Here is a 57,671-nt window from a genome sequence, read left to right as displayed (position 1 = left end):
CAATGGTCCGCCCGTTCCAGCAGGTGCTGACCTTGTCGTACTGGCAGGGGATGAGCAGGGAGCCGGTGGCGTCCGCCAGCCCCCACTTCCCGTCCAGCTGGACCTGGATGGTGTTGCCCACGGTGGCGGTCACGTTCTGATAGGTGGAACGCTCCAGCTTGAACAGATAGCGGTTGGCCTCATAGAGGTCCACCAGCCCCTGGTCCCCCGTCTTGGCAATGCCGTCCCGCAGCACCTCCAGAGCGGTGCTCTCCTTGGAGATGTCCAGATAGTACTCCGCCGCCTCCCGGAACACGTCGGGCTTGGGATCCTTCCGGGCCATCTGCTGTTCCAGCAAACTGGTATACTTGCTCCGGTAGCCGCTTTGATCAAACAGGTGGATATAGACCTGCTTGAGCAGCTCCTCGGCCTGCTCGGTGTGCTTTCCGCTGTATCCCACCGCCTCTTCCAGCACGGGGACGCAGCGGATGTAGACCTCGTCTTCCAGGTAGGCCTGCGCCTGCGCAATCAGCTCCGCCTGGCGCTGTGTATCTGATTTGGCCGTAATGGCCATCAGCCAGGACAGCAGGAGCAGCGCCGCGCAGCCCGCCGCCAACAATATCCTCTTTCCACGCTTCAAACCCAGTAACCTCCTATCGGAACACCATTGTCAATACCATACCCACATACAAAAAAGGCACCAAAGGGATGGTATCTCTTCGCCCGATCCGTTTCAGCCCCAGCAGGACCAACCCTGTCACGGCCGAGAGGACGCATCCATACAGCATGGCGGGCAGGACGTTTGCGGCTCCCAGATACAGCCCGGCCACCGCCATGAATTTTACGTCCCCTCCCCCCAGCCCCTTTCGGCTGATCAGGTATACCACCAGAAACACTCCTCCGGCCAGAAGGAAGCCCACTCCTCCGCTGATGAGGGCCACCAGAGCCGTATCCGTTTGGAAAAACAGCTGGGGCACCAGCACCAGCACCCAGGCGCCCAGCATGCCCGTCACCAGCTGGTTGGGCACCCGCTTTTGCCGCAGATCCCAGAGCGCCGCCCCGTAGCCGAAGGCCAGCAGCAGTATCCACAGCAGAAGGGAGATCCCCTCCATGCTGCCCAGGCGCAGCGCCAGCACCACACCGGCCAGGGGAAGCAGGGGCAGCCAGCAGATCACTTCTTTTTTCACCGCTGATACCCCTCTCCATTGCCTCCCAGCCAGGCCTTGGTCTTTACCACCTGGGAGATTTTCAGAGACGGCTCAAAGGGCAGCGGGAGCGCGCCGAAGGTATAATTGACCTCATAGCGCACCGCCAGCTTCACGTTTCCGTCGGCGTCCAAAAGGATGCTGTCATTGCCCGCCCCGTCAAAGTCGTAGAAGGTCAGGCCGTCCAGCCCCTCCTCCACGCCAAAGGCCTTTAAAAACTCGTCGCCGGTCATGGCCCCGTTGGACAGGTACCGGCCCACCATGGCCTTCACTCCGGCGGCAAAGACGCTGTTCTCTACCTCCTGCAGCCCGTAGTTGAGCACCAGGCGGAGGGTCTGCTTGGGATCTGAGGCGGTGTCCTCCATCCATCCCTTGGCCTGACCCAGGGCCGCCTCGCCGCTGGCCCCCACCTGGTCGGGAGACAGGTTCTCCATCCCCGTCAGGACCCCCTCCAGGTTGGTGCGGAACTCATCGATCTCCCCCTGGACCTGGCCGGCCTGACTGGCCATATTGGTCATGTGGCCCGCCGCCCCCGTCACATCCAGCACATAGCTGTACATGGACAGGGCCTGGGCCGCCTGGGTCATGGCGTAATGCACCCGTACCTGGACCACGGTGATGTTGATGAGGCTGAGGATCGCCACCATGAACAGTACGAACAGGGTGAAGGACCCCAGGGTCTCCACCACAATGTATCCGCCTTCGTCCTTTCTTCCCATCTCCATCAGAACCCCCTGTAATCCGTCACCGAAAGGGCCAGAGTGCCCGGCGGGACGGTGCCGTTGACGCCGCGCTGGAACAGCGGCATGGACAAAAACAGCATGCGCAGGTCCACCGTGGTGGTCAGACTGAAATCGGTGATGGCCTGCCCCATGTCAAACCGCTCCGCCTTGCTCATGGCATCCTCCCGGGCCGTCCGGTCGGACAGATTCCCGATGTTCTCCTTCTTGTTGGTCACATTCAGGGAGATCAGCTCCGATGCCCGCTGGGCCAGGGTATCCCCGTCCTTGAGCAGCAGGAACAGCCGCACGTAATCCTTATAGGAGAGGGCGGGCTCCGGATCGCTGTCCTGGTCACCCTTCTTGGACGTGATCTCCCCCGCCGTGCCGGCCGCCGCATCGATGACTCCGCTTACGCTGAACCGCCACGTGCTGTTGGTCTTATACAGGGCGATCTCCGCCCCGGACCGCAGGGCCTTCACGTCCAGGGCCGCCTCCGCCATGGCGATGGCCACCCGGGCCAGCTCCGCGATGACAAAGGCGAAGGGACCCAGGCCGCTCAGAGCCGCCTTGACCCCGTTGACCGCCGTGTTCACCTCCGAGATGCTGAAGGAGGCCACATAGTCGAAGACGAACCGCACCAGAAACAGCATGCTGGTGACCGCCTTGAGGTTGTTTTTGGCGGAGTGCAGGTCGCCGTTATAGAGGTACTCCAGCTCCGACTGGAAATAGTAGTTGACGTCGGTGCTCAGGGGGATCCCGGCCATATTGGTCTCGCTGCCGTCCTCTTCCGTGGAGTAGCAGGAGAACATCTCGCTGCAGTAGGTCAGCAGCAGGATCTTGTCGGCGGCCTTCCCGGCCATATCCCCCAAGCTGCTGAGCAGGTTTCCGTTCAGCGCGTTTTTGGTCTCATCCTTGGCCGCGTCCTCGTCCCCCCAGTCGGTTCCCGAGCCGAAATTGGAGCTGTCGTTGGCCGGGGACTCCTCCTTGTATTTCCAGGCCCCCTCGGGCTCATAGGTCCAGCCGTCAAACAGCCCCTGGGCCTTGGAAAACAGGGAGGTCACCGCCTGTTTGGCCGTGTCCTTTTTGTCGCTGTCCCCCTCATTCTTATACATGCTCTCCAGGACCTGATAAAATTCCCGGTTCTTGGTGGTGAAGCTGCTGTCCTGGAAGAGGAGGAACTTCCCCGGCAGGGAATAGGAACAGTTGCTCATCTCCTGCAACTGCTTCAGGGTGTCCGGCAGCTTTTCGGCGCGCTGCTCATTTTCCAGTTCAAACGCGATTGAAAACTCCGAAATGTGGTCCAGGTCCTTTAAATTGTTCAGAGAGATGCTGGGGGAGCCGTCGCTCTGGTCCTTCAAGCACACCGTATCCAGCAGGTCGATCACCGACTGGATCTGGGGCCCGTTCTTGGCTGACACGGCGCTGGCCATGGGCTCCAGCTTGTATTTCAGCAGGTCCCGATAGCGGTCCAGTGTGGATTTTCCGTCCGCATCCTTCTGCTCCATGCCCTTTTTCAGGTCAGAGGAACACTCCCCGCTGTTCAGCTGCCCCTCCAGATCCGACAGCAGCTCCTCCAGTTCGCTCTTCTTTTCGTCCGCCGACTGGCACAGCTTCTCCAGCTCCGCCAGCAGCTTCATGTCGTTTTCCAGGGTCTTTTTCCAGTCCCCGATGGCCTTGCTCAGGCCGTCGCTCTTATAGCTGCTGGCCCAATAGCCCTCCTGAAACTCGCCGCTGCCATCAAAATCCCCGGGAATCCACCCCTGCTGGACCGTTCCCCCTTTGAGCAGCGAGGCAATGTTGTCCTTGATATCCTGGAACTTGGTCTCCAGGTCGGTGAGGTACTCCTCCATCCGGCCTTCCCGCTTCCCTTCTGTCCACATCCAACGGGTGTTGTACAGACTCTTGAGCTCCTCATGGACATTTTTCAGGTATGTATTCACCGACTGCATGGCTGAATTTTCATGCTGCTCGATCTGATTCACTTCCTGGATCTTGGCGTATATCCTTTTATAAATCTTTTCGATGTCCTCCACCTTGTCATCCAGATCCATCTTGGTCTTGATGACCTTGGCGTCGGCCTTGACCTTTTCGAAGGAGTCCAGGATACCCAGGATCTCCTCCACAATGATCACCGGGGCCCGGAACTTGGCGTACTCCTCGATCTGGCGGCGCAGGACCTCCTGGTTTTTCAGGTTCTTGTCCGCGGCGGGGACAATTTCCCCCGCATTCAGATTGGAACCGTAGAACAGCTGGAAGGTACCCATGCCCTCCTCCTGCCAGTCCTCCCCAAACACGCTCACCTGGATATAGTCGTCGATCATACCGGCCAGAGTGGGGTCATCCTTCATCACGCCGAACAGGCCGTACAGGTCCTGGAGCATGGCGTCGTAGCTGGCCAGCACCGAGTTGGCCGCCAGCTGGTTGGCGTCCTGCACCACGCTGCGCGCCGCGAAAAGCCGGGCAATGTCAACTCCCGTGCCGCAGATCAGGGTGGCCGGAATGAGCAGCAGGGTGACGAATACCGTCACCGCTCCCCGGCAGTCCCGTAAGAATTTCCTCATACTCTCGCCCCTATATCCCTAAAAACTCGGTGAATTTGTCGCACACCTTGCCCACGCTCTCAAATACCTTGGAAATTTCATATTTTTCGTCCAGATATTCCACAAAATCCACCGCTAAATCCACATTTCGAATAAATTCGTCTCCGTTTTCCACCACCGCCGTGGAGGTGACGGTGATGGGGATCTCTTTGGGAAAGCGGACGAAGGACAGGTCCACCGGGACCGGGATGGTGCGGGTGGCCGTCACCACCACCTCTTTATAGATCACGTAATTCACTACCCCCAGCTCCACCTTCAAATTCCCCGGGGGCTGAAAAATCCCCTGCTTCTCCACCGTGGTGACGATATCCTCGGCCTGGGAAGCCTCATCCGTCTTTGCCGTGTTGAGCACGGCCCGGAAGAGGGAGGCATACACATTCTCCAGATCTCCCCGCTCCTCCAGCCAGTAGTATTCCATATCGCCCTGGTCAAAGCGCAGCCAGGTGTCGCTGCGGCCGGTGGCAATGGCCGTGGCCGCATACTGGGTGGCACGCTGGAGCACCGCCCGGGTGGGCATATAGACAGCCAGCAGTACTAAGCCGGCAAACACCATGATAATAATGGGGAAAAGGATGGCCGCCTCGACCACGGCATCCCCTCTCGTATCCTTCCAGAGGCTGATTCGTTTGTTCAAGGCGGCCACTCTCCCTTTTTCTCTGTCTTTGAGGTTACGCAATGCCTCCGGCTTTTCCGGTGATCTGATCGAACAGTTCCTGCAGCCAGTCGCCCAGGAAGTTCCAGATCATCACCACGGCCAGCACCGCTACCAGAATGAGCAGCACGGCCACCACCACGCCGGACAGCCCCCGCTCATCCTTCTTCAGATCCTGGACAAAGCCGGTGACCGCCAGATAGGCCAACAGAGGAAGCCGATTGATTTGATTCCACATAAAACGCTCCATCTCCTTTCCTCCTCCCGCCTCACACCGGCGGAAGGATAATGCTCGTAATCTATGTACAAACGCCGCTTCCATTTCCATGGTCCCAGCGCAGGTACCCCTTTATCCCAGCCGGAACAGCCAGCTGACCCGTTTCAGCGGCTCCAAAATGGCCATCAGCCCCTCGGATGTCACTATGATCACGCCCAGTATCACCAGCAGCAGCAGAGACAGGAGGACCGGGCGCAGCATTCCTCCCGCCTCATCGTTCCAAAACGTCCTGACGCCCTTTTCCACGGTATCCGCCTTCCTTTCCCCGGTCGCCCCTTCCGCCGTCACAGGCTGGCAAAGTTCATGGCCACCGGCACCATAAGCATCACCAGAATGGTGACAAACAGCAGCATGGTGGGGATCATCAGCTTGGAATTGGCCTTTTCCGAATCCCGTTTGGCCGTGTGCCGCCGCTCCTGCCAGGCCTCGTGGGCCATCTCCTTGAGAAGCGCTCCGATTTCCGCGTTGCCCTTGGACTGGTTCTGGATGATGGCAGAGGCCAGCTTGGTGGTCTCCTTGGTGTTGCAGCGGTTGATAAAATTGGTATAGGCCGCCTCCGGGTCCACCAGGTTGTCCAGCTCCTCGGCGGTCCGGCGCATCTCCTGGTACAGCTCCAGCTCCTGACTTTCCGCCGTCTCCCGCCAGGCCCGGCTCATGATCATCCCGGACGTGACCAGCAGGGCCAGCTTGGACACCACGTTGGGGAACTGGCGGCTGATGGCCTCTCTGCGCTTGGTCACCTGGTCGCTGATCTCATCGTACAGCGCATACACCAGCACCAGCACCGCCGCCGTCCCCACGCTCATCACCGCCAGGCCCGCGCTGGCGTTTCCGCTGCCCAGAAGGAGGGTCCCCAGCATCAGGGACAGGGCCACCCCTAAAATGGGGTAGGAGAGCAGCTTGGCCAGCAGCTGCTTGCTCTTATTGATGGCAAACTTTTTGCCGTAAATCTCTGTGTACTGGGACACGATCTTCTTATAGACTCCGCTGCGGCCAATGCCTTCCACCCGCCGCTGGAGCACGTAGCCGGGAATGACAAACAGGCTGACGCTGCGCAGGTCGCCCCTTTGCAGCCGCTGATTGTCCCGCTCCAGACGCCGCAGCTCCTTTTCGCCCGTGTCGCCCAAAAACAGCCCCATTACCCGGGCCGCCGCTCCGTGGTACTCGGCCAGCTTCTCCCGGCGCTGGCGGGCCTTGCGGCGGACGTTGTCCGCCTGGGTTCGGTTGTCCAGCACCTGATTGTAGGCCGCCGTGATCCAGTCCTCCTGGCAGGCCATACCCAGCAAAAGGAACCAGGCCACTGTCAGCGCTGTGGCCAGCGCCATTACAACAATGAGCAAAGCCCTTCCCTCCCTATATCTTTACGTTGCTGAATTTACGGGCCATCACAAAGCTGATGATAAACACCACCAGCCCTCCCGTGGCCACCATACGGCCCACCGCCGTGGTGTAGATGGCGTCCATAAAGCCCGCTCCGGCGTAGCCGATGACCCCCAGGATGACCAGGGGCATGAAGAGCATGATGTTGACCTCTGATTTGGCGGCGGTCATCAGCGTGTCGATCTCCATTTCGATCTCCATTTTGTCGGCAATGATCTGCTGGGTCTCCCGAATGATTTCGTCGGCCCGGCTGGACTTGCCCTCAATGGTGGCGTAGATGGAGGCGAAGCTGGCCACGTCCTCCAGGCCGCTGCGCCGGGCGAAATCGGAGAAGGCCTGGGAGAGGGGGACGGCGTTATGGAACTTTCCGATGATTCCGTCCAGCTCCACCAGGATGTCGCTGCGCTCGGGGTAGATGAGGGCCAGGTCCTCCCGGGCGCTCTCCAGCGCCTTCAGCACCGGATTGCCCGCCCGCATGGCCACCGACATGGCCTGAAGCAGGTCGAAAAACTGCTCCCGCAGCTTGAACTTCCGTTTGCGCAGAGCGCCCTGCTCCGCGGCGAAAATGTTGACGGTTCCCGCGGCCACACCGCCCACCAGCGCCGCCGGGAGCAGCTTATAGAAGATGTACAGGACCGCGAAGCCTCCCAAAAAGCCGGCGAAAAAGGCCAGCACACTGTCCAGCATGCCCTTTCCGCTGCGGGTATAGTCGGGCAGTGCGGACCCGCCCGCCGTCTGTTTGGACTGCTTGGGCGGCTTGGGCGGCTTCGGCTGCCTGGATGGCTTCGTCCCCTTGGCCTGGGGGGCCTCCTGCGGAGCCTGGGGGGCAGGCGCGAACAAATTGTTTCCCATGGTTACTCTCCCACCTTAAATCACTCGGTCGATACCGGCGTTGCGCAGCTTTTGGACGTTGCGCATGGGGTTTTCCGTGCGCAGCAGCGCACCCACCACCTTGGACTTGGTACTCTCCGGGCCCTCCCGGAACTGGTAGAGGGGATTGACCACAAATTGCCGCTGGGCGGTATCGTAGCCCAGAATCTCCACGATCTCCATGGTCTTCCGGCTCTTGTCCCGGAGCCGGGAGAGGTGGATGACAATGTCCACCGCCGAGGCGATCTGCTGGCGGATGGCCTCCAGCGGCAGCCCCTCCGCTCCCTGGAGCACCATCGTCTCCAGACGGCGGAGCATATCCGCGGTGGAGTTGGCGTGGCCGGTGGACAAAGAGCCGTCGTGGCCGGTATTCATTGCCTGGAGCATATCCAGCGCCTCCGCGCCGCGCACCTCGCCCACCACGATCCGGTCCGGGCGCATACGCAGGGCCGACTTGATCAGATCCCGGATGGTGATGGCGCCGCTGCCGTCGGGGCCGGCGTTGCGGGTCTCCAGGCGGACCAGGTTGTCGATGTTCTTGATCTGAAGCTCAGCGGAGTCCTCAATGGTGATGATCCGTTCATCCCGGGGGATAAAGTTGGACAGGGCATTGAGAAAGGTGGTCTTGCCGCTGCCCGTTCCGCCGCTGACAAAGATGTTGTAGCGGGAGGAGACCAGCAGGCGCAGCACATCGGCCACCTCAGGGGTGATGGAGCCGTATTGGATGAGCTTCTCCACCGTCATGGCCTCTTTGGGGAAGCGGCGGATGGTGACGATGGGTCCGTTGAGGGCCACCGGGGGCATGACCACGTTGACACGGGAGCCGTCCTCCAGGTGGGTGTCCACAATGGGCTCGCTCTCATTGACCGCCCGCCCCGCCTGGGAGACGAACTTGGTGATGATGGTCTCCAGCTCCTGGCGGCTTTCAAACTGGCTGTCCAGCTTGGTCAGCCGTCCCGCCCGCTCCACAAAGATGTCCCGGTAGCCGTTGATCATCACCTCTGTGATATTGGGATCGGCAATGATCTGCCCCAACACACCCAGTCCCCGGATGGATTCGTATACCGCGGTGGTCACCAGCCGCTTTTCCATAAAATTCAGGCCGGACAGCTCCCGGTAGGCCTCCGGACTGCTGGTCCGGGCCCACTCCAGCTTCTTTTCCAGGGTGGCGGCGATCAGAGCCTGGAGCTGATGGTCATCCATGCTGGTCAAATCCGGATGGCTGTGGACCTCTGTTTTTAACTGTGCGATGAGCTGATTTCGGGTGCTCTCAGTCATGGGACGGGCTCCTCTCTCTGTCCGGTTTACGCCTGGAAGGAACTGCTGGCCGACAGGGTTTTATACACCGTTACGGGATCGTCGGACTTCACATAGGGCAGAGAAACCGTCCGCTCTCCCCGGACCTCCTCCGGGCGGCATCCCTTATTGGCCACCAGTACCAGCTTGGGCAGCAGCTGGCCGTACACATTGTTCTGGTCCCGGAACTGCTTCCACTTGCTCCAGCCGATCCGGGAGCCGTCCAGTACCACATAGATCTGGCCGGCACAGTCCAGCAGCTCCCGCACCCGCTGGTCACACACCGCCGGCAGATCCAGTACCACCTCATCCGCCCCCTGGCCGCAGGCCTCCGCCAGCCGCTTCAGGTCCTGGGGGGTGAGGAGATTCATGTCGTCGTAATTGTCGGGGCAGCAGAAATAAGACAGGCCGGAGGCGCCGTCCTGCTGGCGGATGCTCTGCATCAGCAGGCCCAGATCGCTGTCCAGCTTTTCAAACGCGGTGCTGATGCTCTTGCCTCCCATGGGGAAGCAGGCCGGGACGCTGGAAAAATGCTCCAGATTCAGGTAGACCACCCGCCGGCCCTCCGCGGCCAGCCGGGCCCCGTAGGCCAGGGCCACGGTTGTCTTGCCGGTTCCGCCCGCCGGGCCCCAGACCGCCGTGATTCTGGCCCGGTTTTCCCCTTCCCTTCGTCCGCCGCCCGACACCTGGGCATATTCCTCCAGGATGGTCCCCACCAGGGCGGAGATGCGCTGGTACTGCCGCACGCGGTGCAGCTGCTCCAACGCCCCCTCCACCGGTGTGGCTCCGTCCCAGAGCAGCAAAGGCAGGCGAATCCCTTCCAGCCTGGCCTGCTGGGCCATGGAGGGCGACAGCAGGGCCACCTCAAAGCTCGTCCGGCCGCTCAGCTCTCCCAGCCGCTCCTCGCTGGAACATACGCTCACCTCAAACAGATCGCTGTACCGCTCCAGCAGCACCTGAGACAGATGCTCCACATAGTCTTCGTCCCGTATTCCGATCAACAGCTGGATTTTCATACCCTTTCCTCATCCTCTGCTCTTTACTATGGCCACGGAGATGTTGTCCGGCTCTCCCCGGTCCACCACATACTCCACCAGGTGCTCCATTGCCTTCCGGAACTCGCCCCGGTCCGCCCGCTCCAGCTGGCGGCTCAGATAGTCCGGCTCCATCCGCTTATACAGTCCGTCTGAACACAGCAGGAAGATCCGCTTTTCGCTCTCCCCCTCGCTGTAAAACAAAGACGGCCGGCTGCTGCGGCCGATGCACTCGGACAGCTTCCCCTCCTGGGTGATGTCATCCCGGGTTAGCTGCCGCAGTCCTTCCTCGCCCCAGCTGTAGATCCGGCTGTCTCCCGCATGGACAATATAGTACCGCCCTCCCGTCAGCAATAAGGCGGAAAGGGTGGTTGCAGTACGTATTCCCAGGTTCCGCGCCTGGTCTATGATTTGTTCATTGATGCGCAGCACCGCTTGACGAAGATTCAGGCCCGCCCGGCTTATGTCCTCCAGTCCGTTCAGCCACGCCCCCAGCTGCTGCACTGCCTGCGACGCCGCCAGCGCTCCGCTCTCCAGGCTGCCCACCCCGTCGCACACCACCGCCAGACAGATCCACTCCCCGGCAATGGTCCGCTCCTTCACCAGCAGACTGTCCATATTGGTGGGGCGCCGGTTCCGCAGGCTGATGCCGTCATAGTACCGGCCCCGCATTACTCCAATTCCTCCACAGGCCGGGAAGACGCCCCCGCCTTTTTCCGCAGCCTGCCTCTCAACCGGCTGAGGGTGACGGGAGTCATCCCCAGGTAAGAGGCGATATACCGGCCGCTGATCATCTGGGCCAGCTCCGGATAACGTTTCAAAAACCACTCGTAGCGCTGCATAGCTGTATATTGATACATCAGCATCTTGACTTCCCAGTGGCGTTCCAGGGCCTGGATCAAGTACTGGTTGTACAGCCGGCACAGCTGGGGATTCTCCTCAATCAGCTGGATCGCCGCGGGCACCGGGATCTTCAGCACCTCGCAGGGGGTCACCGCCTCAATGCTGATCTGGGCGACCTGGTCCAGCCGGTTGCAGGGCATGGCCGCCTCTCCGGGGCGATAGGCAAAGCAGTCTGTGATGTCCTTTCCGTTCAAATCGATCAAAAAGCCGCGCAGAACCCCCGAAAGCAAAAAGGTCAGGCTGGTCAGCCTCTGTCCGCTCTCAAACAGCAGCTCTCCTTTATTAAAATGCTCTATCTTGGCTATCTGGAGGACCTGCCCTACGGTCCCCTCATCCGTAAGGTGCAAATAGTCCCTCAGGAACTCTTGAATCTCCATCCTGTCACCCTCTTGGCATGGCAGATATCGAACCATTTTCTTTTGATTTTTTTATTATTAGTTGCAACTAGCTTCCAGCATTATCCTAGGTCAATTTTTTTCGTTTCTCAGGCCTTTTTCCTCTTTTTTCCTGAACGTCCGCCCCATTTCAAAGGCCCTGGCCCCCCTTTCTCCCCCACTCCGGCTTATAACAATGCTCCCGCTTCCTTTGCAGAGGACCGGGAGCGGCTGCTTTGCTCTGGTTATTCACAAACACTTATGGAATTATGCATCGTAACGTATTGGAAATTTCCCCTGAAATCCGGTAAGATGAAAGCCAGATGGGGCGGGGCCCCATTGATCTATCCGCCGAAAACGAGGAGGAACGCTATATGGCGAAAATACTGGTCACCGAAGCCATCCACCAGGCCGGACTGCAGGCGCTGACCCAGGCCGGACATCACCTTGTCCTGGCCGACCGGAATATGGACGTCATCCGCCGGGAGCTCCCCGACTGTGACGCCATCATCGTCCGCATCATCGAACTTCCGGGGCAGCTGCTGGAACAGGCCAAGGCCCTGAAAATCATCAGCAAGCACGGCGTCGGTGTGGACAACATCGACCTGGACTACTGCAAACGCCGGGGCATCGCCGTCACCATCACCCCCAACGCCAACGCCCAGTCCGTGGCGGAGCACGCCTTTACTCTGATGGCCGCTCTGGCCAAACACCTGATTCCCGTCAGCCGCAAATACCGCACCGCGGGGTTCTCCGCCAAAAATTATGCCCCCGGCGTGGAACTGACCGGAAAAACGTTGGGCGTCATCGGCGCGGGGAACATCGGGTCACGGCTGATCCACATGTGCCGGTATGGGTTCCATATGCGGGTGCTGGCCTATGATCCCTATCTCTCCCAGGCGCCCGAGGGCGCGGAGCTGGTCCCCCTGGACCAGCTGCTGGCACAGGCCGACTTTGTCTCCCTCCACTGTCTTTTGAACGACACCACCCGAGGGATGATCAACGCCCAGCGGCTGTCCCAAATGAAGCCCACCGCCTTCCTCATCAACTGCGCCCGGGGTCCGGTGGTAGACGAAGCCGCCCTCCTTCACGCCCTGCAATCCAAAACCATTGCCGGCGCCGGGCTGGATGTGACCGATCCCGAGCCCCTCGCCCCAGACAGCCCCCTGTTCCAAATGGGCAACGTGATCGTGACCCCTCACTACGCCCCCACCACGCTGGAGGCGGCCATCCGGGTGTCCCGCATCGCCGCGGAAAACGTCCACTCCTATTTGTCCGGCCAGCAGCCGGAGGGCCGTCTGGTATAACCTCCCCTCCCTCCGCTCCGATCCCCGCACGCCGGAGCACCCTCTCTCCTGACGGGAACAGCAGCGCCGCCCCCTCCCCCGCAAGCAGGGTGAGGGGGCGGCGTTTGTCACCGGCTCCCGGACGCAGGGGGGCCCCAAAGGAGCCCCGCAAGCGCCCGCAGATTTCGTTTTCCGTCGGCTGTCCGGGGGATCACCACCGGGTCAGTTCCAGATAGAGGTCCTTATACTGCCGGGCCGACTTTTCCCAGGAAACATCCTTTGCCATATCCCTCTGGACCACCTCGTCCCAGTGGTAACGGTTGTTGAAATAGAGGGTTTTGGCCCGGTTGATGGCGCCCAGCAGCAGCTCGGCGTCATAGCGGTCAAAGGTGAAGCCGTTTCCGTCGCCGGTAAACTCGTTGTAGGGCTCCACCGTATCCTTCAGGCCGCCCGTCTCCCGGACGATGGGCAGGGTGCCGTAGTGCATGGCGTTGAGCTGGGTCAGGCCGCAGGGCTCAAACCGGGAGGGCACCAGCAGGGAGTCCGACCCGGCGTAGATCCGGTGGGCCCTGGCCTCATCGTATTGGATGCAGGCGCTGAAGGACCCCCGGTAGGCGTCCTCGTAATAGCGGAAGGCGTTTTCATACTCCTTGTCCCCCGTGCCTAAAACCACGATCTGGGTGTTGCCGTCCATCACCTGGGGAATGACGGCGTTGACCAGATCCAACCCCTTCTGGTTGGTGAGGCGGGAGATCAGGCCGATCACAAACTTGCCCGCGTCCTCTTCCAGGCCCAGCTCCTTTTGCAGGGCCAGCTTGTTTTCCATCTTGTGCTCCAGCACGCTGCCAAGGCCGTAGTTCACCGCCAGCGCGGGGTCGGTCTCCGGGTTCCACATGCCGTAGTCGATGCCGTTGACAATCCCCCGCAGCTTGCCGCTGTGGTAGCGCAGGTGGTCCTCCAGGTTTTCCCCGTATTCCGCGGTCTGGATCTCCGAGGCATAGGTGCCGCTGACGGTGGTAATCCGGTCGGCATAAGCCAGTCCGCCCTTGAGCATGTTGGCGTCCACCCAGTTCTGCTGCAGGGCTCCCATGCGGAACACCTCGTCGGGCAGGCCGGACCAGTACCGGATGGTGGGGATATTGTAGATCCCCTGGAAACGCAGGTTGTGGATGGTGAGCACCGAACGGGCCCGCCCCACGGGAGTATCCCGGAACAGCGTGCGCAGATAGACCGGCACAAGGCCCGCCTGCCAGTCGTGGCAGTGGATGATATCGGGGATCCAGTCCATATAGTTCAGCGCGGCCAGAGCGGCTTTGCTGAGGAAGCAATATTTGGGGATGTCGTCCACCAGGTTGGTATAGGGCTTGCCGGCGGTGAAGAACTCCTGGTTGTCAATAAAGTCGTACACCACGCCGTCCCAGATGTACTCCATGATCCCCACATAGTAATTGCGTCCCGTATTGCCCAGGTCCATATAGAACTCGCCCCGGTACACCATCTTGTCCTGGTACTCCTGGGGAATGCAGGCATAGCGGGGCAAAATCACCCGTACATCACAGTTGAGCCGGGCCAGCTCCCGGGGCAGGGCATACATCACGTCCCCCAACCCTCCGGTTTTGACAAAGGGGTGGCACTCCGACCCGATAAACGCCACGCTCCTGCGGGGCTGGTCGCTGTACCCCGTTTCAACGGCGGCTTCCTGGACCTGGGCGGGCTCCTCCGCCGCAGCCTCCTTCTTCACCTCCTCAGCGGGCTTCTCCGCCGCAGCCTCCTCCTTCTGCGCAGCCTGGGCGGGGGCGGCCTTCTTTGCGGCGGGCTTGGCCTTTTTGGCCGCGGGGGCAGCCGGTTTCTCCTCCGGCACAGTCTTCTCCGCCGCTGGGGCCTCCTTCGTCTCCGCGGGGACGGGCTGTTCCGGGGCCGTTTGCCCGGCCTTCTTGACGGCCGGTTCCGTCTTCTTCACCCCGGAGGCCTTCTTTTTGGCCGCAGCCGGTTTCTTGTCCGCCGCAGCCGTCTTCCGTCCGGCGGGCGCTTTCTTTCCCTCGGGCTGTATTTGCTCCGCGGCAGGCGCGGTCGGAGCCGCCGCCGTGGGCTTCTCCGCCGCTTTCGTTTCCACTGCGGGAGCCTTCGTTTCCGCTGCGGGAGCCTCCGCCGCCTCAGCAGTCTCTTTCTTCTTGGAATCTGCTTTTCCCAGCGCCATGGTCGATCTTCCTTTCCTGTATCAAGATTGATGCTCCAAGTCCCCTGGCCGCCCGCTTCGGCCGCGGCCCGGTGACCATGTGTCTTCTTTTCCGGTTGGTGAGCAAAAGGGCTAAAACAAAAGTATAATAGCCGCTATGCGGTTATGATACCATAACGGCGCAGCCGGAATGGTATCATGTGTCCTCTTTTTCGGTTGCCCCGTGAGGGGCGAGAAAAAGGACTGAAAGAAAGTATAATAGCCGCTATGCGGCTATTATACCACATTCACTCTTGATTTGCTCCATGTTCTGGAAGAATTTGGATCAAATTTCCTGTTTTTTTGACGGAGCTGTAGACCTGGGCTTTTCTTATTCCAACGGGACCGCGGCGGGAGCAAGGGGAAGGCCAACTTATGCCGCAAAACTACGATGTCATTCACTTTGAAGCGCTGGGCGAGGAGTCTCTCCACCTGAAGGAGGAAACAATTGCCGCGCAGGAAAAAGGGCTCCTACCCGCGGACCTGCGTTATCTGATCGTCCCGGACTCTTTGCAGGAATTTACAGAAAAGCATCCGGAGGAGCAGCTCCCCCCCTTATCACCATTAAAACCCACTCCATTCTCCCCGAAGACTATCTGAAGCACGGAGAGAAAAAAAGCATCATCACCCGCAGTGCCGGCTACGACCATTTGGAGACTCTGGCGGACAGGGCAAACATCACCTCGCTGCGCAACTACTGTGTCAACGCCGTGGCCCAGACCGCCGTAAAATTTTTGTATGCCACCACGGGGCTGCTCAATCACTACACGGTGAACACCGCCACCTTTGAGCGGAACAAAACCGACTCCTTTATGGAGCTGGCCCCCAACCGGGTGGTGACGGTATTCGGCGTCGGTAAAATCGGAAAGCGCATTTTTGACCTGGTGGCCGCCAACGGCCTGACGGTGCAGGCGGTGGATGCCCGCGCCCAGGAGCTCTCCCACCTCTACGGGGGACAGATGCGGTTTGTCACCAAGGAGGAGGCGATCCGGACCAGCGACATTTTTATCAACGCCATGAACCTCACCCGCACCCCCACCAGCCCCTATTACAACGAAAACTACTTCTCCTATGAATATCTCCGCCAAGCCAAGCCGAGCTTGATTTTTATCAATGTGACCCGGGGCGAGATCGCACCCGAATCCGCCCTGCTCCGCCTGTACGACGAAGGCGTGCTGGGCGGTCTGGGGCTGGACGTCTTCTCCAGCGAAAACAACTTCTCCCTGGCCGTCCAGAAGGGACAGGTCCAGCCGGTGGACGCCCGGGTGGCCGCGGCCCTGGTCCTGCTGCAAAAGGCGGAAAGCCGCATGGGCAATATTTACGTGCAGCCTCACCAGGGCTTTAATTCCGATCTGGCCGTGGCCTCCAAGGCCGCGGACACCATCTGCCACATGGTGGAGTGGTACCGGCGCGGAAAGACCGGCTTTGGGGAGCAGCTGCCCTACTACAGGCAGGTAATCTAATCTTTCCAAGGAGCGAGTTCTTAAAATTTTCGATGAAGGAGCTTGGTTTTGCTTATGGAACTTACAATGTCAGCCGCAATTTGGCAGGTCATGGTTGATATATCCGTCATAGGCACCTTATTGCTGATCGGTGAATTTTTGCGTGCGAAGGTAAAGCTTTTGCAGACCATTTTGGTCCCGCCAGCTGTCATAGCGGGCTTTCTTGCCCTGATGTTTGGTCCCCAAAGCCCGGTGGAACAGTTAAAGGTCCTCCCTCTTTCGTCCTCCTTCGGTACCTATGCCAGCGTATTGATCGTGGTGATTTTCGCCGCTACCCCCATTGGAGACAAGCCCCAAAAGGAGGCCATGTCCGGCTCCCGCCTGAGCGGAATGTTTTTCAACGTCACCGGCATCGCCGTTCTGCAGTACGCGGTGGGTATGTTGGTCACCCTTGTGCTGCTGGTCAAGCTCTACCCCAGCCTGAATGAGAACTTCGGTCTGATGATGGCAACCGGCTTCTATGGCGGCCACGGCACCGCCGCCGCGGTGGGCAGCGCTCTGAACAACCTGGGCGTGCCCAACATGACGGATCTGGGCAACGCCTGTGCCACCATCGGCATCGTTGGCGGCATAATCAGCGGCATGATCATCATCAACTGGGGCACCCGCAAGGGCTACACCCACTATGTGGACAATCCCTCGGAGCTGCCCACCGAGATGCGCACCGGTCTTGTGGCTCCCGCCAACCAGAAGTCCTGCGCCAAAGGCACGGTGGCTTCCATCTGCCTGGACCCCCTGGGCTTCCACGTGGGCATCGTCATGTTTGCCTGCTGGGTGGGCTATATGGCCTCCGCTTGGTTCGCCAGCTGGACTCTGAATACATTTTCCATCAAAATCTCCATTCCTGAGTTCTGCCTCTCCCTGATCGCCGGTATCCTCTTAAACGGCCTGCTGAACAAAACCGGTACCCACAAATATGTGGACCGGGGCACCGTACAGCGAATCCAGGGCACCGCCACGGACTTTCTGATGATTTCCGGCATCGGCTCTTTGAACCTCAGCGTGGTCTTTGAATACGCCATTCCCCTCATCGTCGTGTGCGCCGTGGGCTTCCTCATCAACTGGATTTGGTTCATGGCGATCGGCGCCAAGTCCTCCGAGGAGGACTGGTTCGAGCGCAATATGATGGTCTGGGGCCACGCCACCGGCGTAGCCGCCACCGGCGTGCTGCTCCAGCGGGTGGTGGACCCGGAGCTGAAAAGCCGCGGAATTGAGGACTCCGGCATCGCCGACGTGTTTAACCGGCCCATCCTTATCGCCCTTCAGGTCTTCCCGCCCATTGTCATTGTGAATATGGGCACCTACGGCAGCTGGATCGTCACCGGCGTTTGTTTCGCGTGTGTGGCGGTCATGTGGATCTTTGCCTACATCACAAAGGGTTGGGTTCCCCGCCGTCCCATCAAGACCTATTGACCCCATCCCTTCGGTGCGCTGCGCGTCCACATTCTCCCGTTTCACGCAGCCAGGATTTTCCCCCTCTTCCCCACAACCTACCCCTTTCTTTCTTCTTTTTTACCTCGCAGCTCAAAACATGCCGGTGCCCGCAGTCTGCACGCAGACTGCGGGCACCGGCATTCATAAAGAAGCGCCCTGGCAGGACCCTTGCTCCAGATGGGAGCGCCGTTCAGACCGGCCTCCGGCTCACAGGCGGGTCAATAGATGAAGTAATCATGAAACATCAGCGCGATGGACATGTGGATCCGGGCGTAATAATCCTCCAGCTTAATGCCGCTGATGGCGGTGATTTTCTCCAGACGTTTGATCATGGTGTGGCGGTGAATAAACAAAATTTTGGAGGTTTTTGCGATGTTGCAGCTTGTGGACAGGTAGATTCTCAGCGTATCGGCGTAGCTGGTCCGATTCAATTTGTCGTAATGCAGCACCTGCTGCAGGGCTTGGTTTTCCAATATGATCGAGGAGCTGTTCTGTTTTAAATAGCTCAGCATATAGATAAACCGAATGGACTCGTAAGTACATACTCCCCGCTTGGCCTTCACTTCTCGGAGGGCAGTCAGGCCGTTTTCCGCACGCAGCAGCGCCGAATTGAGTTGCTCCGGGGCGGATAAATATTCGTTCCCCAAAAAATAATTTGTGCCGTAGCTCTCGAAAAAGGCCACAAATTTCAGGTGCAGGCGGTATATGACGGAGGGGGAATGTTCGGGAGGATGGGCCACCAGAAACACATGCTTATTTCCCGACAGCTTGCGCCACCTGCAAAAGTAACAGTTGGCCTGCAAAAAGGACAAAATTTGGGCAAAGCATTCATTCCACTTCTCCTCCGCCGCGCTGGTGTAATTTCCCGGCTCCAGGAGCAGGATCCGCACGATCTGATTGCCGGACTGGGGGAAAAACATGTGGCCGTCGCTGCGCAGCACCTCCTCCAGGAAGACATGGGCCTGCTTCAGCGCCGCGGTTTTCCAGGTTTGATCCCCCTGGGGGGAGAGAAGAGGGGCGAGGGTCTGGACGATGTCGGAAAAGGGTATGCGGATGGGCAGCGTCAATAGGGGGAATCCCAGCCGGTCGGCCTCGTCGATGAGCTTTTGGGGAATATGCTCCACATACCGGCCGGTCTGCACCACAAGCCCCCTGGTGTCACATTGACAGAGCATGGTGATCAAGGAGGAGAGGGTACCCTCATCCCGCAGGCCGTACCCGGAGGTGAAGAGCAGCTCTCCGGGGCGGAAGTCCTCCGCCCCATCAAAGACGTCCTTGTAATTGATGGCGGTAACCACATTCCCGATCCCGTTTTGACCCGCAATCAAATTTAAGTCAGGAAAAACGCACTGGCTGATAAGCTCTTGAATGGTGCAGGCCATCGCTACCCCTTCCTTTACTCAAGTTCCGTGTATCAATCAGATCCAATATTGATTCGGCGGCATCCCGTGCCCCCACAGCTTCCCTTTTATGCAGAAAAGGCGCTATGATTTTATTCATAGCGCCTTTGCTTTTTTTATAAATTTACATGGAAATGGGTCTCTTGTCAAGGAAAAACACATCCGCTTTTTGCCCGCTACGCCGCACGGACGTATAAATGATTTAACATGTCCACCATTTCTTCCAAAACAGTATACAGTATATAGTTTGTCCGTTGCCCGGGCAGTCCGTTCTGTATATAATTTCTATAATAGCAACAAAATTCGTCCTGTTTCACACTTTTTCCACAACAACTCCCTGTACTTTGCCAGAACGGAGAATCCAGCATGCGAATCATCGCCCATCCCATAGCTGATGAACGCCGGGATACGCTCCTTCCGCACCACTCCGAAGCGGAAAGAGAAGCGGGGCATTTTCTGTACCATCGGCCGGTGCACCGACTGCATGATGATCGTGGACGGCGTTCCCAATACACGCACCTGTGTGGCCATTGTACGGGATGGGATGCAGGTAAAGACCCAGGAGGGACTGGGGTCCTTTGAGGAGAAGAAGGGGGAAGACAAGTGAAGATCAAGGAAGTGGACGTAGCAGTCGTCGGCGCCGGTTCGGCGGGTCTGAGCGCGGCCTATCAGGCGGCCTCGGGACATGAGCTGAGAAGGGGGAGAAGACACCATGAGTGAGAAGGGCGAACTGATTATCTGCCGGTGCCAGGAGGTGACCCAGGGAGAGATCCTGGAGGCCATCGCGGATGGAGCCACCAGCGTGGACGGGGTAAAGCGGCGCACCCGGGCCTGCATGGGCCTGTGCCAGGGGAAGACCTGCGGCAGACTGGTGCAGAACATCGTGGCCCGTGAGACGGGCCAGGCCCCCGCTGATGTACTCCCCCAGAAGAGCCGTATGCCGGCGCGGCCGGTAAAACTCGGGGCGTTTGGAGGGTCTGAGGATGTATGATGTAATTGTAGTAGGCGGCGGTATCATCGGCTGCTCCGTAGCCTGGCAGCTGGGAAAGCGGGGCAAAAACGTCCTGCTGCTGGAGCGTAACGACTCCGCCAGCGGCTCCGCCGGCGCCACCGACGGCTTTGTGGGCTGCCACACCAAGAAGCCGGGACCGCAGCTGGATCTGGCCATCCAATCCATCGCCATGTTTGACGAAATCATGGAGGATCTGGGTCCGGACATCGACTTCGAAGCCAACGCCGGCGGCCTGCAGCCGGTGGAGGACAAGGAGCAGTGGGATGTCCTCTCCCAGATGGTGGAAAAGCAGCGGGAGAGCGGCGTGGACGTCCGGATGATCTCCGCCCAGGAGGCCTGCCGTCTGGTCCCCGGGTTGAGCCCAGATATCTACGGGGCACTGTATTCCCCCACCGCCAACAAGGTCAACCCCCTGCGCCTGACCTTTGCCTACCGCCGCCTGGCCCGGGAGTCCGGCGTCACAATCCTTGACGGGGTCACCGTTACCGGCTTCACCCTGGAGGGCGGCCGGATCAAGGCGGTCCAATCCGACCACGGGGAGTTTCCCTGCGGCACGGTCGTCAACTGCTGCGGCTCCTGGGCGGGAAAGGTGGCCAAGCTGGCCGGTCTGGACCTGCCCATCAAGCCCAGAAAGGGCCAGCTGGCGGTCACCGAGCCCATCGGATTCTATATGCGCCCCACCTTGCAGTGCGCCCGGTACAACGTCATCAAATTCCACCCCGAGCGCATCAAGGACCCCACGGTCCTGCGCCTGGGTTCGTCCATGAACATCGTGCAGACGGCGGAGGGCGGTCTGGTATTCGGCGGCACCCGGGAGTTTGTGGACTTTGAAGGGGAGAACACATTTGAAGCCATTGAAACCATGGCCAAACGGGTCCTGCGCTTCTTCCCCCAGCTAAAGGACGTGAGCGTGATCCGTTGCTTCTCCGGGTTCCGCCCCTACACGCCCGATGGTCTTCCCCTGTTGGGAGAAGTTTCCTCCCTGCCCGGCTTCTATATGGCGGCCGGCCACGAGGGGGACGGAATCGCCATGTCCCCCATCACCGGCAAGCTGATTGCCGAGCTGATCGTAGACGGCGCTCCCTCCTACGACATCAGCAGCTTCAGCCCCAACCGGTTTCTCGTATAACCATGCCGGAGGGCATACATAGGTCGGACGCCCGGGACAGCCCGGTTCAAAGGAACAAACAGACAAAGGAGGCAAGATTATGAAAGTAATTGTGAACGGCGCCGGTGGCCATATGGGCGCAATCCTGCGCAAGCTGGTGGAGGACGGAAACCAGGGTTCCACGTTGGCGGCCGCGGTTGAGAGCGTGGGCTATGCGGAGGGAACGCTCTCGTCGCTGGAGATGTTCCATGGCGAGGCAGACTGCATTATCGACTTTTCCCATCCCGCCGGCACAAAGGTGTTGGTGGATTTTGCCGTAAAGCGAAAGCTCCCTCTGGTCATTGCCACCACCGGGCAGGAGCAGGCGGAGCTGGACATGATTCAGCAGGCCGCCAAGGAAATTCCGGTCTTCTTTTCTCATAATATGGCATTGGCGGCCATGCTGGTCAGTCAGCTGTGCAAGACCGCGGCCAAGGCTTTTCCCGACGCGGACATCGAGATCATCGACATCCACCACAACCGCAAGGTGGATGTGCCCAGCGGCACCGCACTGATCATCGCCAACGCCATCAAAGAGGTGCGCAGCGACGCCACCTTCAACATCGGCCGTCCAAATAACGGCAAGCGGACCAAGGAAGAAATCGGAATCCACGCTCTGCGGATGGGCAATGTGGTGGGGACCCACGAAATTATTTTCAACACCGGCACCCAGGTGCTCACCATCAAGCACGAGGCGCTGGACCGGGCCATGTTTGCGGAGGGAGCCATCACCGCCGCGGCCTTCCTGATTCAGCAGAAGCCGGGCTTGTACAATATGAATGACCTTGTAAAGACCATCTGATCCCTTCCGGACGCCACATACGCGCGGCCACCATGATCTGTGCGGGGATCTTCTCCCCGGAGGCCTGGCTCCTGGCGTTTATCGACGGTCTGAACCGCATATCCTGGATCACCTTCTTAGCCCTGTCCGGCGGTATTTTCGCGGAGATATCCAATGAACTGGGAACTGTGGATACAACCATCGGTATGCTAAACGCAAAGTTCGGCAAAAGTCCCCGGGCGTTGATCATTTCCATCATTCTGGTGCTGACTCTGGCTGGCTCTCTGCTGGGCGACGCGTGCGCGGCAGCCACCGTAATCGGCGCTCTGACCATCGGGATCCTCTGCTCCATGGGGATCTCTCCGGAAAAGATCTCCGCCATCATCGTGATGGGAGCCTCCATCGGCTCCATCATGCCCCCCATGACCCAGGCCATTGCGCTGGCCTCCACCCTTTGTGACACCGATCCCGACCCCGTCGTGTCGTTAGGCTACCTCACCGTCTCCATCACTCTGGTGGTCTGCTGCATCTATGTCAGCGTCTGCCTGGTACACAAGCACAACCGCCCCGGTGTGGACCCCTCTTATGTCATTGAAATGCACCACATGACCGCCCGGGAAATCTTGCGGAAGGGCTGGAAATCCCTGCTTCCCGTCGGCTTCCTGATCATCGTAGTGCTGATGCGCACCATCCCGGCCATCAATTTTGACCTGGGCCCCACCATCCTCAAGTCCTTCAGCATTACCGTGGGAGAGGAGACCTCCGATCTGTACTCCGTTCTGAGCAGCATCACCGTCTTAGGCGGACTCACCAACGGCATCGTCATGTCCATTATTCTGGCCATCGCGGTGTCCTTCGGGTTCCCCTCCGTGCGGAAAAATCACAAGGCCATCGTCTCCCAGGCTCTGCGGAATACCGCGCCCTGTGTCACGGTACAGATCTGCGCCGCCTTTATGCTGGGCTGTTTTTATGCCGCCGGCTCCATCGACGCGGTCAGTCAGTTCGCCATGTCCCTCAATGAGGGCCTGCTGAAAATCGGCGGCGGCATCGCCATGTGTCTGGTCGGCATGCTGACCGGCTCTCAGACCACCACGCAGAACGCGATCTTCTCCTTCTTCGGTCCCGCTCTGATCTCCACCGGCCTGAATCCCACCTATGCCGCTCTGGCAGGCGCCAATCTGGCTATGGCCGGTCAGGGCATGCCTCCGGCCGACCTGACCACCTTTGTGGTTGCCGGTCTGGTGGGCGCGCAGCTGAACCGCAAGTGTGACCCGGTGAAATCCATGATGTATTCTCTGCCCATGTGTATCTGCTTTATCATCATAGCCGGAGTACTGATGAGCTTTTAACCGAACGGAGCTCCAGACGTTCTTCCCCCCATCCTCTTGTTCAGCGGCGAGTGACTGCCCAGTCACTCGCCGCTGCCCGGAAAACGGGAACCACATCAGCGGGTGGAGGAACTGCCCCCTGGCCTTTGACCTCAATCTTGATGGTAGGAGGAATGAAGCTATGACCGCACCGCTGGGTATTTTGATGCTCAACACAAAATTTCCCCGTATTCCGGGCGACATCGGAAATCCGGAGAGTTTTTCCTTCCCCGTCCGTAAAAAAGCCGTGGAGAACGCCAACCCGGACAGCGTGGTTTTCCACAACAGCCCCGCTCTTCTGGAGCCCTTTCTGGCCGCGGCGGAGGAACTGGAGCGGGAGGGCGTCCGGGCAATTACCACCAGCTGCGGCTTTCTGGCCATGTATCAAAAAGAACTGGCCGCTCGGGTCCACATCCCGGTGTTCACCTCATCGCTCCTGCAGGTCAACATGGTTTCCTCCCTGCTGCCGGCCAATCAATGTGTGGGGATTATGACCATCAGCGCCAACAAACTGGGCGAGCGGCATTTTCAGGGCGTCGGGATCGCGGAGACGAAAAAGGTGATCTGGGGCCTGGAGGGGACCCATTTCTACGATGTCTTTACCGACCGGGTGTCCCGGTTTGACCGGCAGCAGGCCACCCGGGACATGATCTCCCAGGCCCAGGCTATGGTGCGGGAACACCCGGAGGTGGGGGCCATTATCTTTGAGTGCACCAACATGCCCCCTTATGCCGGAGCGGTGTCCCAGGCGCTCGGACTTCCGGTGTACGATATCCTGACCCTTGCCAACTATGTCATGTCCGGGGTCTTCCGTTCGGCGTATGTGGACGGCCACCCGGGGACAAGCCCGGGGACCGGGTCCGTCTCTCCCCGCGAGGCGACCACCGTGCGGAGCTGCATTTGAGGGGAGCTATGGCCCTCCGGACCGCTCTGCTCCCAGGCCAAGACCGTAATATTTGTCAAATAGGGCAGTCCCTCTGGGACTGCCCTATTTGACCGTTCCGGCCTCTGCGGCCCGACGGCTCAAGCTAACGCCTCCCACGGCCCCATTCTGCACCGCTGGACATCCTTGGCTGCCCGAATCGGCCCTTCCGCCGCGGCAGCTCTTTCGCCCCCGCCCGGACACCACCTTCCTCGGCCGGCATGCAAAGAGACCTCTCCTATATTTCATAGGAAGATAGTGACTTTGCCGGCCGCGCTATGGTAAAGTAGGTAAAATAGCTCTCTTTGTCCAGAAGGGGGGTGCTGCGTGTGGAAACACGACCAGAATGGGCACACATAATGGCCGACGGTATCCCCGGGGAACTGCTGCTGGTGTTTGCCCTGCTGATCTGGGTGGTGTTCGGACTGATCTTGGCCTCCAACCCCAAAAACCGGCTGAACCAGTGGTGTTTCGGCAGCGGGATGATGTTCAGCGTGGGCGCGCTGAAGGAATACCTCTTTTATACCCTGGGCCCGGAGCTGATCCGCCGGGGGGTCTGGAGCGAGGAGGGGGTCCGGCTTTTGTACTCCCTGCTCAGCGCCGCCTTCTACTACCTGTCCATGCCGGCGGTGGTCATATTCTGCCTGTACTTCCACCACCTGGACCGGACCCGCCCCGTCCTCTTCCGCCGCCTGTTTCTGCTGGTGTACCTGCCGCCCGTCCTGCTGGCCCTGATCTTTCCCTGCACTCAGACGCTGGCCCTCCAGAGCGACCGGGTGTTCTGCCTGACGGTGGGCCTTTATAACTGGTGCTACGGCCTTATCGGGACCGGTATCCTGGCGCACATCCTCACGGCGGAGCGGATGAGCGCCAATTACCGCCAGCGCCGCCTGGCCGCCTTCAGCCTGCTGGTCCCACTGTGGTTCTGGCTGATCTCCGCCTTTCCCTACCACGCCCTGGGCATCCCCAATCTCAGCAAAATGTGGCAGTTCAACCTCATCGTGGTCCTCTTTCTCCTCTTCTATTTCCTGTACCACGCCTTCCGGGAGGGGATCTGGGGCATCCGCTTCCGCCGGGAGACCTACGACTGGAACAGCGGGAACCAGGCGCTGCAAAAAAACGCCCGGTATGTGGGCCACGCCCTGAAAAACGACCTGGCCAAAATCGAGTGGTGCACCGATGTCCTGGCCGGGGCGGGAGTCTGCGGCCGGGAGGTGGAGATCCTCCGCCGCTCGGCGGCCCATTTGAAGCAGTTTATCAGCCGGACCCAGCTCTACTCCCAGGACATCTCCCTGGCTTTGGAGGAGTGCGATGTGGAGGGGCTGTTTCAGGAGCTTCGGGAGGGATTCAACCAGCCCCGGGCGGGGGCGGGCCCGGTGCAGATCTCCTTCTGCGACCGGGAGCCCCTGACCTGCGACACGGCCCACCTGGAGGAGGCGCTGCGCAACCTCATCACCAACGCCGTGGAGGCCGCGGGCGAGGAGGGGCAGGTGGTCTTGTCCTACCGCTGCGACCCCCGCAGGCGCTGTGGGGTGATCACGGTGGCGGACAACGGCTGCGGGATGGACGAAGAGACGGTCAAGCAGCTGTTTGAGCCGTACTATACCACCAAAGCGGGGGGCGAGAACCTGGGTCTGGGCCTCTATTACTGCTGGAATGTGATGAGCGCCCACGGCGGCAGCATCCGGGTGACGTCCCAGCCGGGAGAGGGGAGCGTTTTTTCCCTCCTCTTCCCCGTCAAACGCAAACGGAAGGGGGCACAGTCGGGCCATGGCACCGATTCGGATCCTGGTCGTGGAGGACGACCGTGATTTTCAGTATCTCATCCAGCAGACCCTGGCGGCCAGCCCGGATTTTGTGCTGACGTCCTGCTGCGGGAACGAGGAGTCGGCCTGTCTTGCGGCGGCGCGGGACGATCCCGACGTGGTGCTGATGGACCTGGCCTTCCCCTCCGATCCCATGGGGGGCGTGTGGGCGGCCCGGCGCATCCGGCTGGAGACCCGGGCCAAGGTGATCCTGCTCACCTCCTACGAGGACCCGGCCACCGTGATCCGGGCCAGCGTGGAGTCCTTCGCCTCCGCCTATGTGCTGAAAAGTCAGTTCCCCCTGCTGGTCCCCACCATTCGGGAGACGGCCCGGGGGGCCACGCCCCAGTCCCACCTGATCTGCTCCGCCCTCCTGCGCAGCCTGACCGCGGCGGAGCTGGCGGTGTTCCAGCACATGCTGGGCGTGCCGGTGACCCTCCACTCCTCGGAAAAAACCATCGCCAACCAAAAAACCAGCGTGCTGCGCAAGCTGGGGCTTCAAAACAAGCAGCAGCTTTGCCACGTGTTTGCCGCCTATTTTCCCCATCAGGACCTGTAAGCCGTACATCGATCATGCCCAGGGCCCCCGCCGTTTGCGGCGGGGGCCCCGCTGCGTCTCCCGCTCCCAAATTTCTTGGGAACACAAAAACAGACCCCAATGCTATAATTTTATTGTTTATCATGTCAAATTCTGGTGAAAATCCGGCGGCGGGCGTCGGGGAGGAAACCATAGCCCGGCCGACAACGCCGGCAGGGAGAATAGAGGCGCTGGAAACAGGTTCTGGCTCCTCTATTGTTTTAACGGCGGACAGCTTCCCCGGGCCGGACGCGGGCAGGGGAAACCAGCCGGACCAGGCGCCGGTTTCCCGTGGTATAACCGTACCATACAGATCGGAAGGGAGAAACAGACTATGAAACATATCATGAGATCGGCCAGCAGTGTTGTGTGTTCCCTGCTGCTCATCCTCGGACTGGTCCTGCCAGCGGCCGCGGCTGACGGACAGAAATATTATGACTGCACCCTCTACCTGTTCGGCGTGGATGCGGCCGCGGAAAATATCGTGACGAGGGGGGTGGCCATCCAGGTACAGGCGGGAGACGGAAGCGGCGGCACCTGGGCCGTGGCCAGCTATGCGGTGACCAACGGGTCCACCTATTATGTGGCCACGGATGCGGCCGACACAAGCGTCAACACCACCGCCGAGCTGATCGCCTCCGACGCCGACAGCGGGATCGCCGTCTTTCGGCTGAAGGAGCGGATCGGGACCTGCACGGCTCCCGCCCTGCGGACCCTGGACGGGGTGAGCACCCAGAAGAGTGTGGCGGTGGCCGGTCTGGGGGAAAAGGAGGGCTCGACCTACTTCTTCTCCCGGGCCGCGTACATCCAGGACCTCACCGCCCGCAACGGCTACACCTGCATCTCCCTGAAGGACTCCCCCACCTCGTCCCTGAGCGATTACGCCATCTACCCCGTGGCCGCGGTCATGACCAGCATGGATGAGGTGATCGGCTTTTACATCGACAACTATATGGCCCTTCCCGCGGGCTATATCATGCCCTCGGCAAACGGGATCGGCACCCTGGACAAGGGGGATGCGGGCTCCGGCAGCGCTGGTTCGGGCAGCACCGGCTCCGGCAGCACCGGCTCCGGCAGCACCGGCTCCGGCAGCACCGGCTCCGGCAGCACCGGCTCCGGCGATATCGGCTCCGGCCAGCAGACCCCTCCGGCGGGGGGGGCCACGGACCCCGGCCAGGATGAGAGCGGGAATTACTCCTTCAGCACTGTGGAGACGCCCAAGGAGGTGCTGGAGCTGATCAGCCAGGCGGAGGCGGAGCGCACCCGGGCCAATATCCTGCGCGTGGTGCTTATCGTCCTGTCCGTGGCCGCGGCGGGCGGCATCATCGCCTTTGCCCTGTTGAAGAGCCGCAGAGGCCGGGGCAGCGCGCCCGCCCCCGGACCGCAGCCGCAGCCCTCTCAGCCCCAGCCGGTACAGCCCATGGGCAAGACCGAATATGTGGGCGCCCAGGAGTACGGAAAGACGGAACCGGCCCTTCCCACCTTCCGGGTAGTGCCCCTGGCGGGGACGCCCGGTCAGGGACGGGAGATCCCGCCCCAGGGCCTCACCTTCGGACGGGACCCCGCCTGCGACCTCTCCTTCCCACCGGACACCGGCGGCGTCAGCGGCCGCCACTGCTCCCTCACCTGGAGCGGCGGGGCCCTGCGGCTGACCGATCTGGACTCCTCCTTCGGCACCCTGCTGGAGGACGGGCAGAAATTGTCCGGGACCGGCGCTGAGATCCGGCCCGGGATGTGCTTCTATCTGGGCTCCCGGAAGATCGGTTTCCGGGTGGAAGAGCAATGACGCGGCACCGCCGTGGGACGAGAAAGGAGAATGGAATGATGAAAAAGAGCGTTTCTATTTCTTTGATCCTGGCGCTGCTGTGCGCCCTGCTGGCCCTCCCCGCCCAGGCGGCGGAGAAGAGCGCCGTATCCCAGGCCCGAAACGGCGTGGTTCGGATTTTGTCCGTCCAGCCGGACGGGACGGCAAACATCGGCTCCGGCTTCGCCGTGGGCGAGGCGGGAAAGGCCTCCTCCGTGTTCGTGACCAACCAGCACGTGACCGCCGGAGCCCTGGCGGTCTACATCCTGCTGGACGACGAGTGGAACGCGTCCCCGGAGCCGGAGACCAGCTACCAGATGGACGCGGAGCACTCGGTGCGCTGCGACGTGATCTACGAGACCGGCGGATATCCGGACTACGCCATCCTGCGGGCGGAGCGGGTGGTGACGGAGCGCATCGCCCTCCCCCTGATGCCGGCCGCCCTGGCTGAGCCGGGCGAGGCCATCTACGCCCTGGGCTTCCCCGGGGCCAGCGACCAGGTGACCAATGACTACAACGCCTCCATCGACGCCGTCACGGTGACCACGGGGACCATCTCCCGCATGGCCCATATGGATCAGACCGACACCGATGTGATCCAGATCGACGCCACCATCAACCACGGCAACTCCGGCGGCCCCCTCATCACGGAGGAGGGATATGTGATCGGCCTGAACACCTACGGTATGGAGGAGAACATCTTCCTGGCGGTGCAGGTGGACTACGTCATCAACCGGCTGGACGACCTGGTGGACATCGGTACCCTCCACGATTTCACCTACACCCGGATCACCGACCGGCAGGGCAGCGTCAGTCTGCTGCCCACCCTGCTGATCTGTCTGGCGGTGGTGGCCGCGGCCGGTGGGGCAGCGGCTTTGATCCTCCGCCGGGGCAAAAAGGCCGCCGTGCCGGCTTCCCCCACAGCCGGAACCAACGCCTTCCGCCGGCCGGAGGGCACGACGGGCCAGTCCGGCGCCGCCAACACCCCCTCCTACCCCAATCCGGGCCCGGCCTACCCGAAAACGTCTCCCGCCGACCCCTTCCCCAAGACCGCTCCCGCCGACTCCATCGGCAAGACCATGCCCGCCCAGGCCCTGCCCCAGCTGCGGCTGGTGGGGACAGAGGGCATGTTTGCCGGACGGCGCTTCGCTCTGGAGGGCGCTCTGCGCCTGGGGCGGCTGCCTGATCAGAACGACCTGGTCTTTCCGGCGGACACTACCGGCGTCAGCGGGCGGCACTGCGTGGTGCGGCTGACCACCGGGGGCGCCACCCTCACCGACCTGGGCTCCTCCTTCGGCACCTTCCTGGGGGACGGCACCCGCCTGCAGCCCAATCAGGCGGTGGAGCTGAAGGTGGGGGACAGCTTCACCCTGGGCTCCCAGAAGCAGCGCTTCACCCTGGAGTCCAAGCCGTGAACACCCCCTGGAACGCACTGCCCACCGGAACGGTACTGAAGGGACGCTACCAGGTGGAGGAATTTCTGGGCCAGCAGCCCGCCGCCATGGTCTATCGGGGCATCGACCTGGTCCTGGGCCGCACGGTGGCCCTGCGGGAGTTCGTGCCCCGGTGGATGATCTGCATCCGGGAGGGGACCGACCTGTCTCTGATAATCCCCGTCGCCTTTTCCGCCTGCCGGGACGCCTTCCTGGAGGAGGCCCGCCGGGCCGCCCGGGAGGAGAGCCACCCGGCTCTGGCCCGGGTGCTGGATGTGTTTCAGGAAAACCGGACCGCCTATGGGGTGGAGGACTGGGTCCCGGCACAGACTCTGGACGCGCTGGTCCGGGAGCGGGGGCCCATGGACCCGGAGGCGGTATGGGCCCTGGTGGAGGAGGGCGCCCGCGCCCTCCATGTGCTCCACGCTTCCGGGGAGAGTCACGGGGACCTGCGCCCGGAGACCATGGGCTATACCCAGGAGGGGACCCTGCGCATCTGGAGCCGCACGGGGAACTCCGTGCCCTGGCCGGTCTGGCGGGAAGAGCTGGACCTGCCCACCCCCTTCCTCACGCCCGATGTGTGGTGTCTGGGAGGGGTGCCTCCCATGCGTCAGGATGTCTACGGTCTGTGCGCCTGCGCCTGGTACTGCCTCACCGGACAGCCCCCCGCCGCCGCGGGCGGGACGGGCGTCTTCCACCCCAAGGGCCGGCGGCAGCAGCAGCTGGCCCACGCCCTGGAGCGGGGGCTGGCGCTCCAGGGTGTGGGCACCGCGGCCGAGCTGCTGGACGTCCTCCACGCCCCGCCGCCCCGGACCCCTGTGTGGGCACGGCTGGCCAAGGGACCGGTGTGGAGGTGGCTGACCCGGGGCCGGGGACCCAAGGCCATCGCGCCCATCCACTGCATCGCGGCCGTCCTGGTCCTGTCCCTGGCCCTGACCGGCTCGGTGCTGTGGCAGCGGGCCACGGCTCCCGAGCCGGAGCCCGCCTGGCAGCCCCCGGACCTGCTGGAGGGGCTGACCCAGGAACAGCGGGCGCTGATGGTCCAGGGGAGCTTCACCTCCGGGGAGCTGTCCTATCAATTCCCCGTCTACGGCATCCGGGAGGTCACGGTCACAGGCTATGTGGGCACGGGGACGGAGGTCACGGTACCCCAGGAGGCGGAGGGATTCCCGGTGCGCGGGATCGAGCCCCGGGCCTTTTTAGGCCACGGGCTGAAGGTCATCCGCCTGCCCGACTCCCTCCCCTACGACCCCACGTATTTCCCGGCGGACTGCCAGGTGTACGGCGGGCGGAGCACGGAGATCCAGCAGGCCGGCGGCGAGACGGCGCTGGAGCGCCAGCTGAGAGAGGCTCTGGCCGGGGAAGAGGGCTAGGGAAATCAGCCGGACCGGGGTCCAAGGCCCGTGTGCTATCCTGTTTTCAGAGAAAAGACCGACGCGAAATGTGTGCTGCAAGAGGTGAAGGAGATGGCGACCTATTGCCCATATTGTATGAGCATGGCCCATGGCGAGGGGGCGTGCCCGGCCTGCGGGAGAGACCCGGCGGAGTATTCCCCCTCGGTGCACCACCTCCCCCCCGGTACGCTGCTCCAGGGGCGCTACCGGATCGGACGGGTGCTGGGGGAAGGAGGATTCGGGATCACCTATTTGGGCCTGGACGAAAATCTCCGGCGTCTGGTGGCGGTGAAGGAGTACTTTCCCACCTCCTTTGTGCTCCGGGAAAATTCCGTCTCCCTGGGGGTGACCTGCTACACCAGCCAGGGGAAGGAATTTTATGAGCGGGGGCGGGAGCAGTTCCTCCAGGAGGCCAGGACCATGGCCCGGCTGGACCGGGTGCCCCAGATCGTCCATGTGCTGGATTTCTTTCCCGCCAACAACACCGCCTATCTGGTCATGGAATTTCTGGAGGGGGCCACCCTCAAGGAGCTGGTGGCCCGCCGGGGCCCCATCCCGGCCCGGGAGCTGCTGGAGCTCATGGAGCCGGTGGTGCGGGGAATGGACACCATGCACCGGGCGGGGGTCCTCCACCGGGACATCAGTCCGGACAATCTCATGGTCCTGAAGGGGGAGGGCGTGAAGCTGATGGACTTCGGCTGCGCCCGGGAGCTGGAGGGCGGGCACACCTTGACGGTGGTGCTCAAGCACGGCTTTGCCCCGCTGGAACAGTATACCGGGCGGGGGCAGGGCCCCTGGAGCGACGTGTACAGCCTGTGCGCCACCCTCTACTACTGCCTGACCGGCGCCGTACCGCCCCGCTCCGTCGAGCGGGGCGGCGAGGGGGACGAGCTGCTCCCCCCCACCCAGCTGGGCGCCGGGCTGACGCCCAGCCAGGAGCAGGCGCTGCTCAAGGGCCTGGCGGTACGGGTCAAGGACCGCTGGCAGAGCGCGGCGGAGTTCTATGCCGCCCTGTACGGTCCGGCGGAGGACTCCCGCTCCTCCGCCCTCCCGGCCGCCGGGGCGCAGGGCGGGGCGGCTTCCCCCCGGCAAAGGAAAGCGCCCGGGGACCCGGAGATCGCCCAGGCTCCCATGGGTCCCACCGTCCCCGCACAGGAGGAGGCCCGGGAGGCCCCTTCCGGTGGAACAGCCGCCAGCCGGGCCCTTGACGCCTCCCCCTCCGCGCCCCACGGCGGAGAGGAACACCGGCAGCCGGAGGAGAAGGAAGGGGCAAACCCAGCGAAACGGCCCCGGCTTTCTTCCCGAAGGGTGCAGGCCCTCCTGGGGGGCGCGGCCTGTCTGGCCTTGGTGCTGGCCGCGGCGGCCGCCCTTGGAACCAGAGGGGGGAGCCTCCCCGCCCAGGACGGCGGCGGACAGCACTACTCCCCATCCCAGCCGGAGGACGGGACGCAGGCGCCCCACCAGGAGGAGCCCGTCCAGACGGCGACGCCGGAGCTTCCCCAGCCGGAGGACGGCTCCCCGGACCCGGAGGACGGAGCCATCGCCGGGTCCCAGAGCGGGGCCGGGCAGGAGTCCCCGGCGGAGGATGCCCCGTCCGGGCAGTCTCCGTCCTCCCCGGAACAGCCGGCGGAGAAAGAAGAGACCGCCGGCGGCTCCCAGGCCAGTCAGCCTCCCGCGCAGTCGCAGCCGTCCCAGCAGCCGGTCCAGACGGCAGAAGAGCTCTGCCAGGCCGGCAAGGCGGCCAATGAACAGAAGGATTATGCCACGGCAGTTTCCCTGTTCCGGCAGGCGGATGACATGGGAGATACCTATGCCGTATATCAGTTGGCCGCCGTGGGTTATTACGGCTACTGGGAAGACCTGGGGGATAAAGATACGGCCTTGTCCCTGCTCCGGGAGTCCAACCAAAGGGGAGCAGCCGGCACGGAGATCGCGCCCTATATACGCCGGATCGGCCGCAGCTTTGAGCGGGAGGAACAGTATGCCACAGCCGCGCCCATTCTGGAGGAGGCGGCCGAGATGGGAGACCTGGAAGCCATGCTGGTCCTGGGGACGATGTATCTGTACGGAAAGGGCGTGGCAACGGACAACGATACCGCTGCCCACTGGATCTTAACATCCGCCCAAGGCGGAGATGTGGCGGCCTACTACTATGCCGGGGTGCTTTACCAGTATGGATGGGGCGTGGAGAAGGACTGGGACATGGCCCGCAGCTGGTACCAGAAAGCCCTGGACTCTGACTATTCCACCGGGAAAGCCCAGGCTCAAAGGGCCCTGGACGAAATGAATGGGGCGCAAGCCCCTTAGCGGCAAACACCGGGAGCCGATCCTGCCCATAGGGAGCAGGAGCCCACGACCCCGCAGGCCCCGGCAAGTAATTTGGAGAGGTGAGCGAGATGGAGCGGTTCTGTCCCTACTGTATGAATGTCCTGTCGGAGGAAGCCAGCTGTCCCCACTGCGGAAAGGACCCCGGGACCTACCAGCCCGCGAGCCATCATTTCCCGCCCGGGAGCCTGCTCCACCGGCGTTACCGCCTGGGACGGGTGCTGGGCGAGGGTGGCTTCGGCATCACCTACCTGGGCTGGGACACGGAGCTGGAGCGCCGGGTGGCGGTCAAGGAGTATTTTCCCACCGCCTTTGTCAAGCGGGAGACCTCCCTGACCCTGGATGTGACCTGCTACACCCAGGCCGGCCTCTCCTACTACGAAAAGGGCAGAGAGCAGTTTCTGAAGGAAGCCCGGACCATGGCCCGGCTGGAGAAGATCCCCGAGATCGTGCGGGTGCTGGACTTCTTCCAGGCCCACAACACCGCCTACATCGTCATGGAGTTTTTGGAGGGGGAGACGCTCAAGGACATGACCGCCCGGCAGGGGCGGATGTCCGCCGGGGAGCTGCTGGGGCTGCTGCGCCCTGTGATGGGGGCCATGGCGGCCATGCACCGGGCGGGGGTCATCCACCGGGACATCAGCCCGGACAATCTGATGTGCCTGCCCGGCGGCAAGGTGAAGCTGATGGACTTCGGCTGCGCCAAGGAGATCAACGGCGGAGTTACCATGACGGTGACTCTGAAGCACGGCTTCGCTCCCTTTGAGCAATATGCCGGCCGGGGCCAGGGCCCCTGGAGCGATCTGTACAGCCTGTGCGCCACCATCTACTACTGCCTGACGGGCAGGGTGCCCCCCGACGCCATGGAACGGGACGGAGGACAGGACCCCCTGGTGCCGCCCAGCCGGCTGGGGTCGGACCTGGCCCCGGGCCAGGAGCGGGCCCTGCTCAGGGGGCTGGCCTGCCGGGCGGAGGACCGCTGGCAGAGCATGGAGGAGCTGTACGGGGCCATGTACGGCGTCAACCTGGACGGGACGTCATGGAAGGAACCCCGGAAGAAGAAGGAAACACAGAAGGAGGAGCAGCCGGAGAGCGGGGGAAAGACCGAGTACGTGGAGCACACCGGGGCGGAGGAACCGGGAGAACCCGAGCCCATCCCCTCCGACGGCCGGACCCCCGGGGACGGCACGCCCCCGGCCCCGGGGAAAAAGCGGCTCTCCAAAGGGGCCATGGGGGCCATCGCTGCCTGCTGTGCCCTGGTGATCATCGCGGCGGCGGCCCTGGGCGGCGGCCTGCTCCCCGCCCAGGGAGAGGACCCCGGCCGGGGGGAGGGCAGCGTGACCCTGCCCGCGGAGCAGACCGGCGCCGTCTCCGGCGGCGCGGCCCAGGGAAGCGGCAGCGCCGGGGAACAGGAATCGGCCGCCGGAGCGCTGCTGCCCGGGCTTCTGGAGGGGACCGCCTCCGGCAGCCAGGCGATGGAGGCCCAGGGGACGGAACAGCCCCCCGCCTCCTCCCAGGGAGGAGAGACCGGCGGGGACGGTCAGGCCGCCGAGGGAGCGAAGACGGAAGGCGGACAGGCCGGCGGCGGGACCCAGTCCGCCCCTCAGCAGACAAAACCCACCCAGCAGACACAGCCCTCTCAGCAGACCACGCCTTCGCAGCAGACCACGCCTGCTCCGTCCACCCAACAGACGCAGCCCGCCCAGCAGACCACGCCTCCGGCCCAGACGGAGCCGGAGGAGCCCCCCGCCCCCACGAAAGCGGAGCTGGAGAGCCAGGCGGAGACGGCGGTGGCGGAGAGCCGGTACACCGACGCGGTGAGCATCTATCGGCAGATGAACTCCCTGGGCTACATCTCCAAGAGCAAGCTGGTCATGTGCCTGGAGGATGTGGCCGATGCGGCGGAGTATGAGTGGTACGAGACGGACTACGGCAACGACAGCTCCCCCCTGATCAAGTTCGCCTATGACCTCAACATGGAGCTGGTGGATATGGGGAGCACCGCGGCCATCGCCACCGTGGCGCGCTATTACGACTACGGCCACTATGTGGAGCAAAACAGCACCAAGGCCTGCGAGTGGTGGACCAAGCTGGCCAATACCGGCGACGGCCCGGCCTGCTATTTCGTGGCGCAGTATTACGCCGCCGGAAACGGCGTGCCCCAGGACACCCAAAAGGCCATCGAGTGGCTCAACAAGTGCTTTGAGTACGGAGCCAGCTATGTGTCCGACAGCGCCCAGGAGCTTCTGAACGAGCTTCAGGGCGGCGGATGAGAACACAGAAGGGAGGGGAGCATATGGAGCGCATTTGTCCCTATTGCATGCAGGAATGGACGGAGGAGGGCCTCTGCCCCGGCTGCGGCAGGAACCCGGCGGACTACCGCCCGGGCAGCCACCACGTCCCCCCGGGGAGCCGGCTCAATGACCGCTATGTGGTGGGCCGGGTGCTGGGCGAGGGAGGCTTCGGCATCACCTACCTGGGGCTGGACACCAATCTGGAACGGCTGGTGGCCATCAAGGAGTATTTCCCCACCTGTCTGGTCTCCCGGGAGAACTCCCTCTCCCTCAGCGTCACCTGCTACACCCAGAACAACCAGCCGGCCTACGAGAAGGGCCGGGCCCAGTTTTTGAAGGAAGCCCGGACCATGGCCAAGCTGGAGGAGATCCCGGAGATCGTCCAGGTACTGGACCATTTCCAGGCCAACAACACCGCCTACATCGTCATGGAGTTCCTGGAGGGGGAGACGCTCAAGGCGCGCACCGCCCGTCAGGGCGCCATCCCCGCCGGGGAGCTGCTGGAGCTGCTGCGGCCGGTGATGGGAGGCATGGAGGCCATGCATCAGGCGGGCATCCTCCACCGGGACATCAGCCCGGACAACCTGATGGTGCTCCCCAGCGGCAGGGTGAAGCTGATGGACTTCGGCTGCGCCAAGGAGATCCAGGGCCAGCCCACCCAGACGGTGACCCTGAAGCACGGCTTTGCCCCCCGGGAGCAGTATACCGGCCGGGACCAGGGGCCTTGGACCGACGTGTACGCCCTGTGCGCCACCATTGACTACTGCCTTACGGGAAAGGTGCCGCCCCGGGCGGTGGAGCGCCGGGACGGCAGCCAGGACCCCCTGCTCCCCCCCACCCAGCTGGGGGCGGACCTGACCCCCCAGCAGGAGCAGGCGCTGTGCAAGGGCCTGGCGGTGCAGGCCGCCAACCGCTGGCAGAGCGTCGCGCAGCTGTACGCGGCCCTGTACGGCGTCACCCTGGAGGGGGCGCCCTGGACCCCCCCGGAGGAGGAAAAGGGGGAAGGACACACGGAATTTGTGGGCCGGCGGACGAAATCGGAAGAACAGACCGGCCCCACGGAACCTCAGCCCAACCAGAAGCGCCGCCCGGGCAGAGGCCTGCCAAGGGGGGCCAAGGGGGCTATGGCGGCGGCGGTGTGCACCGTGGTGGTCCTGGCGGCCGCCGTTCCGCTGCTCAGCGGACGGGACAGCGGACCTGTGCCGGCGGGAGAGGCCGGAGAGGAGAAGCCGCAGACGGTCCAGCAGGTATCGGAGCAGCCCGACGCCTCAAAGGGAGAGCCGGAGGGAGATATGAGCCAGGAGAGCGCCGCGGCCCAGGGACAGGTGGATCTGCCCCAGACCCAGCCCGATCTCCAGGAGACGGACGGGACAGCCGGAGAGCCGGAGGGGACGGCCGGGGAACCGGAGACCGGCCCCGCCCAGACCTCCTCGGGCCAGACCCAGTCCACGAAGCCCGCCCAGTCCGGGTCATCCGCCCAAACCACCAAACCTGCGCAATCCACCCAGCCTACGCAATCCACTCAGCCTACGCAGTCCACCCAGCCTGCCCAGTCCACCCAGCCTGCCCAGTCCACCCAGCCGGAACCGGCCCCGCCCACGGAGGAGGAGCTGAAGGCTCAGGCGGAGAACTACGCCGCCAACGGACAGTATTTCAAGGCTGCGGAGGTATACCGGCAGATGAATTCCCTGGGTTATATCTCCCAGAACAAACTGGCAAAGCGGCTGTGCGACCTGGCCTTCGACGCCATGCTGGACGACGAGTATGAGATCGAGGTCCAGCTCTATCAGGAGGCCATGGCTCTGGGAAGCCTGGAGGCTAAGCTGTCTCTAGCCTCCAATTACAAGTATGGCTTAGGAGTGCCCCAGGACGAAGAGAGGGCCTTTCGGATGTATCTGGAGCTGGCGCAGGCCAACTACGAAAACCCGGTGGTCTTTAAGTGGGTGGCTGAGTGTTATGCCGACGGGGTGGGGACCCCCCGGGACCTGGAGCAGGCCATCTATTGGTGGAACCGGTACTTGAATACCGGTTACCTCAAGGAGAAGGAGCAGGAGGAGGTCCGGGGCATCATCGCCGCCCTGGAAGCGGAACTTTAAAAAATCGGGCGGGGAATCCGTCCCCGCCCGCTCTCTGTTTCTGGATTCAGCTTTCTGTGAGCAAAAGGCTCTGCCCGCCGCCGGCCAGGGCCAGGACCTGTCCCGGCAGAAGGGCGGCGGGACGGCCCGGAAGAAGGGGCACGCCGTCCACGGCGGTGCCGTACCGGGACTCCAGATCGGAGACGATCACCGTCCCCCAGATCAGCTCCAACCGGCAGTGGCGGCGGCTCACCCCCGGGGTGTCCGGGGGGAAAAGGATGCGGCAGGCTCCGGGCTGCCGCCCCAGGAGGGCGGGGAGCTCCAGGGGGAGGTCCCCGCCGAAAAAGACTCCCGCCGTCCCCCGCAGGCACAGACGGCTCCTGGCCCGGGCGTCCATCTCCGCCTCCGCCTTCTCCAGGTCGGCTAACAGGGCGCGCCGGTGGGGAAACCGGCGGCTGGGCTCCAGCCGCAGCCCCCGGTCCAACAGGCGGAACAGATCCTGCGCCCCCTCCGGGTCAGGGCAGGCCGCCCCGGCCGCGGCGCGGAGGGCGGCCCGGCGCTCCATAGCCCCCGCCGTCTGAGGCAGATCGGCCCCGGACAGCAGCCGGACCAGCAGGGCACACAGGCGGTAGACTTCCCCCGTCTCCCCCGGCGCGGGGCCGTGCAGCTGCTCCTCCGGCGGGAGGGGCAGGGCCAGGCTGGACGGCAGAAGCAGCACCGGCGCGGCGGCCAGAGCGGCCGTGAGGGGGGCCGCCTGCCACAGCGGGACGCGTGTTCCGGGCACCGCCGCCAGGAGCCGGGCGCGGATGTCGTCGGGATATGTGGTTTTGGGAAACACGGCGCCACCTCCCCGGGATAGTTTGACCCTTTCAGTATACGGCGCCGGCGGCAAAAGGGCAAGAGCGTTTGGAGAAAATGGAGGGAGCGGCTATGCGTATCGAGCTCACCCAGCAGTCGGGACTGGAGGTGAACCACCTGTCGGCGGCCGACATGACCCCTGCCCTGGCGGCTCAATACCTGGCGGGGACCATCCGCCTGCGGGGCTTTTGGGAGACCCTGCGGGGGCTGTATCCCGCCGGCGACCTGCGGGATCAGGTGGTCCGGGCGGTGACCCAGCCGGGGGACGACCCCAAGTCCGTGGCCCGGCGGGTACGGAATTGGGAGCAGGGCAGGAACGCCCCCACCGACCGGGAGGGCCTGTTCCGCATCGCCTTTGCCCTGGGGCTGGACGAGGTGCAGGCCTCCGCCCTGCTGGGCCTGTGCACGGACTACGGCATCCACTACCGAAACGGCCGGGAGCTGACCTACGCCTACTGCCTGCGGAAGGGGACCACCTACCAGCAGGCGGCCGACCTCTACCGCTCCCTGCCCGACCCGGAGCGGTCCCCGGGAACGGGGCGGCCGGGGATGGAGGGCACCCGGCAGCTGGTGTCCATCTTTGCCGACGTGCGGGATGACGGGGAATTTTTCCGGCTGTACGAGTCCTATCTGGACTCCTTCGGCTGGCTCCACCGGCGGGCCTGGGACTATTTTGAGCGCTACTTTCAGGCCCTGTTGTCCCCCGGCGAGGGGGAGGAGCGCTACTCCATCCAGCGGGCGGCGGAAACCTATCTGACGCTCCACATGCCCTCCGGCAGCCGCCGGCAGGACTTCACCCTGGTCCAGCGGATGCTCAAGCAGGGCTGGCCCAACGCCACCAAGCTGAAGAACATCTGCGCCCGGAAGGAGGACGTGCCCCGGAAGCTGCTGCTTCTGCTGTATCTGGTGACCGAAAATGTGGTGGACGGCAGCTACGACGAGCTGGACGAGGACTACCTCTCCCCGGAGGAGCTGTTCGAGGAACACTGGTGGCGGGTGAACCTGATGCTCCAGGACTGCGGAATGCCCACCCTGGACCCCCGGAACGCCTACGACTGGCTGGTGCTCTACTCCCTCAACAGCGCCCTGCGGCAGGACGAGACCATGGGGGAGCGGATGGAGGCGGTGCTGGCCGTTTTGTTCCCCGGGAAGGAGGAAAATGCTTGAACCGACCTGAGGGCCGCCTATGATATAGTCGGGACAGGCGGGGGTGGGACCATCCCCGCGGTACAAGGCAAAGGAGGACCAGCCTATGAAATACGAGATCCTGCAGCTGACCGGCGGGGGCGACCCCGGCGTCTCCGGAGAGGACCCGACCGTTACCCGCCCCGCGCCGGACACGTCCGCCCCCGGCGGGGAGGAGAGCGGCTCCGCCCCGCCCGGGACCCAAGCCGGTCCCGCCGGCAGGGAAGACGGCGCAGAGGCGGAGACCGAGCAGCCGAGCGAGGGGGACACGTCCACACAGACCGGCGGCGCGGAGTCCCAGCCCTCCGACCGGGAGGGGGATGACACGCAGCCCCAGCAGCCCGCCCGGCAGGAGGGAGACACACAGCCCCAGCAGCCCGACCGGGAGGGGGATGACACGCAGCCCCAGCAGCCCGCCCGGGAGGGGGAAGATACGCAGCCCCAGCAGCCCGCCCGGCAGGAGGCCGAGGCTGCCGGAAGCGGAGCCGCCCCGTCCGGAGAAGGCCGGGAGGAGGAGCGGACCCATTCGGGAGAGGAGCCGCTGCCCGAAGTAGACGCCGTCCTCTCAAACGGAGAACGCGCCGGCGAGGAGGGGCAGTCCCTGGTCCCGACCACGCTGACACAGCCTTCCCTCCCCGGCGGGTCCGGCCTCGGGCCGGCGCTCCCCTTTTCGTTGGGGGTATTGGCCGCTCTGGGCGTGACGGGCCTTCTGCTGTGGCTGCGGCGGCGCAGGGGCTCCGGGGCGCTCAGGCTGCCCGCTCCCCCCTGCCGTGGGTTCCGGTGCGCCCAGGTCCATGAGGTGGGCGCGCGGGACAGCCAGCAGGACGCCTTCTGCCTGGCCGGACTGGAATCCCCGGAGGGGGGCGTGCTGGCGGCGGTGGCGGACGGCATGGGAGGATTGGTGGACAGCGGCCAGGTGAGCCGGGCCCTCACCGATGCCCTGGGCGGCAGCTTCGCCCCCGGAGGTACGGACGCCCCGGCCCGACAGCTCCAGCTGCTGCTCCAACAGGCTCTGGATCAGGTGGAGGACCTGCAGAAGGGGCGCACCGCCCAGAGCGGGTCCACCCTGGTGATGTGTCTGATCCGGGAGGGGGCGCTCTCCTGGCTGAGCGTGGGGGACAGCCGGATCTACTTGTGGCGCGGCGGCGGACTCATCCAGCTCAACCGGGACCACGACTTCCACCATGATCTGACTCTGCTGGCCATGCAGAAGGACATGACCTTCGCCGAGGCGGACCAGGACCCCCGGAGAGAAAATCTCACCAGCTACATCGGCGGGGGCTTCCCCCGGAAGGTGGAGTGGAATCCGGAGCCCATTCCCCTGCGGGCCGGGGACCGGGTGGTGCTCATGAGCGACGGGGTGTACCGGGCCCTGTCCCAGGAGGAGATGGCCTGGTGCCTGGGCGGGGATGCGCAGGCGGCGGCGGACGCCCTTCGGGCGGCGGTGACGGAAAAGTCCCTGCCCCAGCAGGACAACTTCACCGCCGTGATCCTGGAGGCGACCGGACCCTGAGAGCCGTGTTCGTGAAGCCTGGATCGGCGAAACAAGGACCTGCTGCAAAATGGACTGATCAAACAGGCAGACCGAGCAACCCCTCTCGGGTTGCCCGGTCTGCCTGTTTCTGTGTCATCTGTTCCGCCGGAAAACCAAGCCGGAGCCTCACCGGGAGCGCAGATATCCGTTGCGGCTGGCCATGGCCACCCGCCGGAGCCTCTCTCCGGCGTAGGCAAAAAACTGACGGAAGGCCGGACAGAAGTAGTTGTGAACTCCGGTCTCGTCCCAGTAGCGGTCCCGCTTGCAGCCCCCATTGCACAATGACCGCCAGGGACATTCTTCACATTCAGCCGGGTGTACCAGGCTCTCCTTTTGAAACTGAGCGGCAATTTCTCCCTTGGCCAACTCCTCCAGCGAGCGTTCCCCAATCATCCCCATCTTCCACTGATCCAGACAGTAGAAATCACAGGGAAACAGGGCTCCGTCCCCTTCCACTACAAAATAGGAGCCGCAGGTGCCGCTCGTGGCGCAGGTGCTGGCCGGCAGCCCCATGGCCAGATGTACATAGTCATCGAATAGCCGGATGCTGGTATAATCGCCCCGCTCCAGATCCCGGTACCACTCATCAAATGTCGTACACAAAAATTTTCCGTAGGCCTCCGGCGTCAGGCTGTAGGGCATTTCGCCCCGCTCTTTTTCCAGCGGGTCCAGACAGGGGATGAACTGCAAATACCGCATGCCCAGCTTTTTCAGGTTATTGTAGATCTTCGCCCCGTGTTTCGCGCTTTGGCTGGTGACCACACACAGCACATTTACCTCCACCCCCTTTTTCTGGAGCATGGACAGGTTTTTTGTGACCCGGTTCCAGGTATCTTTGCCGGCGGCGTCCAGCCGCAACTGATTGTGGATCGTTTTTTCCCCGTCCAGAGAGACGCCCACCAGGAATTGATGAGCGGCAAAAAATTCCGCCCAGCTCTCGTCCAGGTTCAGGGCGTTGGTCTGGATGGAGTATTGGACCTTCACCCCGCTCCTCTTCATTCTAGCCGCTGTTTCAACAAAATATCTGAAATAATCCAGGCCTGCCATGGTGGGCTCCCCGCCCTGAAACGTAAAGCCGACGCTTCCATGTTCCTCCACCGTTTCAAAGGCCTGGCGAATCAAGGTTTCCGCCGTCTGCTTCGTCATCATCCCCGCAGACGCCTGCTCCCGGTTGGCCGCCTCATCCGCGTAAAAGCAGTACCGGCAGCGCATATTGCATACGCTGGACGCAGGCTTGATGAGAAGACTGATATTCTTCATAAACCTCCTCCTTTCCCTGTTGGTCACAGTATAACACAAAGCTCCCACGCAAAACAGCCAATTTTCCCAGGTTCGGTCCTGTATACCCCACTTCCCTAGTCCCCCTCTGAGGTCAAGGGTCCGCCGAAAAAGGCTCTGGAGGCGTGCCGGGGCTGGGAGATATTGGCTCCGGGGCCGGCATGCCGGTGATGGAAGGCACGTGCGTCCTCTTCAAAGCATTCGGCGGAGTCAATGCCACCCCGCTTGGCATCAACACCAAGGGTGTGGATGAATTTGTCCAGACGGTATAGCATTTCAGGCTCCTTTGGGGGGATCAACCTGGAGGACATTGCCGCTCTCCGCTGCTTTAAAACTGAAGTCCGTTTGCAGCAGCTGTGTGATATTTCCGTTTTCCGCGATGACCGGCACGGGACCGCTATTGGGGTCTTATGAAGGCCATCCCAAAGGGTATCGCTTCTCAGGCCAATAGGTTCGTTATCTTCATTACAAGCGGCGGCTTGCTGGACCGTGTTGAGCTCGGCGGCGGATTTGAGTCCCTGTCTGAATTGTTGGCCGGCAGTTCTCAGCACGATGGGCCCACCGGCGTTATGCTGATCGCCTCTCTGGTTGGCGGCTTTGGAATCGAAGCGGCTGCGGCGGCACACCTTCGCCGCCACAGCCCTCCAGAACGGCGTGGCTGCACCTCCGTGCTGGGATTTTCTCCGCCGGCAGGCTTTCCAGCCCCCCGATCACGTTCTCGTTTCGCTGATAATTTTTTAGACATGGTTTGCCGTCTCCCCTTTGAATGATGCGTCCCAGCTTCATTCCATAGGAGATTTGCAGGCCATGTCCCTTTTTGTCCCCGCTTCATGCGGGAAAAGGAGATGGTCATTCCGTTTCTTCATATCCCAGGAGGGCGCTCCCCGGATATGAAAAATACTTATTGCTGCAATAAACAACAGTAATTTTACTTTATAGCACACGTGGGGTAAGATAGAAACACGAAATCAAGCATCAGACTGAAGGCGATTTCAGATAAAATGCACAAAGGAGGATCTGTATGAAAAAGAAATCCATACTTGCAGCCGCGTGTGCTCTGGCTCTTCTGCTGTCTTTGCCTGCCTGTGGGAATCAAGCATCCACCTCGGCCAGTCAATCCGGTGAGAGCGGAGCACAATCCGAGCAGGCCGCTTTTACCTGGGACAGGCCGATCGAGATCATGGTGCCCGCCGCTGCAGGCGGCGGCCTAGATGTAACGCTTCGAGCCTTACAGCCCTATTTGGAAGAGGAACTTGGCACATCCATCATTATCGACTGCCGCAGCGGCGGCAGCGGCGTGACCGGATACACGTATAGCTATAATGAAACGCCCAGAGACGGATACTACTTCCAGTTTACCGCGCCAACGGCCATTCTGTCTGCGGCTGCCGGAAGCTTTGAGGTAAATCTTTGGGAGGAATTAGTGGCTGTTTCCGGCTGTGTGCAGGCGGAAGGCGTCATCTTTGCCAGCCCTTCGGCGCCCTTCTCCAATCTGGATGAACTGGTCGCTTATGCTAAGGCCAATCCGGGAGTCGTTTCCATCGCCATTGATGCTCCCACCGGAAACTCCGGCATTCTTTCTACTCTATTTGAAGAGGGCGCAGGAGTGCAGTTCAAGTGGGTCACCGGAAGCGCGGATGAAGCGCTGATTTCTACCATTGCCGGCGAAACCGACCTGCTGCTTGCCACTTGGGCGGAAACCAGCGCCTATGTGGAATCCGGCGATGTCGTTCCCATTGTATTTTTGTCCAATGAGCGCAATCCCATCGTGGAAGACGTGCCCTGCAGCGCCGAGGTGGGGGCGGAGATAGAGCTGGGTTATTCGCGTGTCTTTACCTGCCTGGAGGGAACCCCTCAAGAGGCGATTGACGCCTTTGAGGCCGCCGTACACCGTGCCTGCCAGAATCCAGAGTGGGCGGAATGGCTGACCAACAACGGTTTTGTAAATGAATATCTCTGGGATCAAGCCGAAACAGCCGCGATTCTGACTACGTTCTACGACATGGGAAAAGAACTGCTCGCGGAAAAATAATTCCATAATTTACTAGCTGTCAAATTATAATACCCCGGCTGCATTTATTTGTTGTCGGGGTTATCATTTACTTTTTCAAACAATGTGTTGGGGGTGCATACAGTGGGAGAGTTTATTTTTAACCTGTTTCTGTTGATCGCACTGCTTGTATTCTGGGTGGACTCCTTCCAGATCGAAGTGTGGAACGATTATATAGGGGCTCGTTACTATCCAATGGTCATTTTGTCCATAGCGGTAATATTGCTTTTGATCAAGGTGATACGGGCCTGGAAAGAAATTCCCCCCGAAAAACGGCAAGAGGATTTGCAAGGTCTCCGAGGCTGCCTGAAGATCAAGGGAAATCAGCGGTTGGCGCTGGCTTTCCTGTGCTGCCTGCTTTATGTGATGCTTCTTCCAGTCGCCGGCTTCCTGCTGTCCACGTTCCTGTTTGGCATAGCTGCCTCTTGGCTGTTGGGCGCAAAAAAACCTCTGCAGCTAATTGCCGCAGGTGCGTGTTCTTCTCTGCCGCTGTTTATGGTCTTTGTCTGGGGACTCAATTTCCGACTTCCAAGAGGCACGGGCGTTCTTTACAGTGTTGCACTGTTTTTAGAAAATCTGATTTGACGCAGCCGAAAGGAGAATGGTCGTATGGATTTGTTGATTTTGGGCCTACAGGCAATCCTAGAACCGGTGACAATGCTTTGGATCCTATTTGGTACCATAATTGGTGTTATTTTCGGAGCGCTGCCAGGTGTGAGTTCCACGATGGCAATCGTTCTTTGCGTCAGTTTTACCTATGTGATGGACCCGGTCGTCGCCATCGCCTTCCTAGCTACCGTATACTGCGCAGCCATTACGGGAGGAAGCGTTACCGCAATTCTGTTTAAAATACCGGGGACGCCATCCAGTGCGGCCACCGTCCTGGACGGTTATCCAATGGCCGCGCGAGGGGAAGCTGGCCGCGCGCTGACGATCTCTCTTGTTTGTTCCGCGATCGGCGGCATAATTTCCGCTCTGTTTATGTTTTTCCTCACTCAGCCAATGATGGATCTGGCCATTAAGTTCAGCGCGGCAGAGCAGTTCGCCGTCGCCTTGCTGGGCCTGAGTGTGCTGGTCTTTCTGGATCAAAAGCATATGCTCAATACCTTTTCCTCTGCTCTGCTGGGACTGTTTCTCGCCACGATTGGGATGGACAATTTTTCTTCCGTTCCCAGATTTACGTTTGGGCAGGACTGGCTGCTGGACGGGATGGATTCTCTGCCCTTTATGCTGGGCATGTTTGCCGCTGTGGAAGTCTATAACGAGATCGTATCCCCATCCGATCGCAGCGCCTACCAAACCAAGGGGGCCAAGTTGACCAAATTAGCCCCGGTGCGGGATTTCATCGAGATGAAGGGCACAATCATACGTTCCGCGCTGATTGGAACCTTTGTCGGGATATTGCCCGGAGCCGGCAGCAACATTTCCGGGTGGCTGGCCTATACAGTCGAAAGCAAATTCAGCAAGCATCCGGAACTGCTTGGGACCGGAGACCCCCACGGTGTGGCTGCATGCGAAACCGCAAACAATGCTGCCACGGGCGGCGCCATGGTCCCCATGCTCTCCATGGGAATTCCGGGCAGCAATGCTGCGGCCATGATGATGGCAGCCCTGACCATTCAGGGCGTTCAGCTTGGCCCCATGCTGTTGAAAGCCCAGCCTGAGTATTTGGGCGCTACCTTCTGCTCCATGTTCTTAGCCAACATTTTGATGGTATTCGTCTCGTTGATCATGGCAAAGGGGTTTGCGCGTATCTTAAGCATGCCCTATTGGATGCTTGGAACGTTTATCCTCGCTTTAGCGTTTACGGGATGCTATGCCAGCCGCAACAGTATGACAAGCGTATATGTGATGCTGGCAGGGAGTGTGCTGGGCTATTTCCTGAAAAAATACCATTTCAACATTCCCGCGCTCATTCTGGGCCTGGTACTTGGCCCCATCTTAGAGCGCCAGTTCCGTCGCGGCATGCAAATGGCCGATAGTGTGGGTGAGTTCTTCAGCCGCCCCATCACGCTGGGAATCCTTGCCATTGTGGTTATCATGTACACCTATGCGTTTATCAAAATGGTTCGCGACCACAAAGCAGAAAACGCTTAACACCCATCGGTCCATTCAGACATCTCAATATGCTCCACAAATTTTTTCACTTGGGGCAGCACCAGTTCAGATTTTTTATAGCAAAGGTATGTGTTGCGCACAATGGGTGCTCCCTCCTTTGAATAAATCGGTATCTTGTACCCGGAAAATCGCTCTAAACATATGCCCGGCAGGATAGCCCAGCCAATTCCTTGGTTCACCATGGACAGGCAAACTTCAATGCTGTTTGATTCCACCCGTGATCTGGGTTCAAAGGAGAGATTGTTTCTAACCCACTCATCTGCTAGCTCCTGCCCTAAATTGTCAATTTTTTGATGGATATAGAGAATATTCCGCAGTTGATCGTTGCTCGTCTCATGCTTGCAGACAAGGTAGTAGCTTTCACTGGAAATCATCTTTTTGCAGCCATTCCATTCAAAATCACCGCGGATAATGGCAACCGAAAAAGAATTCCGATTCATCTCCCGTTGAATGTTTATGCTTCGGTCTGCCACTACGTCCACGTTGATCTGCGGATACTTCTCTAAAAAACCATTTAAGATCCGTGGCAGACGATAGTGTGCATACTGGGTTGCACAGCCCAAATGCAGCGGGCCATATCGATTCCCGTGTTCTGTACTGATGTGTTCGCGCATCTTTCGCATGGTGACGGACAAGGCTTTCGCGTACTCCACCACAGTTTCTCCCTCGGGGGTGAAAATAATGCCTTTCGGGGTGCGATACAGCAGGGGAGCTCCCAGGTCATCTTCCAGATGCTGAATCCGCTTCGTGAGGGCGGGTTGTGTCAGGTAAAGGCGCTCCGCCGCTCGTGTCAGATTCTGCATCTCCGCCAAAGTTAAAATCGTATCGATATCTTTCTCGTCCATTTTAAGTTCCCTCAGCTCATTCCTAAAGATTATGGCAGTTGAAAACAGTATAACATATTTTTTTCGTCAAAGCACGTCCCCTTGCTTTAGCAATAATTAGTAAATTTTTTACAAGGTTGTGTCATAGATGGAACGATATCCCTGTGTATACATGCGCGGAGGAACAAGCAAAGCGATTTTTTTCCATGAAAAGGATCTTCCTGCGGAGAGATCCCGGTGGCCCGAAATTTTTCTCCGTGTCATGGGGTCCCCTGATGTAAAGCAGATTGACGGGATTGGTGGCGCTACCAGCTCTACGAGCAAAATCGCTGTCATTTCCCCTTCCAGCCGTCCAGACGCCGACATTGATTACAATTTCTTTCAGGTCGATATTTTGATCCCGAATGTGGATAACAGCGCCAACTGCGGCAACATTGCAGCCGCAGTTGGTCCATATGCCATTGATGAAGGGCTTGTTCCCGCCGTGGAACCCAAAACTGTGGTGCGGATTTACAATACGAACACGGGAAAACTGATTGAAGAGCATGTCCAGGTGAAAAATGGGCGAGCGGTTTTTCAGGGGGAAACCCAAATCGAAGGGGTCCCGGGCACCGGAGCGCCCATCGAAATGTTTTTTCTCAATCCGGGAGGGTCCAAGACAGGGAAGCTGTTTCCAACGGGTTTGCGGAAAGAACCACTCCTGATCCCGAACTATGACCCCATTGAGGTCACCATCATTGATTGCGCGAACCCTGTGGTTCTTCTCCGCGCCGCGGATTTGGGCCTGGAGGGGACAGAACTGACGGAATTAAACGACAACGCAAAACTCATGGAGCACATTGAAGCGATCCGGGGTATGGCTGCGGAAAAACTGGGATTCGTATCCGATTGGAAAACCGCAAAGAACATATCCACATCGATTCCGAAGGTAAGCATCCTTTCTTCTCCCCGCAGCTACCGTAACATGAGCGGGAACTGGACCCAGAAGGAGGATATGGATCTTTGCGTTCGTGCAGTTTCGCTGGGAATGATCCACAAGGCAATTCCCCTGACCGTGGCAACGGCTACAGGAGCTGCCGCGTGTATGGAGGGTACCATTATATCAGATATCGTTGCCGGGACTGCCGGCAAAAAGGCAATTTTTCTGGGCCATGCCAGTGGCGTTACAGCGGTGCAGGTGGAGCTGGAGGGAGACAAGGTGAAAAAGGCCGGCATTATCCGAACCGCGCGAAGGATCATGGACGGCTATATTTACATCAACAACTGACCTGTCTGTCGCGCCTAGCTAACGGGCGCAAAAGCAGATGGGAGAGAACAAAACGGAAAGAAGGCGTAATATGTCGATCATGGATGATTGGAACCTCAATGAGGCACATGGGCTGTGGCCCACGGGAAAGCAGAACCCCATCCAGCTTTCCTCCTGCGATTTTCGGGACGGTCAGCAGTCTCTGATCGCAACGCGGATGCGGACAGAAGATATGGTGCCCATACTCCGGGAGATGGATTCCTTTGGATTTGCCTGCATCGAGATGTGGGGCGGCGCTACCTTTGATACCTGCATCCGGTACCTAAAGGAAGATCCCTGGGATCGCATTCGCACCTTTAAACAATACGTTCAGAAAACTCCCCTGCGCATGCTCCTGCGCGGGCAAAATTTGCTGGGGTATACTCCATATCCGGACGATGTGGTCGAACGCTTTGTCACCGCTTCCGCCAAGGCAGGGATCGACATTTTCCTGATTTTTGACGGGCTGAACGATATCCGGAACTGTGAGGCGGCAGCACGTGCGGCCTTGAAGGCCGGTAAGCTGGTAGAGGGCAATATTCAATTTACCTCCAGCCCCGTTCACACCATAGATTCCTTTGTAACTACAGCAAAAGAGTATGTAGATATTGGGGCGACAGCCGTTCATCTGGAGGACATGGGCGGGATGATTGATCCGGTTACGGCAGCAAAAACGGTTGCGGCGGTTAAACGAGCCGTCTCCGTTCCAGTCCATTACCACTCTCACTGCACCGGTGGAATGACCGAGATCACATACTGGGAGGTGGCCAAGGCGGGCGCGGATGTTCTGGATGTGGACGTTTCTGCCTTTGCCATGGGTACCAGCCATCCCGCTGCCGAGAGCATGATTGCTGTTTTCCGGAACACCCCTCGTGACACCGGACTGGACTATAAAAAGCTTGGTCCAATCAACAAATATTTGAAAACCATGCGTGAAAAATACCAGGCTGTCTCTACCAGAATGGTGGGGGTGGATATCAATGTGGTCGAGCACCAGATTCCTGGCGGAATGTACTCTAATCTGGAAAACCAGCTCCGCGGGATGAATGCCTCCAACCGATTGGAGGAGGTGCTGGAAGAGGTTGTCCAGGTTCGAAAGGATATGGGATATCCCCCTTTAGGCACTCCGTTTTCTCAGATGTGCGGCGCGCAGGCCACGACAAATGTGATTACAGGAAAGCGATACGGTACAATTCCAAAAGAGGTCAAGGCCTATGTCCGCGGGGAATACGGACGCGCGCCCGGCCCGATTTCGGAGGAACTGCGCGCCAGAGTCCTTGCGGCGGGCAAACAGCCCATCACCTGCCGTCCGGCCGATCTTCTCCGTCCCCTCTATGAGGAAAGCCGCCAGGCACTTGGGCAGATTGCCAGAACAGAGGAAGATGTGTTGACTTACATTATGTTCCCTCAAACAGGGCTGGCATTTTTAAAGAACAAATATCATCTTGACTGACGCCCCAAGAGGAAGGAAGGGTTGGGTAATAGAATGGCAATGACAATGGCGGAGAAAATTCTCGCCTCCCACAGCGGGCGGAGGGAGGTTCGGGCCGGAGAATATGTCGTGGCTGACGTAGACCTGGCCATGATGAAATATTCGGTCTCTGATATTCCAAAGGGGATGAAAAAAGCCGGGATCACACAGGGGCTTACCCGTGTCTGGGAGCCCGATAAGGTCGTGCTCGTCAATGACTATGATGGCCCTGCGCCGGACAAAAATGTTAAGACCGCACAGCGTCAAAAGGAGGCCCGAGAATTGGCCGACAAGCTCCGACTTCCCCATTTTTATGATGTCTCTTCCGGGATCTGCCATCAAGTCACATTTGATGAAGGGTTTGTTGTCCCAGGCGGTCTTGCCGTTGCAACCGATTCCCACACGCCGATTTATGGGAGCCTGAACTGTGCCGGGACGGGCATTGGGGAGGCTGAAATGGCATGGGTATTGGCATACGGTTCCCTCTGGTTCTTGGTCCCAGAGTCGATACGGATTCAAACAAAGGGTACGCTCCCCTTTGGGGTGATGGCAAAGGATTTGTATTTATACCTCTCCGGAACCTACGGAACCGATTTTGCCCAGTATAAGTCACTGGAGTGGTATGGCGAAGCAGTGGAAACCATGTCGTTGGACGGCAGAATGTGTTTGGGAAATCAGGCGGTGGAATTAGGCGCCAAGTTTTGTATGTTTGAGGCGGATCAGAAGGTTCATGATTTTTTAGCTGGGCGGGCACGCCGTACCTATACTCCAGTTACCGCAGACAAGGACGCATCCTATTGTAATGAGATCCTGGTGGAGTGCGCCGCCCTGCGCCCAGCCGTAGCATTGCCCCATAATATGGCCGTAGTAGTGCCTGCTTCCGATTTGCCCCATGTCCCCATCCAGCAGGCCAATATTGGGGGGTGTGCCAGCGGAAGATTGGAGGATATTGAAATTGCCGCCAAAATTCTCGAGGGAAAGCATGTGCACAAGGGTGTGCGCTGCATTCTTGGTGCCGCAGATTGGTATGTGTTTTATCAGGCCCTGCAGGCCGGATACATTCAGACCCTGGTGGCTGCCGGCGTGACGGTTTGCCATCCCCACTGCGGTCCATGTACGGGAGGTATCGGCGCCTTGGCGGATCATGAAACGTGCATCACCGCCACAAGCCGAAATTTTAAAGGACGCATGGGCAGTCCAAACGCAGAGATATATATGGGGTCCGCCGCTACAGTCGCAGCGTCCGCGTTGACCGGGTATATTACGGATCCGAGAGAGGTGTTATCGTGACAACCGCTATTTGTGGACGGGTCATTACGCTCGGGGATGAAATCAACACCGATGTAATCGCACCTGGACAATGGAAGCAAGAGTCTCTTGAAGTACTCAAATTGCACACCATGGAAGGAATCGTTCCCCAATTTTTTCAGCAGGTGCAATCTGGAGATATCCTTGTGGCCGGACGAAATTTTGGCTGCGGGTCCCATCGGGAGCAGGCGGTGCAGGTAATGCAGGCTCTCGGAATTCAGGCGATCGTGGCGGAGTCCGTAGCCAGACTCTACCTGCGCAGCGGGATTGCACTCGGATTGCCTGTGTTCGAGGTTCCGGGAATCAGCGCGCTGGTTGCCGCAGGGGAGATGTTGAAGATTTCCTTCCGCCAGGATGCGATCTGCTTTGCAAATTGCCGTACGCAAGAGGAGATCCTGCGCCCCGCGTTGCCGCCGATGATGCGGGAAGTCCTCTTGTCGGGAGGAATCTATCAGCTTCTGCGTACGCGCATATATGAATCCGACAGCGCCGGGCAGAGCTGATCGACGGTGATGGCTTTCCTCCACCGCAGCACAGGCCATCCCCCAAGCAGAAACACCACACGGGAAATTTGGAACACGGTAAAATAGCCTGCGGAGTTTTCCGCAGTCAGCAAAGCAGGAAGGGACCGGCCAGATGGCCGGTCCCTTCCTGCTTTCGTTATATACAGCTGCTAGGTCTTTGTGGCTCCGGATCAGGCATAACCGATGACCTGGCAGACCATCATCAGGACGACGGAGATCAGGACCCAGATCAGGAACAGCTTTCCCATGAACTTCATCCACTTGTCGTAGGTGATGCCGGCTGCGCCGATACCCACAAGCAGCGCGGAGTTGACCATGTTCTTGGAGCCTTTTACAAAGTACTCGCAAATCTGGCTGGGAGTATAGCCATAGATCAGGCCGGCGACCAGTGCCAGCCAGATAAAGACAATGGACGTGGTGGACAGGCTCCAGCCGTACTTGATGCAGCCGAAAATCATGACCACGATCCCAGCCACGAAGGCGGCCATCACCGGCCAGTGGCGCTTTTCGATCTCAAAGGTGTTGGAGACGATGTCAAACTTCATCACATTGCTGTCTCCATACACTACGCTCTTGGTGGGGTCCTTGCGCACCTTCTCCGCATACCCCACGATGTAGATGGCCGACACCACCAGCAGCACCACATGGGCCACCACACGCATGGACGCCCCGGAATAGGCCGGCAGCTCCGCGATGGTCTGTGCCACCGCCGTGGTGGGGCCGAACGTGCCGGCGGAGAAGCCGATGGCGATGCCGATCAGGGTGATAGCGATCCCCACCACTGCGTCATAGCCCAGCGATATTGCCAGCATTACTCCGATCGGGGCAAAGCCGACAAATTTGTTGGACGCCTGGGTGATGCCGATAAAGGAAAACAGAAGCAGCAGCACTGGGATAAAAAACTTCTGCTTTCCCGAACAGGCCTGGGCCAGTTTTCCACAGAATGCGTGGAACACATTCGTCTGAATGACCACTTCAATTCCGCCGGAGATCACCAGCAGAGCCACAATGATATCTACCTGCTGGATCAGCGCCTTAACAATGTACGTGGGGATCTCCCATGGTCCTACCGGGGACGACTCCACATAGTGGAATGATTGCGGATCTACCACCGTGGTCCCCTCGTCATTTTTGTATCGGTCATATTCTCCGCCGGGGATCACATAGGTCATGAGGGATACCAACACTAGAATCGCAATGATAATGACAAACGCATGGGGCATTTTGAATTTCTTCTTCATGGTCTCTTCTCCCTTCTTCTCTATCGGCTATGGTTACGAAAAGTCCCCTTTATATTTGTTGTAGTTTTTGTCCCGCTGATTTTGTGCAAACTCCTCTTTGATCTGATCCATCAGCGCGGGGTCCTCCAGGATATCGCACATGGTAGCCGCTAGGATCTTGGCTCCCTTCAGCATCCCGTCGTGGGCCGCCTTGGTCTTGCCCTCGTCATAATACCCCTGGGAGTGCGGCCCCACCGTGATGGGCACAAAGGCCATGCGAATGCACGAACTGGGCACCAGGGTCATCACATTACTGAAATCGGTGGAGCCCGTCTTGGCCCGGGGCGGCGCGATCTGCGGGGCGTCCACCAGCCTGGCGTTTTTCATCAGCAGGTCATTGAGCACCAGCACCGGGATCTTGTTGTGGGTAAAGCCAAGGTCCTTGATCTCCACAGTGGTATCGGTCATCAGCGCCGCACCCTGCATAATATTACGGAACCTGCGGTCCACATCCTTCAGATATTCCACGTCATAGCTTCTCAAAACAAAGGAGCCCTCCGCCCGGGCTGGGACCACATTGGCCGGTCCTCCCGCATCCACCACCGTGTAGTGCATCCGAACGTCGTCGATCACATGCTCCCGCATGAACTCGATCCCCTGGAAGGACAGCAGCAGACCGTCCAGGGCGCTCTTCCCATCCTCCGGACGTCTGCCCGCATGGGCCGACACCCCGTGGAAGATCACGGAATACTTGATATTCGCCAAAGACTTTACGTCCACCCGCGTAGCTCCGTCCATATGCATCATCAGCGCGATGTCGATGTCCTGGAAGCAGCCGTTTTGAATCATGGTAATCTTTCCGCTGTAATTTTCCTCCGCCGGTGTGCCGTATACCACCAAGCGATAGGGCTTATCCTTGACCGCCTGCTGGATGGCCATGGCTGCCCCGATGATGCAGGGTCCCTGCAGGTGGTGTCCGCAGGCGTGTCCCTGTTTTTCCAGCGCGTCGTATTCGCACAGCAGTCCAAAGGACGGTCCTCCGTTGCCCTGCTGATAGACCGCGCGGAAGGCAGTCTCCATACCTCCCACCCCACGCTCCACGGCAAAGCCGTTCCGTTCCAGGTAATCCGTCAGCCATTGGCAGGCCTGATATTCCTGCAGCCCAATCTCGGGATGGTCAAAGATCCGGTCGCTTAGCTCGATCAGCTCCTCCTGATGGGCGTCGATTACCCCAAACGCTTTCTGTTTCCTCTCCATTTGCAGTTCCCCCTTTTACTCCGCCAAATTTCCGGTCTGTTCCGGTTTTCTCTCTTTTTCGGCCTGCGCGTTCCTTTACGGCGCTCCGGCGGCTCTCTCCCGCCTTTTCTCCGTAATCCGCCGGCGGATCTCCCGCAGCAGCTACGCCGAGGTCACCGCCGTACACGACTTGTTCTCCGACAGCTCGACCAGGTCCTTTGTCACAATCCCGCTGCGCAGCGTATCCAGAGCGCACTGCTCCAGGTCCTCCGCGAATTCCTCCAGCTCCAGGATCTGGTCCAGCTGCCCCCGCTTCCGCAACGCTCCCGTCCAAGCAAAGAGCGTGGCCAGCGGGTTGGTGCTCGTCTCCTCGCCCTGAAGATATCTGTAATAATGCCGGGTAACGGTCCCGTGCGCCGCTTCATATTCCATGGTGCCGTCAGGAGAAACCAGGACCGACGTCATCATGGCCAGGCTCCCAAAGGCCGCCGAGATCATATCGCTCATCACATCGCCGTCGTAATTTTTACAGGCCCAGATGAATCCTCCCCTGCTGCGGATCACTCTGGTGGCCGCGTCGTCGATGAGGGTATAAAAATAGGTGATTCCCAGCGCTTTAAATTGTTCCTCATAACGCGTCCGGTACTCCTCCTCAAATATTCGCTTGAACGCACCGTCGTACTGCTTTGCAATGGTGTCCTTCGTGGCAAACCACAGGTCCTGCCTGGTATCGATGGCATAGGAAAAACATGCATCGGCAAAGGAACGAATGCTCTGCTCCGTGTTATACATCCCCATCCAAATCGCCGGCCCCTCCACCTGCTGGATGGTCACGGATTTCGTCGCGCTCTCATTTTCAAACAGCAGTTTGGCCGTACATCTGTGCTCCGTACGCGCGTCGACGCATCTGTAAATATCCCCGTGGGCATGCCTTGCAATGGTAATGGGCTTTTCCCAACGATGGACCACCGGCGGAATGGAGTCCACCTTGATGGGTACCCGGAACACAGTCCCGTCCAAAATGGCCCGAATGGTTCCGTTGGGGCTGGGCCACATCTTAGTCAACTGGGGATATTCCTGCATTCTCTGTTCATTGGGCGTGATGGTGGCGCATTTTACCGCCACCCCCAGCCGCTTTGCTGCCAGCGCCGCATCCACTGTGACCTGGTCCTCGGTCTCATTGCGGTGGAGCAGCCCCAGATCATAGTACTCCGTTTTCAGATCCACAAACGGCAGAAGCAGCTCTTCCTTTATCATTTTCCACAGTACACGGGTCATCTCATCCCCGTCCATTTCTACCAGCGGCACTTTCATTTGTATTTTTTCCACTTTAAGCGCCTCCCCTTTGGTACGAGGGCGACCCGGACGGCGGCTGTATCCGCTTCTTGACGGAAACGGAAAGCGAGCGGCTGATGGGGCTGCCGGAGAGCTGGACAAAGTACGGGGCGGACGGCGAGGCAATCCGGCCTCTGCAACGCTACAAGGCGCTGGGAAATGCGATTGCCCTCCCTTGTGCCGATTACATCATGGCCGGGATTAATGGTACTCAAAAAGTGAGCACCCCAATGGCAAATAAAAAGAGCCATTGTCAGCACCTGAAATAAACGCTACCCTTTAGGTGGGATAACCATAAGGGGGTAGCAGAAAGGTGTTACGAATGGCTCAAATCAAGTATATCAAAGACCTCTACGAAAATGAAGAGGCAAGTTTGCGGGAAATATGCCGCGTAACCGGCCACAGCTTTGAGACTGTCCGCAAGTACGCCTACCAGGAAAACTGGAGCGAGGACAATCTGCCGGATATTGAGCCACAGAGCTATCCGGTGCTGCAAGACTTCATCCCCATCATTGATAAATGGCTGGAGGAGGACCGAAAGGCCCCCAGGAAACAGCGCCATACAGTAATGCGGATTTACCACCGCCTGTGTGATGAGCATGGGTTTACTGGCTGCTATTCCACCGTGAAGAAGTATGTCCGCAAGAAAAAATATGTCATGAAAACTCTGAGTGCCGGTTATCTCCCTCTGGAGCACCCCAAAGGCTGGGGACAGGTGGACTTTGGCCTTGCGGAAGGCGAATGGGCCGCTACCGGAGAACGCTTTCCGTTCTATGCGCTGACGATCTCATTCCCCGGCTCTAACAACGGAGTAACGCAAGCGTTCCCGTCTCAAAACCAAGAGTGCCTGCTGGAAGGCATGAAGCGGATTTTTGAGCACATTGGCGGCGTCCCTCCCAGGCTGCGGTTTGACAACATGACCACGGCGGTTGCTCAGGTACTAAAAGATGGTGAGCGTGTCCTTACGGACGGCTTTACCCGCTTTATGCTCCACTACCGTTTCCAAGCTGATTTTTGCAATCCGGATTCCGGCAACGAAAAAGGCAATGTAGAGAACAAGGTTGGTTACAGCCGCCGCAATGCGTTTGTCCCGGTCCCAGTCATTACCTCGTTTGAGGAATTTAATGAACAGCTCTTGGAGTGGTGCGAAAAGGACGCTGACCGGCTCCACTACAAGCACAAGGTTCCCATCCGGGAACTTTGGGAAGAGGACAAGGCGGCACTTTTAGAGCTGCCGCAGTATCCCTTCTCTGTGTTCCGCTACACGACGCTTACCGTGAGTAAAACAGGCTTTGCAACGATTGAGACGAATAAATACGGGCTATCTCCCATGCTGGCCGGCGAAAAAGTACAGGCCAAAATCTTCTATGACCATGTAGA

Annotated in this window: 51 protein-coding genes and 1 pseudogene (1 of these 52 running past the window's edge); 31 read left to right on the top strand and 21 right to left on the bottom strand. The window is 60.4% G+C overall.

Annotated elements, in window-relative coordinates; all coding sequences use genetic code 11:
- The 13 genes from B5E43_RS10660 to B5E43_RS10605 all read right to left on the bottom strand — a co-directional run.
- Positions 1 to 619 carry the start of a WG repeat-containing protein gene (locus B5E43_RS10660; RefSeq protein ID WP_143382998.1) on the bottom strand. It extends 692 nt beyond the left edge of the window, so 619 of the gene's 1,311 nt are visible here — the first part of the coding sequence; its start codon is at positions 617 to 619; the stop codon falls past the left edge of the window.
- Between the two features lie 13 nt (positions 620 to 632).
- Entirely contained in the window at positions 633 to 1,166 is a 534-nt protein-coding gene (locus B5E43_RS10655) for an A24 family peptidase (RefSeq protein ID WP_087396559.1), read from the bottom strand.
- Entirely contained in the window at positions 1,163 to 1,909 is a 747-nt protein-coding gene (locus B5E43_RS10650) for a hypothetical protein (RefSeq protein ID WP_087396557.1), read from the bottom strand. The genes B5E43_RS10655 and B5E43_RS10650 overlap by 4 nt, the downstream gene beginning before the upstream one ends.
- Positions 1,909 to 4,467 carry a DUF5702 domain-containing protein gene (locus B5E43_RS10645; RefSeq protein WP_087396555.1) on the bottom strand — a complete coding sequence of 853 codons (2,559 nt, stop codon included), beginning with the start codon at positions 4,465 to 4,467 and terminating at the stop codon, positions 1,909 to 1,911. Before B5E43_RS10645 ends, B5E43_RS10650 begins: the two co-directional genes overlap by 1 nt.
- Before the next feature lie 10 nt (positions 4,468 to 4,477).
- Positions 4,478 to 5,140 carry a TadE/TadG family type IV pilus assembly protein gene (locus B5E43_RS10640; protein ID WP_087396553.1) on the bottom strand — a complete coding sequence of 221 codons (663 nt, stop codon included), beginning with the start codon at positions 5,138 to 5,140 and terminating at the stop codon, positions 4,478 to 4,480.
- A 34-nt stretch (positions 5,141 to 5,174) separates the two neighbouring features.
- Positions 5,175 to 5,408 (bottom strand): hypothetical protein, encoded by a 234-nt coding sequence (locus B5E43_RS10635; protein WP_087396551.1) that lies wholly within the window; start codon positions 5,406 to 5,408, stop codon positions 5,175 to 5,177.
- A gap of 99 nt (positions 5,409 to 5,507) precedes the next feature.
- Positions 5,508 to 5,681 (bottom strand): hypothetical protein, encoded by a 174-nt coding sequence (locus B5E43_RS15140; RefSeq protein ID WP_158099030.1) that lies wholly within the window; start codon positions 5,679 to 5,681, stop codon positions 5,508 to 5,510.
- Between the two features lie 38 nt (positions 5,682 to 5,719).
- Entirely contained in the window at positions 5,720 to 6,775 is a 1,056-nt protein-coding gene (locus tag B5E43_RS10630; RefSeq protein ID WP_087396549.1) for a type II secretion system F family protein, read from the bottom strand.
- A gap of 13 nt (positions 6,776 to 6,788) precedes the next feature.
- Positions 6,789 to 7,667 (bottom strand): type II secretion system F family protein, encoded by an 879-nt coding sequence (locus B5E43_RS10625; protein ID WP_087396547.1) that lies wholly within the window; start codon positions 7,665 to 7,667, stop codon positions 6,789 to 6,791.
- Between the two features lie 15 nt (positions 7,668 to 7,682).
- Positions 7,683 to 8,963: a CpaF family protein gene (locus tag B5E43_RS10620; protein ID WP_242964807.1), complete on the bottom strand. Its 1,281-nt coding sequence runs from the start codon at positions 8,961 to 8,963 to the stop codon at positions 7,683 to 7,685.
- Positions 8,964 to 8,989: 26 nt separating this feature from the next.
- The gene (locus B5E43_RS10615) at positions 8,990 to 9,997 is read right to left on the bottom strand and encodes a hypothetical protein (RefSeq protein WP_087396545.1); all 1,008 of its coding nucleotides are present in this window, start codon (positions 9,995 to 9,997) and stop codon (positions 8,990 to 8,992) included.
- A 9-nt stretch (positions 9,998 to 10,006) separates the two neighbouring features.
- Entirely contained in the window at positions 10,007 to 10,687 is a 681-nt protein-coding gene (locus tag B5E43_RS10610) for a PP2C family serine/threonine-protein phosphatase (RefSeq protein WP_087396543.1), read from the bottom strand.
- Positions 10,687 to 11,295 (bottom strand): Crp/Fnr family transcriptional regulator, encoded by a 609-nt coding sequence (locus B5E43_RS10605; RefSeq protein ID WP_158099029.1) that lies wholly within the window; start codon positions 11,293 to 11,295, stop codon positions 10,687 to 10,689. The genes B5E43_RS10610 and B5E43_RS10605 overlap by 1 nt, the downstream gene beginning before the upstream one ends.
- Before the next feature lie 371 nt (positions 11,296 to 11,666).
- Between B5E43_RS10605 and B5E43_RS10600 the strand changes: the two genes are divergently transcribed.
- Positions 11,667 to 12,599, top strand: coding sequence for a hydroxyacid dehydrogenase (locus tag B5E43_RS10600; RefSeq protein WP_158099028.1), 933 nt, complete (start codon positions 11,667 to 11,669; stop codon positions 12,597 to 12,599).
- Between the two features lie 190 nt (positions 12,600 to 12,789).
- On the opposite strand, the gene B5E43_RS10595 is transcribed toward B5E43_RS10600, so the two are convergent.
- A complete protein-coding gene (locus tag B5E43_RS10595; protein WP_343214305.1) occupies positions 12,790 to 14,775 on the bottom strand; it encodes a glycogen/starch synthase in 1,986 nt (661 codons plus the stop codon).
- Between the two features lie 393 nt (positions 14,776 to 15,168).
- Between B5E43_RS10595 and B5E43_RS15530 the strand changes: the two genes are divergently transcribed.
- The 3 genes from B5E43_RS15530 to B5E43_RS10585 all read left to right on the top strand — a co-directional run bounded on the left by B5E43_RS15530 (position 15,169) and on the right by B5E43_RS10585 (position 17,708).
- Positions 15,169 to 15,393: a hypothetical protein gene (locus tag B5E43_RS15530; protein WP_242964806.1), complete on the top strand. Its 225-nt coding sequence runs from the start codon at positions 15,169 to 15,171 to the stop codon at positions 15,391 to 15,393.
- 50 nt (positions 15,394 to 15,443) lie between these two features.
- On the top strand, positions 15,444 to 16,256 hold the full coding sequence (locus B5E43_RS10590; RefSeq protein WP_242964805.1) for an NAD(P)-dependent oxidoreductase: 813 nt from the start codon (positions 15,444 to 15,446) through the stop codon (positions 16,254 to 16,256).
- 90 nt (positions 16,257 to 16,346) lie between these two features.
- A complete protein-coding gene (locus B5E43_RS10585) occupies positions 16,347 to 17,708 on the top strand; it encodes a sodium/glutamate symporter (protein WP_242964804.1) in 1,362 nt (453 codons plus the stop codon).
- 239 nt (positions 17,709 to 17,947) lie between these two features.
- Here B5E43_RS10585 and B5E43_RS10580 read toward each other — a convergent pair whose 3' ends face one another.
- The gene (locus B5E43_RS10580; RefSeq protein ID WP_087396536.1) at positions 17,948 to 19,111 is read right to left on the bottom strand and encodes a PucR family transcriptional regulator; all 1,164 of its coding nucleotides are present in this window, start codon (positions 19,109 to 19,111) and stop codon (positions 17,948 to 17,950) included.
- 412 nt (positions 19,112 to 19,523) lie between these two features.
- On the opposite strand from B5E43_RS10580, the gene B5E43_RS10575 reads away from it, so the two are divergent.
- From B5E43_RS10575 to B5E43_RS10510, 14 genes are all read left to right on the top strand, one after another.
- Entirely contained in the window at positions 19,524 to 19,736 is a 213-nt protein-coding gene (locus B5E43_RS10575; protein WP_087396534.1) for a (2Fe-2S)-binding protein, read from the top strand.
- A gap of 105 nt (positions 19,737 to 19,841) precedes the next feature.
- Positions 19,842 to 20,120 carry a (2Fe-2S)-binding protein gene (locus tag B5E43_RS10570; RefSeq protein WP_087396532.1) on the top strand — a complete coding sequence of 93 codons (279 nt, stop codon included), beginning with the start codon at positions 19,842 to 19,844 and terminating at the stop codon, positions 20,118 to 20,120.
- Positions 20,113 to 21,270, top strand: a complete 1,158-nt coding sequence (locus B5E43_RS10565; RefSeq protein WP_242964803.1) for an FAD-binding oxidoreductase — start codon at positions 20,113 to 20,115, stop codon at positions 21,268 to 21,270. The genes B5E43_RS10570 and B5E43_RS10565 overlap by 8 nt, the downstream gene beginning before the upstream one ends.
- Positions 21,271 to 21,349: 79 nt before the next feature.
- Positions 21,350 to 22,090 (top strand): 4-hydroxy-tetrahydrodipicolinate reductase, encoded by a 741-nt coding sequence (gene dapB, locus B5E43_RS10560; RefSeq protein WP_087396530.1) that lies wholly within the window; start codon positions 21,350 to 21,352, stop codon positions 22,088 to 22,090.
- A gap of 32 nt (positions 22,091 to 22,122) precedes the next feature.
- The gene (locus tag B5E43_RS10555) at positions 22,123 to 23,418 is read left to right on the top strand and encodes a TRAP transporter large permease subunit (RefSeq protein WP_087396528.1); all 1,296 of its coding nucleotides are present in this window, start codon (positions 22,123 to 22,125) and stop codon (positions 23,416 to 23,418) included.
- 94 nt (positions 23,419 to 23,512) lie between these two features.
- Complete coding sequence (locus B5E43_RS10550) at positions 23,513 to 24,340, top strand: aspartate/glutamate racemase family protein (protein WP_343214306.1); 828 nt, start codon at positions 23,513 to 23,515, stop codon at positions 24,338 to 24,340.
- 347 nt (positions 24,341 to 24,687) lie between these two features.
- Positions 24,688 to 26,169, top strand: a complete 1,482-nt coding sequence (locus B5E43_RS10545; RefSeq protein WP_143382996.1) for a sensor histidine kinase — start codon at positions 24,688 to 24,690, stop codon at positions 26,167 to 26,169.
- Positions 26,129 to 26,722, top strand: a complete 594-nt coding sequence (locus tag B5E43_RS10540) for a response regulator transcription factor (RefSeq protein WP_087396522.1) — start codon at positions 26,129 to 26,131, stop codon at positions 26,720 to 26,722. The genes B5E43_RS10545 and B5E43_RS10540 overlap by 41 nt, the downstream gene beginning before the upstream one ends.
- Positions 26,723 to 27,074: 352 nt before the next feature.
- Positions 27,075 to 28,526 carry an FHA domain-containing protein gene (locus B5E43_RS10535; protein ID WP_087396521.1) on the top strand — a complete coding sequence of 484 codons (1,452 nt, stop codon included), beginning with the start codon at positions 27,075 to 27,077 and terminating at the stop codon, positions 28,524 to 28,526.
- A gap of 38 nt (positions 28,527 to 28,564) precedes the next feature.
- Positions 28,565 to 29,959 carry a trypsin-like peptidase domain-containing protein gene (locus B5E43_RS10530; RefSeq protein ID WP_158099027.1) on the top strand — a complete coding sequence of 465 codons (1,395 nt, stop codon included), beginning with the start codon at positions 28,565 to 28,567 and terminating at the stop codon, positions 29,957 to 29,959.
- Positions 29,956 to 31,350, top strand: coding sequence for a hypothetical protein (locus B5E43_RS10525; protein ID WP_087396517.1), 1,395 nt, complete (start codon positions 29,956 to 29,958; stop codon positions 31,348 to 31,350). Before B5E43_RS10530 ends, B5E43_RS10525 begins: the two co-directional genes overlap by 4 nt.
- 117 nt (positions 31,351 to 31,467) lie before the next feature.
- The gene (locus B5E43_RS15675; RefSeq protein WP_158099026.1) at positions 31,468 to 33,678 is read left to right on the top strand and encodes a protein kinase; all 2,211 of its coding nucleotides are present in this window, start codon (positions 31,468 to 31,470) and stop codon (positions 33,676 to 33,678) included.
- An 89-nt stretch (positions 33,679 to 33,767) separates the two neighbouring features.
- Positions 33,768 to 35,969, top strand: a complete 2,202-nt coding sequence (locus tag B5E43_RS10515; protein ID WP_087396513.1) for a serine/threonine-protein kinase — start codon at positions 33,768 to 33,770, stop codon at positions 35,967 to 35,969.
- A 23-nt stretch (positions 35,970 to 35,992) separates the two neighbouring features.
- A complete protein-coding gene (locus tag B5E43_RS10510) occupies positions 35,993 to 38,086 on the top strand; it encodes a protein kinase (protein ID WP_158099025.1) in 2,094 nt (697 codons plus the stop codon).
- A 46-nt stretch (positions 38,087 to 38,132) separates the two neighbouring features.
- Here B5E43_RS10510 and B5E43_RS10505 read toward each other — a convergent pair whose 3' ends face one another.
- Positions 38,133 to 38,903, bottom strand: a complete 771-nt coding sequence (locus tag B5E43_RS10505) for an FHA domain-containing protein (RefSeq protein WP_087396510.1) — start codon at positions 38,901 to 38,903, stop codon at positions 38,133 to 38,135.
- 92 nt (positions 38,904 to 38,995) lie between these two features.
- Between B5E43_RS10505 and B5E43_RS10500 the strand changes: the two genes are divergently transcribed.
- Together B5E43_RS10500 and B5E43_RS10495 are read left to right on the top strand one after the other, a co-directional pair.
- The gene (locus tag B5E43_RS10500) at positions 38,996 to 40,090 is read left to right on the top strand and encodes a hypothetical protein (RefSeq protein WP_087396508.1); all 1,095 of its coding nucleotides are present in this window, start codon (positions 38,996 to 38,998) and stop codon (positions 40,088 to 40,090) included.
- An 85-nt stretch (positions 40,091 to 40,175) separates the two neighbouring features.
- Positions 40,176 to 41,621 carry a protein phosphatase 2C domain-containing protein gene (locus B5E43_RS10495; protein ID WP_087396506.1) on the top strand — a complete coding sequence of 482 codons (1,446 nt, stop codon included), beginning with the start codon at positions 40,176 to 40,178 and terminating at the stop codon, positions 41,619 to 41,621.
- Between the two features lie 147 nt (positions 41,622 to 41,768).
- On the opposite strand, the gene B5E43_RS10490 is transcribed toward B5E43_RS10495, so the two are convergent.
- The gene (locus B5E43_RS10490; protein WP_087396504.1) at positions 41,769 to 42,902 is read right to left on the bottom strand and encodes an anaerobic sulfatase maturase; all 1,134 of its coding nucleotides are present in this window, start codon (positions 42,900 to 42,902) and stop codon (positions 41,769 to 41,771) included.
- Between the two features lie 143 nt (positions 42,903 to 43,045).
- Between B5E43_RS10490 and B5E43_RS10485 the strand changes: the two are divergent.
- From B5E43_RS10485 to B5E43_RS10470, 5 genes and pseudogenes are all read left to right on the top strand, one after another.
- A pseudogene (locus B5E43_RS10485) lies at positions 43,046 to 43,322 on the top strand (NAD-dependent malic enzyme); the annotation flags it as partial.
- Positions 43,323 to 43,330: 8 nt separating this feature from the next.
- Complete coding sequence (locus B5E43_RS14920; protein WP_143382993.1) at positions 43,331 to 43,690, top strand: hypothetical protein; 360 nt, start codon at positions 43,331 to 43,333, stop codon at positions 43,688 to 43,690.
- Between the two features lie 251 nt (positions 43,691 to 43,941).
- Complete coding sequence (locus B5E43_RS10480; protein WP_087396501.1) at positions 43,942 to 44,952, top strand: tripartite tricarboxylate transporter substrate binding protein; 1,011 nt, start codon at positions 43,942 to 43,944, stop codon at positions 44,950 to 44,952.
- Between the two features lie 102 nt (positions 44,953 to 45,054).
- Positions 45,055 to 45,555, top strand: coding sequence for a tripartite tricarboxylate transporter TctB family protein (locus B5E43_RS10475; RefSeq protein WP_158099024.1), 501 nt, complete (start codon positions 45,055 to 45,057; stop codon positions 45,553 to 45,555).
- A 24-nt stretch (positions 45,556 to 45,579) separates the two neighbouring features.
- A complete protein-coding gene (locus B5E43_RS10470; RefSeq protein ID WP_087396497.1) occupies positions 45,580 to 47,067 on the top strand; it encodes a tripartite tricarboxylate transporter permease in 1,488 nt (495 codons plus the stop codon).
- Here B5E43_RS10470 and B5E43_RS10465 read toward each other — a convergent pair.
- Positions 47,064 to 47,933 carry a LysR family transcriptional regulator gene (locus tag B5E43_RS10465; protein ID WP_087396495.1) on the bottom strand — a complete coding sequence of 290 codons (870 nt, stop codon included), beginning with the start codon at positions 47,931 to 47,933 and terminating at the stop codon, positions 47,064 to 47,066. The two genes, B5E43_RS10470 and B5E43_RS10465, sit on opposite strands and share 4 nt — an antisense overlap.
- Positions 47,934 to 48,060: 127 nt before the next feature.
- On the opposite strand from B5E43_RS10465, the gene B5E43_RS10460 reads away from it, so the two are divergent.
- The 4 genes from B5E43_RS10460 to B5E43_RS10445 are packed head-to-tail and all read left to right on the top strand — an operon-like array spanning position 48,061 to position 52,479.
- Positions 48,061 to 49,179, top strand: coding sequence for a PrpF domain-containing protein (locus tag B5E43_RS10460; RefSeq protein WP_087396493.1), 1,119 nt, complete (start codon positions 48,061 to 48,063; stop codon positions 49,177 to 49,179).
- Positions 49,180 to 49,216: 37 nt separating this feature from the next.
- Positions 49,217 to 50,650: a pyruvate carboxylase subunit B gene (locus B5E43_RS10455; protein WP_206406983.1), complete on the top strand. Its 1,434-nt coding sequence runs from the start codon at positions 49,217 to 49,219 to the stop codon at positions 50,648 to 50,650.
- A 33-nt stretch (positions 50,651 to 50,683) separates the two neighbouring features.
- Positions 50,684 to 51,958 (top strand): aconitase/3-isopropylmalate dehydratase large subunit family protein, encoded by a 1,275-nt coding sequence (locus B5E43_RS10450; protein WP_087396492.1) that lies wholly within the window; start codon positions 50,684 to 50,686, stop codon positions 51,956 to 51,958.
- Positions 51,955 to 52,479, top strand: coding sequence for a 3-isopropylmalate dehydratase small subunit (locus tag B5E43_RS10445; protein WP_158099023.1), 525 nt, complete (start codon positions 51,955 to 51,957; stop codon positions 52,477 to 52,479). The genes B5E43_RS10450 and B5E43_RS10445 overlap by 4 nt, the downstream gene beginning before the upstream one ends.
- A gap of 191 nt (positions 52,480 to 52,670) precedes the next feature.
- Here the strand turns inward: B5E43_RS10445 and B5E43_RS10440 are convergent, their stop codons facing one another.
- The 3 genes from B5E43_RS10440 to B5E43_RS10430 form a co-directional block, all read right to left on the bottom strand.
- Positions 52,671 to 53,741 carry a YfcC family protein gene (locus B5E43_RS10440; protein ID WP_087396488.1) on the bottom strand — a complete coding sequence of 357 codons (1,071 nt, stop codon included), beginning with the start codon at positions 53,739 to 53,741 and terminating at the stop codon, positions 52,671 to 52,673.
- Positions 53,742 to 53,774: 33 nt separating this feature from the next.
- The gene (locus tag B5E43_RS10435) at positions 53,775 to 54,977 is read right to left on the bottom strand and encodes a M20 family metallopeptidase (protein WP_087396487.1); all 1,203 of its coding nucleotides are present in this window, start codon (positions 54,975 to 54,977) and stop codon (positions 53,775 to 53,777) included.
- Positions 54,978 to 55,118: 141 nt separating this feature from the next.
- The gene (locus B5E43_RS10430; protein ID WP_087396486.1) at positions 55,119 to 56,285 is read right to left on the bottom strand and encodes an NADP-dependent isocitrate dehydrogenase; all 1,167 of its coding nucleotides are present in this window, start codon (positions 56,283 to 56,285) and stop codon (positions 55,119 to 55,121) included.
- 56 nt (positions 56,286 to 56,341) lie between these two features.
- On the opposite strand from B5E43_RS10430, the gene B5E43_RS10425 reads away from it, so the two are divergent.
- Together B5E43_RS10425 and istA are read left to right on the top strand one after the other, a co-directional pair.
- On the top strand, positions 56,342 to 56,560 hold the full coding sequence (locus B5E43_RS10425) for a DNA cytosine methyltransferase (RefSeq protein ID WP_242964802.1): 219 nt from the start codon (positions 56,342 to 56,344) through the stop codon (positions 56,558 to 56,560).
- Positions 56,561 to 56,613: 53 nt separating this feature from the next.
- A partial coding sequence (gene istA, locus B5E43_RS10420; protein ID WP_087396484.1) for an IS21 family transposase occupies positions 56,614 to 57,671 on the top strand: 1,058 nt, incomplete at its 3' end.

Origin of the sequence: Flavonifractor sp. An100, assembly GCF_002161175.1 — a bacterium.
GTDB lineage: Bacteria > Bacillota > Clostridia > Oscillospirales > Oscillospiraceae > Lawsonibacter.
The sequence above is the reverse complement of the archived record's forward strand: the minus strand, read 5'-3'. Positions and strand labels throughout refer to the sequence as shown.

Excerpts from the sequence above, each read along its gene's own strand:
- B5E43_RS10650 (WP_087396557.1), bottom strand. The coding sequence starts at position 1,909 with ATGGAGATGGGAAGAAAGGACGAAGGCGGATACATTGTGGTGGAGACC.
- B5E43_RS10645 (WP_087396555.1), bottom strand. The coding sequence starts at position 4,467 with ATGAGGAAATTCTTACGGGACTGCCGGGGAGCGGTGACGGTATTCGTC.
- B5E43_RS10635 (WP_087396551.1), bottom strand. The coding sequence starts at position 5,408 with ATGGAGCGTTTTATGTGGAATCAAATCAATCGGCTTCCTCTGTTGGCC.
- B5E43_RS10625 (WP_087396547.1), bottom strand. The coding sequence starts at position 7,667 with ATGGGAAACAATTTGTTCGCGCCTGCCCCCCAGGCTCCGCAGGAGGCC.
- B5E43_RS10620 (WP_242964807.1), bottom strand. The coding sequence starts at position 8,963 with ATGACTGAGAGCACCCGAAATCAGCTCATCGCACAGTTAAAAACAGAG.
- B5E43_RS10615 (WP_087396545.1), bottom strand. The coding sequence starts at position 9,997 with ATGAAAATCCAGCTGTTGATCGGAATACGGGACGAAGACTATGTGGAG.
- B5E43_RS10610 (WP_087396543.1), bottom strand. The coding sequence starts at position 10,687 with ATGCGGGGCCGGTACTATGACGGCATCAGCCTGCGGAACCGGCGCCCC.
- B5E43_RS10605 (WP_158099029.1), bottom strand. The coding sequence starts at position 11,295 with ATGGAGATTCAAGAGTTCCTGAGGGACTATTTGCACCTTACGGATGAG.
- B5E43_RS10600 (WP_158099028.1), top strand. The coding sequence starts at position 11,667 with ATGGCGAAAATACTGGTCACCGAAGCCATCCACCAGGCCGGACTGCAG.
- B5E43_RS10595 (WP_343214305.1), bottom strand. The coding sequence starts at position 14,775 with ATGGCGCTGGGAAAAGCAGATTCCAAGAAGAAAGAGACTGCTGAGGCG.
- B5E43_RS15530 (WP_242964806.1), top strand. The coding sequence starts at position 15,169 with ATGCCGCAAAACTACGATGTCATTCACTTTGAAGCGCTGGGCGAGGAG.
- B5E43_RS10585 (WP_242964804.1), top strand. The coding sequence starts at position 16,347 with ATGGTTGATATATCCGTCATAGGCACCTTATTGCTGATCGGTGAATTT.
- B5E43_RS10580 (WP_087396536.1), bottom strand. The coding sequence starts at position 19,111 with ATGGCCTGCACCATTCAAGAGCTTATCAGCCAGTGCGTTTTTCCTGAC.
- B5E43_RS10575 (WP_087396534.1), top strand. The coding sequence starts at position 19,524 with ATGAACGCCGGGATACGCTCCTTCCGCACCACTCCGAAGCGGAAAGAG.
- B5E43_RS10570 (WP_087396532.1), top strand. The coding sequence starts at position 19,842 with ATGAGTGAGAAGGGCGAACTGATTATCTGCCGGTGCCAGGAGGTGACC.
- B5E43_RS10565 (WP_242964803.1), top strand. The coding sequence starts at position 20,113 with ATGTATGATGTAATTGTAGTAGGCGGCGGTATCATCGGCTGCTCCGTA.
- dapB (WP_087396530.1), top strand. The coding sequence starts at position 21,350 with ATGAAAGTAATTGTGAACGGCGCCGGTGGCCATATGGGCGCAATCCTG.
- B5E43_RS10555 (WP_087396528.1), top strand. The coding sequence starts at position 22,123 with ATGATCTGTGCGGGGATCTTCTCCCCGGAGGCCTGGCTCCTGGCGTTT.
- B5E43_RS10540 (WP_087396522.1), top strand. The coding sequence starts at position 26,129 with ATGGCACCGATTCGGATCCTGGTCGTGGAGGACGACCGTGATTTTCAG.
- B5E43_RS10535 (WP_087396521.1), top strand. The coding sequence starts at position 27,075 with ATGAAACATATCATGAGATCGGCCAGCAGTGTTGTGTGTTCCCTGCTG.
- B5E43_RS10530 (WP_158099027.1), top strand. The coding sequence starts at position 28,565 with ATGAAAAAGAGCGTTTCTATTTCTTTGATCCTGGCGCTGCTGTGCGCC.
- B5E43_RS15675 (WP_158099026.1), top strand. The coding sequence starts at position 31,468 with ATGAGCATGGCCCATGGCGAGGGGGCGTGCCCGGCCTGCGGGAGAGAC.
- B5E43_RS10515 (WP_087396513.1), top strand. The coding sequence starts at position 33,768 with ATGGAGCGGTTCTGTCCCTACTGTATGAATGTCCTGTCGGAGGAAGCC.
- B5E43_RS10510 (WP_158099025.1), top strand. The coding sequence starts at position 35,993 with ATGGAGCGCATTTGTCCCTATTGCATGCAGGAATGGACGGAGGAGGGC.
- B5E43_RS10500 (WP_087396508.1), top strand. The coding sequence starts at position 38,996 with ATGCGTATCGAGCTCACCCAGCAGTCGGGACTGGAGGTGAACCACCTG.
- B5E43_RS10495 (WP_087396506.1), top strand. The coding sequence starts at position 40,176 with ATGAAATACGAGATCCTGCAGCTGACCGGCGGGGGCGACCCCGGCGTC.
- B5E43_RS10490 (WP_087396504.1), bottom strand. The coding sequence starts at position 42,902 with ATGAAGAATATCAGTCTTCTCATCAAGCCTGCGTCCAGCGTATGCAAT.
- B5E43_RS14920 (WP_143382993.1), top strand. The coding sequence starts at position 43,331 with ATGAAGGCCATCCCAAAGGGTATCGCTTCTCAGGCCAATAGGTTCGTT.
- B5E43_RS10480 (WP_087396501.1), top strand. The coding sequence starts at position 43,942 with ATGAAAAAGAAATCCATACTTGCAGCCGCGTGTGCTCTGGCTCTTCTG.
- B5E43_RS10470 (WP_087396497.1), top strand. The coding sequence starts at position 45,580 with ATGGATTTGTTGATTTTGGGCCTACAGGCAATCCTAGAACCGGTGACA.
- B5E43_RS10465 (WP_087396495.1), bottom strand. The coding sequence starts at position 47,933 with ATGGACGAGAAAGATATCGATACGATTTTAACTTTGGCGGAGATGCAG.
- B5E43_RS10460 (WP_087396493.1), top strand. The coding sequence starts at position 48,061 with ATGGAACGATATCCCTGTGTATACATGCGCGGAGGAACAAGCAAAGCG.
- B5E43_RS10455 (WP_206406983.1), top strand. The coding sequence starts at position 49,217 with ATGGGAGAGAACAAAACGGAAAGAAGGCGTAATATGTCGATCATGGAT.
- B5E43_RS10450 (WP_087396492.1), top strand. The coding sequence starts at position 50,684 with ATGGCAATGACAATGGCGGAGAAAATTCTCGCCTCCCACAGCGGGCGG.
- B5E43_RS10440 (WP_087396488.1), bottom strand. The coding sequence starts at position 53,741 with ATGAAGAAGAAATTCAAAATGCCCCATGCGTTTGTCATTATCATTGCG.
- B5E43_RS10435 (WP_087396487.1), bottom strand. The coding sequence starts at position 54,977 with ATGGAGAGGAAACAGAAAGCGTTTGGGGTAATCGACGCCCATCAGGAG.